Origin of the sequence: Oleisolibacter albus, assembly GCF_003336875.1 — a bacterium.
In the GTDB taxonomy this organism is placed as follows: Bacteria; Pseudomonadota; Alphaproteobacteria; order Azospirillales; family Azospirillaceae; genus Niveispirillum; species Niveispirillum album.
This window is the reverse complement of the sequence record NZ_QGNJ01000018.1, coordinates 1-57,147: the sequence shown is the minus strand read 5'-3', so window position 1 is coordinate 57,147 and position 57,147 is coordinate 1. Positions and strand designations below refer to the sequence as shown.

General features: G+C 69.8%; 48 protein-coding genes and 1 pseudogene (1 of these 49 only partly in view). 30 read left to right on the top strand and 19 right to left on the bottom strand.

Annotated features, from left to right (window positions below; genetic code table 11):
- From DK368_RS18995 to DK368_RS18945, 11 genes are all read left to right on the top strand, one after another.
- Positions 1-143, top strand: partial view of a phosphate propanoyltransferase gene (locus DK368_RS18995; RefSeq protein WP_114395559.1) — the 3' end only. Its footprint begins 520 nt before the window's first position; the window shows 143 of its 663 coding nt (coding positions 521-663); the start codon falls outside the window, past its left edge; it ends in the stop codon at positions 141-143.
- A gap of 34 nt (positions 144-177) precedes the next feature.
- A complete protein-coding gene (gene eutJ, locus DK368_RS18990) occupies positions 178-1,038 on the top strand; it encodes an ethanolamine utilization protein EutJ (RefSeq protein ID WP_114395558.1) in 861 nt (286 codons plus the stop codon).
- The gene (locus DK368_RS18985; RefSeq protein WP_114395557.1) at positions 1,035-1,847 is read left to right on the top strand and encodes a hypothetical protein; all 813 of its coding nucleotides are present in this window, start codon (positions 1,035-1,037) and stop codon (positions 1,845-1,847) included. Before eutJ ends, DK368_RS18985 begins: the two co-directional genes overlap by 4 nt.
- A gap of 13 nt (positions 1,848-1,860) precedes the next feature.
- Complete coding sequence (gene grpN / locus DK368_RS18980) at positions 1,861-2,142, top strand: microcompartment shell vertex protein GrpN (RefSeq protein ID WP_114395556.1); 282 nt, start codon at positions 1,861-1,863, stop codon at positions 2,140-2,142.
- Positions 2,142-2,624 carry a GlcG/HbpS family heme-binding protein gene (locus tag DK368_RS18975; protein WP_114395555.1) on the top strand — a complete coding sequence of 161 codons (483 nt, stop codon included), beginning with the start codon at positions 2,142-2,144 and terminating at the stop codon, positions 2,622-2,624. The genes grpN and DK368_RS18975 overlap by 1 nt, the downstream gene beginning before the upstream one ends.
- A gap of 28 nt (positions 2,625-2,652) precedes the next feature.
- On the top strand, positions 2,653-4,314 hold the full coding sequence (locus tag DK368_RS18970; RefSeq protein WP_275668537.1) for an aldehyde dehydrogenase family protein: 1,662 nt from the start codon (positions 2,653-2,655) through the stop codon (positions 4,312-4,314).
- 67 nt (positions 4,315-4,381) lie between these two features.
- On the top strand, positions 4,382-4,681 hold the full coding sequence (locus tag DK368_RS18965) for a BMC domain-containing protein (RefSeq protein ID WP_114395554.1): 300 nt from the start codon (positions 4,382-4,384) through the stop codon (positions 4,679-4,681).
- Positions 4,682-4,741: 60 nt separating this feature from the next.
- Positions 4,742-5,659, top strand: a complete 918-nt coding sequence (locus tag DK368_RS18960; RefSeq protein WP_114395553.1) for a glycyl-radical enzyme activating protein — start codon at positions 4,742-4,744, stop codon at positions 5,657-5,659.
- 142 nt (positions 5,660-5,801) lie between these two features.
- Complete coding sequence (locus tag DK368_RS22145; protein ID WP_338045708.1) at positions 5,802-6,173, top strand: methionine adenosyltransferase domain-containing protein; 372 nt, start codon at positions 5,802-5,804, stop codon at positions 6,171-6,173.
- Positions 6,143-7,387, top strand: a complete 1,245-nt coding sequence (locus DK368_RS18950) for a sensor histidine kinase (protein ID WP_114395552.1) — start codon at positions 6,143-6,145, stop codon at positions 7,385-7,387. Before DK368_RS22145 ends, DK368_RS18950 begins: the two co-directional genes overlap by 31 nt.
- Before the next feature lie 19 nt (positions 7,388-7,406).
- Positions 7,407-8,441, top strand: a complete 1,035-nt coding sequence (locus DK368_RS18945) for a response regulator transcription factor (protein ID WP_114395551.1) — start codon at positions 7,407-7,409, stop codon at positions 8,439-8,441.
- A gap of 36 nt (positions 8,442-8,477) precedes the next feature.
- Here the strand turns inward: DK368_RS18945 and ybaL are convergent, their stop codons facing one another.
- Entirely contained in the window at positions 8,478-10,292 is a 1,815-nt protein-coding gene (gene ybaL, locus DK368_RS18940) for a YbaL family putative K(+) efflux transporter (protein ID WP_114395550.1), read from the bottom strand.
- 103 nt (positions 10,293-10,395) lie between these two features.
- Here ybaL and DK368_RS18935 point away from each other — a divergent pair, with 103 nt between their 5' ends.
- Positions 10,396-10,722, top strand: coding sequence for a helix-turn-helix domain-containing protein (locus DK368_RS18935; RefSeq protein WP_114395549.1), 327 nt, complete (start codon positions 10,396-10,398; stop codon positions 10,720-10,722).
- A 36-nt stretch (positions 10,723-10,758) separates the two neighbouring features.
- On the opposite strand, the gene DK368_RS18930 is transcribed toward DK368_RS18935, so the two are convergent.
- Positions 10,759-11,868: an NADH:flavin oxidoreductase/NADH oxidase gene (locus DK368_RS18930; protein ID WP_114395548.1), complete on the bottom strand. Its 1,110-nt coding sequence runs from the start codon at positions 11,866-11,868 to the stop codon at positions 10,759-10,761.
- A gap of 10 nt (positions 11,869-11,878) precedes the next feature.
- Positions 11,879-12,781, bottom strand: a complete 903-nt coding sequence (locus tag DK368_RS18925) for a metallophosphoesterase family protein (RefSeq protein WP_114395547.1) — start codon at positions 12,779-12,781, stop codon at positions 11,879-11,881.
- Positions 12,782-12,913: 132 nt separating this feature from the next.
- Here DK368_RS18925 and DK368_RS18920 point away from each other — a divergent pair, with 132 nt between their 5' ends.
- The 3 genes from DK368_RS18920 to phnC are packed head-to-tail and all read left to right on the top strand — an operon-like array spanning position 12,914 to position 15,339.
- A complete protein-coding gene (locus DK368_RS18920; RefSeq protein ID WP_114395546.1) occupies positions 12,914-13,762 on the top strand; it encodes a phosphate/phosphite/phosphonate ABC transporter substrate-binding protein in 849 nt (282 codons plus the stop codon).
- Between the two features lie 3 nt (positions 13,763-13,765).
- On the top strand, positions 13,766-14,581 hold the full coding sequence (gene phnE / locus DK368_RS18915; protein WP_205028295.1) for a phosphonate ABC transporter, permease protein PhnE: 816 nt from the start codon (positions 13,766-13,768) through the stop codon (positions 14,579-14,581).
- Complete coding sequence (phnC, locus tag DK368_RS18910; RefSeq protein WP_114395544.1) at positions 14,578-15,339, top strand: phosphonate ABC transporter ATP-binding protein; 762 nt, start codon at positions 14,578-14,580, stop codon at positions 15,337-15,339. The genes phnE and phnC overlap by 4 nt, the downstream gene beginning before the upstream one ends.
- A gap of 202 nt (positions 15,340-15,541) precedes the next feature.
- Here the strand turns inward: phnC and DK368_RS18905 are convergent, their stop codons facing one another.
- A complete protein-coding gene (locus DK368_RS18905; protein ID WP_114395543.1) occupies positions 15,542-15,832 on the bottom strand; it encodes a hypothetical protein in 291 nt (96 codons plus the stop codon).
- A 190-nt stretch (positions 15,833-16,022) separates the two neighbouring features.
- Between DK368_RS18905 and DK368_RS18900 the strand changes: the two genes are divergently transcribed.
- The 5 genes from DK368_RS18900 (at position 16,023) to DK368_RS22130 (ending at position 21,470) form a co-directional block, all read left to right on the top strand.
- A complete protein-coding gene (locus tag DK368_RS18900) occupies positions 16,023-16,979 on the top strand; it encodes an HlyD family secretion protein (protein WP_162306101.1) in 957 nt (318 codons plus the stop codon).
- Positions 16,980-17,005: 26 nt separating this feature from the next.
- Positions 17,006-18,616, top strand: coding sequence for an ATP-binding cassette domain-containing protein (locus DK368_RS22140; protein ID WP_476703854.1), 1,611 nt, complete (start codon positions 17,006-17,008; stop codon positions 18,614-18,616).
- Complete coding sequence (locus tag DK368_RS22135; RefSeq protein ID WP_240002574.1) at positions 18,613-19,740, top strand: ABC transporter permease; 1,128 nt, start codon at positions 18,613-18,615, stop codon at positions 19,738-19,740. Before DK368_RS22140 ends, DK368_RS22135 begins: the two co-directional genes overlap by 4 nt.
- Before the next feature lie 3 nt (positions 19,741-19,743).
- Positions 19,744-20,886 carry an ABC transporter permease gene (locus DK368_RS18890; RefSeq protein WP_114395541.1) on the top strand — a complete coding sequence of 381 codons (1,143 nt, stop codon included), beginning with the start codon at positions 19,744-19,746 and terminating at the stop codon, positions 20,884-20,886.
- 143 nt (positions 20,887-21,029) lie between these two features.
- Complete coding sequence (locus tag DK368_RS22130; RefSeq protein ID WP_193552319.1) at positions 21,030-21,470, top strand: hypothetical protein; 441 nt, start codon at positions 21,030-21,032, stop codon at positions 21,468-21,470.
- 192 nt (positions 21,471-21,662) lie between these two features.
- On the opposite strand, the gene DK368_RS18880 is transcribed toward DK368_RS22130, so the two are convergent.
- The 5 genes from DK368_RS18880 to ptsP all read right to left on the bottom strand — a co-directional run bounded on the left by DK368_RS18880 (position 21,663) and on the right by ptsP (position 30,989).
- A complete protein-coding gene (locus tag DK368_RS18880; protein ID WP_114395540.1) occupies positions 21,663-24,506 on the bottom strand; it encodes a TonB-dependent receptor in 2,844 nt (947 codons plus the stop codon).
- Between the two features lie 51 nt (positions 24,507-24,557).
- Positions 24,558-25,406 carry a FecR family protein gene (locus DK368_RS18875; protein ID WP_114395539.1) on the bottom strand — a complete coding sequence of 283 codons (849 nt, stop codon included), beginning with the start codon at positions 25,404-25,406 and terminating at the stop codon, positions 24,558-24,560.
- Between the two features lie 275 nt (positions 25,407-25,681).
- Complete coding sequence (locus DK368_RS18870; RefSeq protein WP_114395538.1) at positions 25,682-27,466, bottom strand: fructose-specific PTS transporter subunit EIIC; 1,785 nt, start codon at positions 27,464-27,466, stop codon at positions 25,682-25,684.
- A gap of 32 nt (positions 27,467-27,498) precedes the next feature.
- Positions 27,499-28,476: a 1-phosphofructokinase gene (pfkB, locus tag DK368_RS18865; protein ID WP_114395537.1), complete on the bottom strand. Its 978-nt coding sequence runs from the start codon at positions 28,474-28,476 to the stop codon at positions 27,499-27,501.
- Positions 28,473-30,989: a phosphoenolpyruvate--protein phosphotransferase gene (ptsP, locus tag DK368_RS18860; protein ID WP_114395536.1), complete on the bottom strand. Its 2,517-nt coding sequence runs from the start codon at positions 30,987-30,989 to the stop codon at positions 28,473-28,475. The genes pfkB and ptsP overlap by 4 nt, the downstream gene beginning before the upstream one ends.
- Before the next feature lie 201 nt (positions 30,990-31,190).
- On the opposite strand from ptsP, the gene DK368_RS18855 reads away from it, so the two are divergent.
- Entirely contained in the window at positions 31,191-32,213 is a 1,023-nt protein-coding gene (locus DK368_RS18855; protein ID WP_114395535.1) for a LacI family DNA-binding transcriptional regulator, read from the top strand.
- 106 nt (positions 32,214-32,319) lie between these two features.
- On the opposite strand, the gene DK368_RS18850 is transcribed toward DK368_RS18855, so the two are convergent.
- The 4 genes from DK368_RS18850 to DK368_RS18830 form a co-directional block, all read right to left on the bottom strand.
- Positions 32,320-32,565 (bottom strand): hypothetical protein, encoded by a 246-nt coding sequence (locus DK368_RS18850; RefSeq protein ID WP_114395534.1) that lies wholly within the window; start codon positions 32,563-32,565, stop codon positions 32,320-32,322.
- A 92-nt stretch (positions 32,566-32,657) separates the two neighbouring features.
- Positions 32,658-35,360 carry a bifunctional acetaldehyde-CoA/alcohol dehydrogenase gene (gene adhE, locus DK368_RS18845; protein WP_275668539.1) on the bottom strand — a complete coding sequence of 901 codons (2,703 nt, stop codon included), beginning with the start codon at positions 35,358-35,360 and terminating at the stop codon, positions 32,658-32,660.
- A 47-nt stretch (positions 35,361-35,407) separates the two neighbouring features.
- On the bottom strand, positions 35,408-36,481 hold the full coding sequence (fbaA, locus tag DK368_RS18840) for a class II fructose-bisphosphate aldolase (RefSeq protein ID WP_114395532.1): 1,074 nt from the start codon (positions 36,479-36,481) through the stop codon (positions 35,408-35,410).
- Between the two features lie 679 nt (positions 36,482-37,160).
- Positions 37,161-37,742, bottom strand: coding sequence for a YqaA family protein (locus DK368_RS18830; protein ID WP_114395530.1), 582 nt, complete (start codon positions 37,740-37,742; stop codon positions 37,161-37,163).
- Between the two features lie 275 nt (positions 37,743-38,017).
- Here DK368_RS18830 and DK368_RS18825 point away from each other — a divergent pair, with 275 nt between their 5' ends.
- Positions 38,018-39,307, top strand: coding sequence for an MFS transporter (locus DK368_RS18825; protein WP_114395529.1), 1,290 nt, complete (start codon positions 38,018-38,020; stop codon positions 39,305-39,307).
- A gap of 60 nt (positions 39,308-39,367) precedes the next feature.
- Here the strand turns inward: DK368_RS18825 and DK368_RS18820 are convergent, their stop codons facing one another.
- Positions 39,368-40,954, bottom strand: a complete 1,587-nt coding sequence (locus DK368_RS18820) for a sensor histidine kinase (protein ID WP_114395528.1) — start codon at positions 40,952-40,954, stop codon at positions 39,368-39,370.
- A 237-nt stretch (positions 40,955-41,191) separates the two neighbouring features.
- Between DK368_RS18820 and DK368_RS18815 the strand changes: the two genes are divergently transcribed.
- Positions 41,192-42,031: an aldo/keto reductase gene (locus DK368_RS18815; protein WP_114395527.1), complete on the top strand. Its 840-nt coding sequence runs from the start codon at positions 41,192-41,194 to the stop codon at positions 42,029-42,031.
- A 129-nt stretch (positions 42,032-42,160) separates the two neighbouring features.
- The gene (locus DK368_RS21515; RefSeq protein ID WP_155524635.1) at positions 42,161-42,337 is read left to right on the top strand and encodes a hypothetical protein; all 177 of its coding nucleotides are present in this window, start codon (positions 42,161-42,163) and stop codon (positions 42,335-42,337) included.
- Between the two features lie 274 nt (positions 42,338-42,611).
- On the opposite strand, the gene cqsA is transcribed toward DK368_RS21515, so the two are convergent.
- Positions 42,612-43,877, bottom strand: coding sequence for an alpha-hydroxyketone-type quorum-sensing autoinducer synthase (cqsA, locus tag DK368_RS18810; protein WP_114395526.1), 1,266 nt, complete (start codon positions 43,875-43,877; stop codon positions 42,612-42,614).
- Between cqsA and DK368_RS18805 the strand changes: the two genes are divergently transcribed.
- The 3 genes from DK368_RS18805 to DK368_RS18795 all read left to right on the top strand — a co-directional run bounded on the left by DK368_RS18805 (position 43,849) and on the right by DK368_RS18795 (position 47,109).
- A complete protein-coding gene (locus DK368_RS18805) occupies positions 43,849-45,258 on the top strand; it encodes a sensor histidine kinase (protein WP_162306100.1) in 1,410 nt (469 codons plus the stop codon). The two genes, cqsA and DK368_RS18805, sit on opposite strands and share 29 nt — an antisense overlap.
- Positions 45,259-45,276: 18 nt before the next feature.
- Positions 45,277-46,245, top strand: coding sequence for a response regulator (locus tag DK368_RS18800; RefSeq protein WP_114395524.1), 969 nt, complete (start codon positions 45,277-45,279; stop codon positions 46,243-46,245).
- Between the two features lie 372 nt (positions 46,246-46,617).
- A complete protein-coding gene (locus DK368_RS18795; protein ID WP_114395523.1) occupies positions 46,618-47,109 on the top strand; it encodes a hypothetical protein in 492 nt (163 codons plus the stop codon).
- A gap of 48 nt (positions 47,110-47,157) precedes the next feature.
- On the opposite strand, the gene DK368_RS18790 is transcribed toward DK368_RS18795, so the two are convergent.
- From DK368_RS18790 to DK368_RS18780, 3 genes are all read right to left on the bottom strand, one after another.
- A complete protein-coding gene (locus tag DK368_RS18790) occupies positions 47,158-48,156 on the bottom strand; it encodes a bile acid:sodium symporter family protein (protein WP_114395574.1) in 999 nt (332 codons plus the stop codon).
- Positions 48,157-48,238: 82 nt separating this feature from the next.
- Positions 48,239-49,465, bottom strand: a complete 1,227-nt coding sequence (locus DK368_RS18785) for a GGDEF domain-containing protein (RefSeq protein WP_114395522.1) — start codon at positions 49,463-49,465, stop codon at positions 48,239-48,241.
- A 169-nt stretch (positions 49,466-49,634) separates the two neighbouring features.
- The gene (locus tag DK368_RS18780; protein ID WP_114395521.1) at positions 49,635-50,549 is read right to left on the bottom strand and encodes a polysaccharide lyase; all 915 of its coding nucleotides are present in this window, start codon (positions 50,547-50,549) and stop codon (positions 49,635-49,637) included.
- A 313-nt stretch (positions 50,550-50,862) separates the two neighbouring features.
- Here DK368_RS18780 and DK368_RS18775 point away from each other — a divergent pair, with 313 nt between their 5' ends.
- The 3 genes from DK368_RS18775 to DK368_RS22330 all read left to right on the top strand — a co-directional run bounded on the left by DK368_RS18775 (position 50,863) and on the right by DK368_RS22330 (position 56,671).
- Positions 50,863-51,081, top strand: coding sequence for a DUF2892 domain-containing protein (locus DK368_RS18775; RefSeq protein WP_114395520.1), 219 nt, complete (start codon positions 50,863-50,865; stop codon positions 51,079-51,081).
- A 467-nt stretch (positions 51,082-51,548) separates the two neighbouring features.
- Positions 51,549-52,919 carry an exonuclease SbcCD subunit D C-terminal domain-containing protein gene (locus tag DK368_RS18770; RefSeq protein WP_114395519.1) on the top strand — a complete coding sequence of 457 codons (1,371 nt, stop codon included), beginning with the start codon at positions 51,549-51,551 and terminating at the stop codon, positions 52,917-52,919.
- Positions 52,916-56,671, top strand: coding sequence for an AAA family ATPase (locus DK368_RS22330; protein ID WP_114395518.1), 3,756 nt, complete (start codon positions 52,916-52,918; stop codon positions 56,669-56,671). Before DK368_RS18770 ends, DK368_RS22330 begins: the two co-directional genes overlap by 4 nt.
- Before the next feature lie 188 nt (positions 56,672-56,859).
- On the opposite strand, the pseudogene DK368_RS18760 reads toward DK368_RS22330, so the two are convergent.
- Positions 56,860-57,147, bottom strand: a pseudogene (locus tag DK368_RS18760) (acetyl-CoA C-acetyltransferase); the annotation flags it as partial.

The following is a 57,147-nucleotide window of genomic DNA, read 5'->3' as shown; positions in this document are numbered from 1 at the left end:
TCACCGGCGCCCGTGGCGGCATCCTGCGCCATGTGGCGGTCCGCGCGGCCGAGGCGTCGGCCCTGGAAATGCACATCGACGTGGAGGAGGCCAACGCCCTCGGCCTCAAGAACGACGACCTCGTCCGCATCCGTCCGCTCTGAGGACCGCACCCGCGGTTTCACGGGAGACAGCGCCATGCCCGCCCTGCCTGACATCGATGTGGATACGACCCTGCGGGACTTCGCCCGCCTGATCCGGGAGGCTGCCTGCCTGCCGGTGGAGGAGCGCAGCGGCGGTCCGCTGAAGGTCGGCGTCGATCTGGGCACGGCCAACATCGTGCTGTCCGTGGTGGACGCGGCCAACCGCCCGGTGACGGGCGCGACCTTCCCCTCGACCGTGGTCCGCGATGGTATCGTCGTGGACTATGTGGGGGCGGTTTCGGCGGTCCGGGCCTTGAAGGCCGAGCTGGAGCAGCGCCTCGGCTGCGATCTGCTCCACGCCGCCACCGCCATCCCGCCGGGCATCCATCACGGCAATGTCAAAGCCATCGCCAATGTGGTCGAGGCCGCCGGCTTCGAGGTGGCGGAGATCATCGACGAACCGTCGGCCGCCGCCCGGCTGCTGGGGGTGCGCGATGGCGCTGTGGTCGATGTGGGCGGCGGGACCACCGGCATCAGCATCCTGCGCGACGGCAAGGTGGTCTTCACCGACGACGAGGCCACCGGCGGCACCCATATGACTCTGGTCCTGGCCGGCGCCTATGGCCTGTCCATCCCCGAGGCCGAGGCCCGCAAGACCGACCCGGCCCTGGACCGGGAGGTCTTCCCGGTGGTCCAGCCGGTGGTGGAGAAGATGGCCGCCATCGTGAACCGCTGCCTGCAGGGCCATGCGGTGGACACCATCTACATCGTTGGTGGCGCCTGCAGCTTCGACCAGTTCGAGCAGGTCCTGCGCAAGGCCACCGGCCGCACGGTGGTGAAGCCGGCCGAGCCGCTGCTGGTGACTCCGCTGGGCATCGCCCTCTACGAGGCCGGACCGGCCGGAGGTGCGGCATGACCCCGACCGACCTCGACCTCCTCATCGTGCAGGCTCTGGTGGACTGCCTGTCCGACCGTGTAGTCGCCGCCCTGCAGGCCCGCCGCCGCACGGCCCTGCTGCTGTTCACCGGCACCGATCTGGGGCTGGAGCCGGCTCTGGCCGGGCTGGAGGCGCTGCGCCGCGACGGCTGGGTCTTCACCGCCGTGCTGTCGCCGCGGGCCGAGGGGCTGGTCCCCGCCGCGCGGCTGCGGGCGCTGGGCGACGTCGCCGTCCCGGCCGACGCCGCCGCGCTGGACCGCCTGCTCGATGGCAGCGGCCTGGTGGTGGTGCCGACGCTGACCGTGACCACGGCGGCCAAGGTGGCCGGTGTGCTGCGCGACAGCCTGGCGTCGTACCTGCTGGCGCGGGCGCTGGAGACGGGCAAGGGCGTGATCGCCGCCGTCGATGGCTGCTGCCCCGACAATCCCCAGCGGGCCGCCCGCGGCTTCCAGGTGGCCGACAGCTACAGGGCGCGCCTGCGCGCCAATCTCGAGGTGTTGCGCGGCTACGGCGTGCGTCTGACCACGGCCGACAAACTGGCCGGCAAGCTCGCCGCGACGCTGACCGGCACGGCGGCGGGACAGCCGGCGGGGCGGCAGGTCCCGCCGTCCGATGCGGCCGCCTCCAAGCCGACCCTCTCCGCGCCGCCGCGTACCGCCAGAATCTTCAGCCGCAGCGATGCCGCCCTGTGCGCCGGTCCCGACATCCGGCTGCCCGCCGGTGTGCTGGTGACCCCGGCGGCGGCGGATCTGCTGCGCACCCGCAACATTCGTCTCATCCAGGGATAGACGGAGGAGTCTCATGTATCTGGGCAAAGTCATCGGCACGGTGGTCTCCACCAGCAAGGACTCCTCGCTCTCCGGCTGCAAGCTGCTGATCGTGGCGCGGCTGACGGAGATGCTGGAGCCCGAGGGATCGACGGAGATCGCGGTGGACACGGTGGGCGCCGGCAATGGCGAGACCGTCATCGTCGCCCAGGGCAGCGCCGCCCGCCGGGCCAGCGGCCACGACCATTCCGTGGTCGACTCCGCCATCGTCGGCATCGTCGACACGGTGGAGACCGTGGGCGGGGGGAGGTTGTGATGTCCACCCATCCCGCCACAGACAAGGAAACGCTTGCCGCGCTGGTCCGTGCCACGGTCGCGGCCCTGGCCGACCGCCCGGCCTTCGGGCTGGAGCAGGCCAAGAGGCTGGCCGCAGCGGCGGAGCGGGCGGCCCAGGATCTGGCTGTGCCGGTGGTCGTCGCCATCGCCGATGCCGCCGGCAGCCTGATGCTGCTGCAGCGCATGGACGGCACCCTGCCGGGCAGCACCGACATCGCCATCAACAAGGCATTCACGGCGGCGGCCTTCCGGCTGCCGACCGACGAACTGGGGCGTCTGGCCCAACCGGGCCAGCCCCTCTACGGCATCCAGACCACCAACCAGGGCCGCGTCGTGCTGTTCGGCGGCGGCCTTCCCTGCCGCAGCGGCGGGGTGGTGGTGGGCGCTATCGGCATCAGCGGCGGGACGGCGGAGCAGGATGTGCGTATCGCCGCCCAGGCGCTGCAGACTTTTTCGGAATGATCAGGGAACCGGCCTGAAGGAGTGAACGATGATGAATGACGGACAGATCGCCGCCGCGGTGGCCAAGGTGCTCGAAGCCTATGGCGCGGCTGCCGATGCGCCGCCGCCCCCATCCGCGGAGCCGGCCGCCGTGACGAGGCCACTGGCGACGGGCCAATCGGCAGCAGGATTGATCGAACAGGCCATCGCCAAGGCCCTGGCCGGCGGCCAGCCGGCTCCGCATGTGCCCGATCCGGCCGGTTGCGGCTGGAAAGCCGGCGCCGGCAAGACGGCTGCCGATGATCCCATCGCCCGCATCATCGCCAAGGTGGTGGGGGAGCAGAGCCTGACGCCGGCCGCGCCGGCAGCCACGGTGGCGGCCCCGACCGATTGCGGCGATGGCGTCTTCGCCACCATGGACGAGGCGGTGGAGGCTTCGGCCCTGGCCCAGCGGCAGTATCTGCTGTGTACCATGGCCGACCGCGAGCGCTTCGTGCAGGGCATCCGCGATGTGGTGCTCTGCCCGGCGACGCTGGAGACCCTGGCACGCATGGCGGTGGAGGAAACCGGCATCGGCAATGTCGAGCACAAGCTGATCAAGAACCGGCTGGCCGCGGAGAAGACGCCGGGCACCGAGGATCTGACCACCGACGCGCAGAGCGGCGACAATGGCCTGACCCTGGTGGAATACTCGCCCTACGGCGTCATCGGGGCCATCACCCCGACCACCAACCCGACCGAGACCATCATCTGCAACTCCATCGGCATGCTGGCCGCCGGCAACAGCGTGGTGTTCAGCCCGCATCCGCGCGCCCGCAAGGTGTCGCTGCTGCTGGTGCAGCTGATCAATCGCAAGCTGGCCGATCTCGGGGCACCGGCCAATCTGGTGGTGACGGTGTCCAAGCCGTCGATCGAGAACACCAACGCCCTGATGGCCCATCCCAAGGTGCGGATGCTGGTGGCCACCGGCGGCCCCGCCATCGTCAAGGCGGTGATGTCCACGGGCAAGAAGGCCATCGGTGCCGGTGCCGGCAATCCGCCCGTGGTGGTGGACGAGACCGCCGACATCGAGAAGGCGGCCAAGGACATCGTCAATGGCTGCAGCTTCGACAACAACGTGCCCTGTGTCGCCGAGAAGGAGATCATCGCGGTCGATCAGATCGCCGACTATCTGCTGTTCAACCTGAAGAAGAACGGCGCCTACGAACTGACCGACCCGGCCCAGATCGCGGCGTTGCAGAAGGTGGTGCTGACGGACAAGGGCGGCCCGCAGACCTCCTGCGTGGGCAAGAGCGCGGTGTGGCTGCTGGACAAGATCGGCATCGCGGCCGATGCCAGCATCAAGATCATCGTCATGGATGTGCCGAAGGAGCATCCGTTCGTGCAGGAGGAGCTGATGATGCCGATCCTGCCGCTGGTCCGGGTCAAGGACGTGGACGAGGCCATCGACGTGGCCGTCGAGGTGGAGCATGGCAATCGCCACACCGCCATCATGCATTCCACCAATGTGCGCAAGCTCACCAAGATGGCGAAGCTGATCCAGACCACGATCTTCGTGAAGAACGGCCCGTCCTATGCCGGCCTCGGCGCTGGCGGCGAGGGCTATTCCACCTTCACCATCGCCGGCCCCACGGGGGAGGGGCTGACCTCGGCCAAGTCCTTCGCCCGCCGCCGCAAGTGCGTGATGGTCGAGGCGCTGAACGTCCGCTGAGGATGAATGGCCGATCCCCCCGGGGCCGCCCCGGGGGGATGAGGTTCCGGACCCAGGAGATCCCATTATGACTGCACGGATCATCAGCGCGCCGACCCCCGAAGTGGTGGAGATGCTGGAACGGCGGATGCGCCCGGAATCCCGCGATTTTCTGCGGCGGCATCGCTACGACGCCGTCGGGCTGGTCCAGACCAGCGTGACGGATCTCTTCTTCTTCGCGGATATCGCCGGCAAATCCTCCAATGTCCACACGGTGGAGCTGTACGGCAGCTGTCCCCAGCATGTTTCAACCCTGGCTTTCTTCGGGGAGACCTCCGCGGTCCATGCCGCCATGGAGGCCATCCAGAGGGAAATGAGCGCCTTCTGAACGCAAAATGGCGCCCCAGACGCGGCGCGAACGCGCAGCCCAGAGCCCGAGGAGACACCCATGACCCCGACCCGATATGAACAGGAAGGCACGGTTTTCGACATCCAGCGCTATTCGGTCCATGACGGGCCGGGTATCCGCACCATCGTCTTCCTGAAAGGCTGCCCCCTGTCCTGCCGCTGGTGCAGCAACCCGGAATCCCAGCGTCCGCAGCCCATCCTGATGTACCAGAAGTCGGCCTGCACCCAGTGCAACCGCTGCATCGAGGTGTGCAAGCAGGGCGCGATCTCCTTCGCCAACCCCACCTTCATCGACCGCAGCCGCTGCATCTCCTGCGGGGCCTGCGCCGAGGTCTGCCTGCCCAACGCCCTGGTGATGAAGGGCCGGCGCATGACCGTGTGGCAGGTGGTGCAGGAACTGCAGAAGGACGCCACCACCTATCGCCGTTCCAACGGCGGCATCACCCTGTCCGGCGGCGAGCCCCTGGTGCAATCCGACTTCGCCCGCGAGCTGCTGAAGGCCTGCAAGGAGAAGGGCTGGCACACGGCCATGGAGACCACCGGCCATGCCAGCAAGGAGGTGGTGGAGGATGTGATGCCCTTCGTCGACCAGGCCCTGGTCGATCTGAAGTCCATCGATCCGGCCGTTCACAAGGAGAATACCGGTGTCGACAACCGGCAGATCCTGGAGAACGCCATCCGCATCTCCACCATCACCAAGGCCGTGGTGCGGGTGCCGCTGGTGCCCGGCGTCAATGCCAACCGCCCGGCGGTGGAGGCCATCGGCCGGTTCGCCAAGCTGATGCACAATGTCGATACCGTGCATCTGCTGCCCTATCACACCTATGGGGAGAACAAGTACGATCTGCTGGGCCGGCCCTATCCCATGGGCAATACCCCGACCCTGCCCAAGACCACGGTCGATGAACTGAAGGGCGTGGTCGAAGGGCTGGGCCTGCGCTGCATCATCGGCGGCTGAGCGGGGCGTCCGGCGGCCATCCCGGCGGCGGCCGGACACCCGTTGCGGGCGGGCGGCTCCGGCCGTGACGCCCGTCCGTGCCGGGGAGGGGTGGCATGTAGGCATCCGAGCGCACACATAATGGTATGCTATCAGAACTAATGTGTGTCCGGGGGCTTGCGACAAGATCCATGGTTGCACTTGCCCTCGTCATCGGCCAAACTCCCGCCAAACGGTATCCATTGATACCTTCGGGACGGAAACCGCCGACATCGATCGGTCAAGTGCGGCAGTGCGGCAAGTCTTTCCCTTGTCCGTATGCGGTGGGATCGGAGGCTCCGATCCCAACCGGACCATAATCCGCCGGATGGCGGCCTATGGGCATTTCGGCAGGGAGAACGAGGGATTTCAATGGGAGCGCACGAATCGCGTGGACGCGCGGCGCGCCCTTTGCACGGGATCACCCCGGGGGCCGCGGGCGGCCATGCCAGTTGGGGATTCGGCATGGGTCAGTCTTTGCGTCTCCAGGATCTGATCAGCGTCGAGATGCTGCAGAAGGTCCAGGACAATTTCAGCGGCGCCACCGGCATCGCCATGATCATTGTCGACGACCATGGCACGCCGCTGACAACACCCAGCAATTTTTCCGCCTTCTGCCACGCCATCCGGACCTCGGCAGACCGTCGCGATCTCTGCTTCCGCTGCGATGATGATGGCGGGCGCCGGGCCCTGCTGACGGGCGAGCCCAGCATCTACCAGTGTCATTCCGGCCTGGTGGACTTCGCCGCGCCGATCATCGTCCGCGACCAGTATCTGGGGGCGGTGATCTCCGGCCAGGTGCTGCTGCGCGAGGGGCGTGATCTGCCGCTGGCCTTCATCAGTCCGCCGGACGACAGCTGGAAGCAGGACCCGCATCTGCGCGCCCTGCGCGAGAAGGTCCAGGAGATACCCTATCAGAAGCTGCGTTCGGCGGCCTATGCCCTGTTCCACATGGCGGCCTATCTGGTGGAGGAGAGCTATTCCAACGCCGAGAGCCAGGAGCGCAGCGCCCAGGATCTGCGGGTGATGGAGGAATCCAAGCGCCGGCTTGAGCTGGAGAAGTCGCTGCGTGAGGCGCAGCTGCAGGCGCTGGCCTATCAGGTCAATCCCCACTTCCTGTTCAATGTGCTGAACACCATCGGCCGGCTGGCATTGAAGGAACGGGCCCACCAGACCGAGGAGATCCTCTACGCCTTCTCCGACATGATGCGCTACATCCTGAAGAAGAGCCGGTCGCAGATCGTGCCCTTCCAGAACGAGATGGAGCATGTGCGCAACTATCTGAACATCCAGAAGATCCGCATGGGCGACCGCTTCACTTTCGCCCTCGATGTGGACCGCCGCTACGATTATGTGCTCTGCCCCTTCATGGTGTTGCAGCCCATTGTGGAGAACAGCATCAACTATGCCATCGAGCCGCGGGAAGCCGGTGGCGAGATCCGGATCACCGCGCGGGACGACGGGCGCGACCTGATCCTGGAGGTACTGGACAACGGCGACGGTGTCGATGCGGAAACCGTGCGCACGGCATTGGCCGGCACCGCCGACCAGCATGGCCGCACCAGCATCGGCCTGCACAATGTCGACAGCCGTCTGCGCCACTTCTTCGGTGACGCATACGGACTCCAGATCGAAAGCCCCCATATCCCGGGTGGTGGTACGCGCGTGCGCATGCGCTTCCCGCTGCAGTATGACCCCTGCAACGGGTGAACCGGGGCCGGAGGAACTGATGTACGGCGTGGTGATCGTCGAGGACGAGGAACTGGAACGCCAGGCGCTCCGGACCATCCTGACCGAGCATGTGGATGGCATCCGCATCCTGGGGGAGGCGCGGACCGGGCTGGAGGCGGTTCAGCTGATCGATCAGCATGAGATCGACATCATGCTGGTGGACATCAACATCCCGCTGATGAGCGGGCTGGAGGTGGTGCGTCATCTCCGCCGCAAGCGCGCCGACACCAAGGTCATCATCACCACGGCCTACGATTTCTTCGAGATGACCCACACGGCCATTCAGCTGAAGGTGGACGAGTATCTGCTGAAGCCGATCCGCACGCCGGCCCTGGTGGCGACCATCCAGTCCTGCATCCTGCAGTTGGGCACGGCCCGGCACTGCCGGGTCCTGGCCGAGCGGCTGGCCGAGCTTTTGGGCCAGAACGCCTATCAGGACAGCATCGCCCTGGTGCGCCGGCATGTGGAATGGATCTATGCCCAGCAGGGGACGCAGCAGGGGGAGGACCCGCGCAGCCTGCTGCTGGGCTTCTCCTCCGCCGTGGTCGGTCTGGTACGGGAGAAGGGGCTGACCATCCCGGACGGGCTCAGCCGTCAGATCATGGGGCTGCAATCGCTGCCGGCCGACGACCAGAGTGCCAAGGTGGTGCTGGATGTCTTCCTCGGTCTGGTCGATCTGCTGTTCGATCGGGACGGTGAGCGCTTCGGCGGCAGTTCCACCACGGTGAAGAAGGTGCTCGACTATATCGAGCGCAACATGATGCGCCGCGTGACGCTGGAGGATGCGGCCGAATATGCGGATATCAGCCCCTCCTATCTCAGCCGCATGTTCAAGAAGGCGCTGAACATCAACTTCGTCACTTATCTCACCGGCCGCCGCATCGAGATCGCCAAGGAAATGCTGCGCGAGACCGACCGCTCCATCACCGCCATCGCGGCGGAGCTGTCCTACAACGACGTCAATTATTTCTGTAAATCGTTCAAGAAGGAGGTCGGCGTCTCGCCGGCGGAATACCGCCGCCAGTCGGCCTGAGCGAGTGTCCGCCGCGCTTGCGGGCGGCGGCTCTGCTCATCCCTTGCCGATTCCGGCGTCCACGGCCTCTCCGTCCCGGTGTGGCCGCAGTTCCGGCGCCCGGGTCGGGGCGCCGGCCCCGTCCAGGCCGGCGCCGACGCGCAATTCGCCGCGCAGCCGCTGGATGATGGCCCGTACCTCGGCCTCGGGCACGCCCAGCCGCACCAGCGCATAGCCGGACATGGCCAGCGACAACTCGCGCTCGCCGGTGGCGGCCATGCCGACACCGTGGCGCTCCAGCCAGGCCATTTCGCCTTCGCCCTGGGCGCGGACCACCGTATCGACCCGTGGATTGGCGGCCTTGGCCGCCGCCACCACCCGCCGGGCCTGGGCGGCACCGGGGGCGGTCATCACCAGCAGCCGGGCACGGGCGACGCCGGCGGCCTCCAGCACATCCGGGGCACCGGCATCGCCCCAGACCACCTCAAGCCCCTTGGTGCGCAGATCCTCGGCCCGGCGGCGGTCCAGCTCGATGACCACGAAGGGGCGGCCGCGCTCCGCCAGCAGGCGGCAGACCAGGGCCCCGACACGGCCATGGCCGACGACCACGGCATGGCCGCTGATGCTGGCGGGGACCGGTTCGGTCGCGGCCGCGGCTTCGGCCGCCGCCGCGTCGGAGCGGCGGCCCTCCAGCCGCACGGCCAGCCGGTCGGCCAGGGTGAAGACCAGCGGGTTGAGGGTGATGGACAGGATGGCGGCGGCCAGCACCAGATCGCGCCCCTGTTCCGGCAGCATGCCCAGCGAGATGCCGAGCCCGGCCAGGATGAAGGAGAATTCACCGATCTGGGCCAGACTGGCGGAGATGGTCAGCGCCGTGCGGGGGCCGTGGCCCAGCAGCCGCACCAGCCCGTAGGCCGCGGCGGACTTGGCCAGGATGACGATGCCCAGGGCCGCCAGCACCGAGAAGGGGCTGTGCAGCAGCACCATGGGATCGAACAGCATGCCGACCGAGACGAAGAACAGCACGGCGAAGGCGTCCTGCAGCGGCAGGCTGTCGGCGGCGGCCTGATAGGACATGTCGCTTTCGCTCAGCACCACGCCGGCGAAGAAGGCACCCAGGGCGAAGCTGACACCGAACAGTTCGGCGGATCCGAAGGCGATGCCCAGCGCGATAGCCAGCACCGCCAGGGTGAACAGCTCGCGCGAGCCGGTGCGGGCCACGTGGGCCAGCAGCCAGGGCACGGCCTTGCGTCCGGCCACCAGCATGACCGCGGCGAACAGGGCCACCTTGCCGATGGTCAAGCCCAGCTCCGCCCACGGGATGGCGGACCCGGTATCGCCACCGGCGCCGGCGTCGGCCAGGGCGGGCAGCAGCACCAGCGCCAGCACCATGGCCAGATCCTCCACCACCAGCCAGCCCACGGCGATGCGGCCGTCCGGGCTGTCCAGCATCCCGCGCTCCTCCAGAGCCCGCAGCAGCACCACGGTGCTGGCCACCGACAGGCAGAGTCCGAAGACGATCCCGGCGCTGAGGTCCCAGCCCCACAGGGCGGACACGCCGACACCCACCAATGTTGCCGCCAGGATCTGTACCACGGCCCCGGGCAGGGCGACGCGCCGCACCGACCATAGATCCCCGACCGAGAAATGCAGGCCCACCCCGAACATCAGCAGGATGACGCCGAACTCCGACAGCTGCGCCGCCAGATCGGAATCCGCCACCACGCCGGGCGTGTAGGGACCAACCGCCACGCCCGCCAGCAGATAGCCCACCAGCGGCGGCAGCCCGATGCGTTTGGCGGCAAGGCCGAACGCGAAGGCGAAGACCAGACCGATGGCGATGGTGGCGATCAGGGGCGGCGAATGGTGCATCGGGCGGAGGCCTCCTGGAATGATGGTGATGGGGGTGGATCCGCGGCGAGGGATCGCCACATGACATGGTGATTAAAGACGTTCATGTGAACGGTTTTCATCCATGGAAACGGACATTTCTTTCACCTTCCAGCAACCCGGCGGCCTTACCGCTGCGCAATGCCGCGCGGCCCGGGCGCTGGTCGACTGGTCCCAGGCGGATCTGGCGCGGCAGTCCGGTGTCGGCTGCAGCACCATCCGCAGTTTCGAGCAGGGGCGGCATGCGCTGATGCGGGCCAACCATCTGGCCCTGCAGGCCGCGCTGGAACGGGTGGGGGTCGTCTTTGTCGAGGTGCCGGGGATCGGCTCCGGCGTCGTCCTGCGGCCCGCGGCCGGCGATGCCGCTGCGCCTGGCGACGACCTGCCCCCATGGACCCGCCCGATGCGGTGACCCGCGCCGCCGACGCTCGACACCCCGCCGGCACGGTCAGTTCATGGCATCGGTGCCGAAGCGATAGGTGTGCCCCGGCCAGACCTGTGGTGCCGCCCGCTCATATTGCGGGGCGTAAGCCACCGTGGCCCCCAGCGTCCGTGCCGCATGCCAGGCCCAGCGCGGATCGTCCAGCGCCGTGCGGCCCAACGCCACCAGGTCGGCCTGGCCGTCGGCGACGATGCGCTCCGCCTGCTCCGGCGCCACGATCAGCCCCACGGCCATGACCGGGATCTCCACGCGCTGGCGCAGCGCCGCGGCGAAGGGAACCTGATAGCCCGGCCCCACCGGGATGGAGGCACGGGCGATGCCCCCACTGGTCACATCCAGGAAATCGACGCCGCGCTGGCGCAGCGCTTCGCCGAAGATTGCGGCCTCCTCCACGGTGATGCCGCCCTCCAGCCAGTCGGACCCGGTCAGACGCACGCCCAGCGGCCGGTCCTTGGGCCAGGCCGCACGCACCGCCTCCGTCACCCGCAGCGGGAACCGCATGCGGTTCTCCAGCGGCCCGCCATGATCGTCCGTGCGCCGGTTGGCGATGGGTGACAGGAACTGGTGCAGCAGATAGCCGTGGGCGGCGTGGATCTCCGCCACGTCCAGGCCGATGCGGGCGGCCCGCGCCGCCGTGTCGGCGAAGGCCTGGGCCAGATGCCGCATCTCCCCGTCGCTCAGCGCCTCCGGCACCGGCCAGCCCTCGGCGAAGGACAGGGCCGATGGTCCGACCCGGCGCCAGGGCTGCTCCGGCCCCAGGGGTCCCCCGCCCTGCCAGGGGGCGGCGACGCCCGCCTTGCGGCCGGCATGGGCGATCTGGATTCCCAGGCGGGCGCTGCCATAACGGTGACAGGCCGCGACCACGCGTGCCAGCGCCGCTTCGGTGCCGTCATCATAAAGCCCGAGATCGGCGGCGGAGATGCGGCCCTCCGGTTCCACCGCCGTGGCTTCCAGCATCACCAGCCCGGCGCCGGATGTAGCCAGCATGCCCAGATGCATCATGTGCCAGTCGGTGGCCCGTCCCTCCTCGGCGCTGTACTGGCACATGGGGGAAATGACGATGCGGTTGGGCAGTTCCTGCCCGGCAAGGCGGAGCGGGGAGAACAGGGCGGACATGCGGCCTCCTTCAGCGTGCTGCATCCATTGACAGTGCGGCTTGACAGACCTTTCCGCCGGCGGAAACGACGACGGTCACAGCCGGCGGATCAAGCCTTTGCCCCCGCCGTAACCGTTCCGCAGCCGGAAGGATATCGTCGCTGGGCCAGAGGCCGCTGCCCAGCGCCGCGGCATAGCCGCGGGGCAGTCCGGCGGACTGCATGGCCGCCTGCGCCGCCCGCCAGTCGTAATCCAACGCCCGGTGCTCCAGGCGCAGTCCCTCGGCCGTCGGGGTCAGCAGCCCGTACCAGACGCGCGGCGTGCCGTCGTCGGCCGGCAGGCCGATGACCCCGGCATTGTGCCATAAACGGCCGTCGGCCAGCCGGGTGAAGGGAAGGCCGCTGTGGCCGCACAGCACGCCATCGGCCCCGGTGAGGGCGATCTCCGCCGTCAGGTCGGCGTCGGCGGCGGAGGGGAAATGGAAGCGGTTGCTGGCCGTGGCTCCGCCGTGCAGCACGGCCAGACGCAGGCCGGCGAGTTCCACCGTCAGGCGGGCCGGCAGCGACCGCATCCAGGCCCGGGCCTCGTCGTCGATGCGGGCATCGGCGTAGCGGTACCATTGGGCCGAAGCCAGATCGCAGGCCGTTCCGCTGCCGAAGCCGCAGCCGCAATCGCCGGCCCCGCGGCCCAGCTGCTCCTCCACATTGCCGGCGACGACGGCGATGCCCCAGTCGCGGACCAGGGCCACGGTGGCGGCGGGATCGGCGCCATAGGCCACCACGTCGCCGGTGCAGAGGATGTGCCGCGGCGGAATACCCAGCCGCTCCGCCTCGGCACGCAGGGCACGGGTGGCCTGGAGGTTGGAATAGGGGCCGCCGAACACCAGCAGCGGCCCTTCGATCCGGATCGGGGCGGGGGGCGGACGGGATTTCATGGCCAGACCATGGGCCGGCGCGGCTCCTTTGTCATGCCCCCTTGTGCCGGCGCTAACGCCCTTGTGACTTTTGCCGGTGCGTTTCCCCCGCCCATAGTGCCGGCCAGTCTCCACCGCAAGGAATGCTCCGCCATGCGCCTGCGCCTTCTCACTCTGTTGACGGCCCTGCTGGGCCTGTTGTCCTGGAGCGTTCAGGCGGCCGAGCCGCTGCGCTTCGCCGTGGCCCCGTTCCAGGCCAGTCCGTCCGACACGCGCCGCCTGTTCGAACCGTTCTTCAGGCATCTGGCCGAGGCCGTGGGCCGGCCCTACGAGCTGACCGTGACCACCGACTGGGCCGGCATCAGCGTCGCCCTGTCCAGCGGCACCGTGGATGCGGCCTGGATGGGACCGTGGGGCTATGTGCTGGCCCATGCCGAGGGCGGGGCGGAGGCGATCGCCACGGTGAAGTATGACGGCAAGCCCACCTACCACGCCATCATGCTGGCCCGCCCGGACCTGCCCATTGTCAACTGGCCCGCGGATGCCAAGGGACGCAGCATCAGCTTCGCCGATCTGGGGTCCACCAGCGGCTGGCTGATCCCGACGCACTGGTTCATGACGCAGAAGATCGACCCCAAGAGCTTCTTCCAATACCGGGAAGGCGCCAGCCACGCCGCCAATGTCACCGCCGTGGCCAACGGCCAGGTCGATCTGGCCACCGACTATGACCGCAATCTCCGCGCCATGCTGGACAAGGGTCTGGTCAGGCCCGACCAGGTGAAGATCGTCTGGACCAGCGAGCCGCTGCCCAATGATGCGCTGGCCGTGCGCAAGGGCCTGGACCCGGCCCTGGTCAAGGGGCTGCAGCAGGCCGCCACCGGCATCTCGGAGGAACAGGCCAGGACCCTGATGCCGCCGCATTATACCGGCTGGGTCGCCGCCGACCATGCCAGCTACGCCATGATCGAGGCGGCGGGCCGTGCCGTCGGCCGGGTGAAGTAGGGAATGCCTCCATCCCGTCCCCATCGGGACCCGGCCAGCGGGCGCTACGTGCTTCCGTCGCGGCGCCTGGGACCGATGGGCTGGCTGCTGCTGCTGGGGCTGGCCGGTTTCCTCGGCACCTGTCTCTGGCTGGTGGATGCCAGCCCGGCCCGGCTGGCGGCTGGTCTGCCGCGGTTGGCGGCCTGGACCGCCCGTGGCTGGCCCCCGGATTTCAGCGAGTGGGATGCCCTGCTGCTGCGGGCGGGGGAGACCCTGGCCATTGGCACGCTGGGAACGGCCTTCGCCGGGGTGCTGGCCCTGCCGCTCTCGATCCTGGCGGCGCGGCCGCTGACGCCGTCGCCGCTGCTGCGCCAGCCCGTGCGCCTGCTTCTGGATGGCCTGCGCGGGGTGGATGGATTCGTCTTCGCCCTGCTGTTCGTGGCCGCCGTCGGGCTGGGGCCGTTCGCCGGCATGCTGGGCGTGCTGCTGCATTCGGCCGGCAGCATCGCCAAGCTGTGGTCGGAGGAGATCGAAAGCGCCGATCCCGGCCCGCTGGAGGCGGTCGCCATGACCGGGGCCGGGCGGGCGCGCATCGCCCTGTTCGCCGTGCTGCCGGACCGTCTGCCGGCCATGACCAGCACCTTGCTCTACATCTGGGAGTTCAATGTGCGGGCCAGCACGGTGCTGGGCGTGGTCGGGGCCGGCGGTCTGGGCCAGGAGTTGAAGGCGGCCACCGATCTGCTGCAGTTCGACCGGGTCTTCGCCATCCTGATCCTGGTCGTCCTGCTGGTCACCGGCATCGACCGGCTCAGCGCCCTGATCCGGCGGCGGCTGGCATGAGCGGCGGTCTTGATATCCGCGGCCTGGAAAAGGCCCTGGCCGGCCAGCCGGTCCTGCGCGGCGTCGATCTGGCTGTGCGTCCGGGGGAACTGGTGGCCCTGCTCGGTCCCAGCGGTGCCGGCAAGACCACGCTGTTCCGCTGTGTCGCCCGTCTGGTCCGCCCCGATGCCGGCCGGATCCGGCTGGGCGGCGCAGAGTCCGCTCCCGATCTCGCCCGTCTGGAGGGCGCGGCCCTGGTGGCGGCACGCCGGCGTGTCGGGCTGGTGTTCCAGCAGTTCAACCTGATGCGCCGGCTGTCGGCCCTGGACAATGTGCTGACCGGGCGTCTGCACGGATTGCCCTTGTGGCGCGCCGCCCTGCGCCGCTTTCCCGAGGCCGAGCGTCAGGCGGCCCTGGCCGCGCTCGACCGGGTGGGGCTGCTGTCGCAGGCCCTGGTCCGGGCCGACCGCCTGTCCGGCGGACAGCAGCAGCGGGTCGCCCTGGCCCGGGTGCTGGTGCAGAACGTGTCGCTGCTGCTGGCCGACGAGCCGGTGGCCAGTCTGGACCCGGAAACGGCGGCGGGGGTGCTGGGGCTGCTGCGGGAGATTGCGCGGGAACGCCGCATTGCCGTGCTGGTCAGCCTGCACCAGCTGGATTATGCCCGCGGCTTCGCCGACCGGGTGGTCGGGCTGGGCCGGGGCCGCGTGCTGTTCGACCTGCCGCCGGCGGGCCTGGAAGAGGGGCATCTGCGCACCCTGTTCGCCCCGCCTGCGGGCTGATTTACGCTCTATGCAAAAGGGGTATGCGTCGTTTACCGAACTTTCAGAAAACGTATTGTAGTATTTGCCCAGCGCGGATGAGGGAAACCCCGGCGGGACTGTGACCCGCCGCCTCGCCTGAGAGGGCCGCACCCATAAAGGGCTCCACCCCGCGGTGGAGCCCTTTCGATTCCGGCACCGGACCGGGGCCGGTCCCAGGGCCTCAGAATGCAGGCGATGCGCCGCCGACGGACCCGATGCTGGTCGGCGCCACGCCCTGGCAGATCACGGGCAGCAGATCCAGCAGCGTGTCGCCCTGCCGCCCGTCCTCGTCTCCGCCCTCGACCCGCCAGCCGGTCCCCTCGGCCACGATACGGTAGTGCTGGCTGCGTTCCCGTCCGTCCCAGTCACGGTCGATCACGGCCACGCTGACGACCGTGCCGCTGCCGGGCCGCTCCGCCAGCACCAGGGCCGGCCCCAGATCCCACACCGCCTGTTCGCCCGCCTCGATCATGCGCCGTCTCCCCGGATGTGCGGGCAAGCCTACCGCCCCCTGTCGTCGCGGTCGAAAGAAAAGGGGGGCGACCCTGCCAACATCGCAGATCCGCCATCGATGCAGCGACAGAACGATTTGCGCTGAATCAACGCACGCCGGGATTGCGGCTGGTCTAGTGCCTGGAACAGCAGAAGAAGCGGAGAGAACCATGGCATCCGCCGGTCGCCCGATCGCCATCGCCCTTGTCCTTGTCGCTGCCGGCGCCGTCGGCTGGACCGCCCTGACCGGGCTGTCACCGCAGTCGCCACCGGGAATCGAAACCGCCAATGGCCGGGTGGAGGGGATCGAGGTGCATGTGGCGGCCAAGTTCGCCGGCCGCATCACCGGCATCCGCGCCGATGAGGGGGATCTGGTCCATGCCGGCGACATCCTGGTGACGCTGGACCGCCGGACCCTGGAAGCCCAGCGCAACGCCGCCATCGCCCAGGTCGCCCTGCGGCGGGAGGAGCGGGCCGCGGCCGAGGCCGCCCTGGCCGGCCGTGAGCGCCAGCTGTCCCTGGCCCAGGTCACCCTGAAACGCACGCGGGAGCTGGCGCGCCGGGGCAACATCTCCGATGCCACGGTCGATGCCGATACCACCCGGGAGGCCGTGGCGGCCGCCGAACTGGCCGCGGCCCGTGCCCAGCTCAACCAGGCCGATGCCGCCGTGCAGGCGGCCCTGGCCCAGGTCGAGGAGATCGAGTCCACCCTGGCCGACACGGTGATCTATGCCCCCATTGACGGCCGCGTACAGTACCGCACGGCCGAACCGGGCGAGGTGGTGGCCGCCGGGGCCCGGCTGCTGACCCTGGTCGATCTGCGCAGCCTCTACATGCAGGTCTATGTGCCCATGGGCACGGCCGGACAGGTCAAGCTCGGCGACGAGGCCAAGGTCCGTGTCGATGCCCTGCCGGGCGCCATCATCCCCGCGCGCGTCAGCTTCGTGGCCCCGGAGGCCGAGTTCACGCCCAAGGAGGTGGAGACGCGGGAGGAGCGCCAGAATCTGGTGTTCCGCGTCAAGCTCGACCTGCCGGAAACGGCGGACGAGCGGGTGAAGCCCGGCATGCCCGGCACCGGCTATGTGCGCACCCTGCCGGGCGCCGTCTGGCCGGAGACGCTGCCATGACAGCCGGGTCCGGCGCCGCCGTGCCCATGGCCGGTGAGCCGTCCGCCGGTGGCCCCCTGGCCGGCGCGGTTCCCCCGGATGCGCTCCCGGATGCGGTCGCCAGCCTGACCGGTGTCAGCCACCGCTACGGCCCGGTGCGGGCGCTGGACGGGCTGAGCCTGGACATCCCGGCTGGCGGCATGGTCGGCGTCATCGGCCCGGACGGGGTCGGCAAATCCACCCTGCTGGCCCTGGTCTCCGGCGTGCGCAAGCTGCAGCAGGGGGAGGTGCGGGTGCTGGGCGGGGACCTGCGCAGCCGCCGGCACCGGGCCGATCTCAACCGGCGCATCGCCTATATGCCGCAGGGGCTGGGCGGCAATCTCTACCGCGAGCTGTCGGTGGAGGAGAATGTGGGTTTCTTCGCCGACCTGTTCGGCGTCACCGGGGCGGAACGCCGGGCACGGCTCGACCGGCTGCTGGAAGCCACCGACCTGGCCCGGTTCCGTGCCCGCCGGGCCGGGCAGTTGTCCGGTGGCATGAAGCAGAAGCTGGGGCTGTGCTGCGCGCTGGTCCACAATCCCGATCTGCTGGTGCTGGATGAGCCGACCACCGGGGTCGATCCGCTGTCGCGGCGCGATTTCTGGCGTCTGGTGCGGGAGATGAAGACCACCGTGCCCGGCATGACCGTGCTGGTGGCCACAGCCTATATGGAGGAGGCGGCGGATTTCGATCATCTGGTGATGATGGAGGCCGGGCGCATCCTGGCCGACGGCTCGCCGGCCGATCTCATGCGCCGGGCCGGGGCCGCCGATCTGGAGGCCGCCTATGTGGCGCTGCTGCCGCCGGAACGGCGCGTGGGCAGCGAGCCGTTTCACAAGACCGCCCGGCCGGCCAGCGACGCCATCGCCATCGAGGCCACGGACCTGACCCGGCGCTTCGGCGCCTTCACCGCCGTCGATGCCGTCAATTTCCGCATCGGCAAGGGGGAGATCTTCGGCTTCCTCGGCCCCAACGGCTGCGGCAAGACCACCACCATGAAGATGCTGACCGGCCTGCTGCCGGCGACGGAGGGCAAGGCCCTGCTGTTCGGCCGCACCGTGGCCGCCGGTGACATGGAGGTGCGCCGCCGCACCGGCTACATGGCCCAGAGCTTCAGCCTCTATGGCGAGCTGACGGTGGCGGAGAATCTGCGCCTGCATGGCCGGCTCTATGGTCTGTCCGCCGCCGAGACGGCCGGGCGCATGCGGGAACTGGTGCAGCGCTTCGCCCTGGGCGACATCCTGGACAACCGGGCCGACGGACTGCCGCTGGGCATCCGCCAGCGCCTGTCCCTGGCCGTGGCCGTGATCCACCGGCCGGAGGTGCTGATCCTGGACGAGCCTACCTCGGGCGTGGACCCGGTGGCGCGCGACGGCTTCTGGCGCCTGATCCTGGAACTGTCGCGTCAGGATGGCGTCACCGTCTTCGTCAGCACCCATTATATGAACGAGGCCGAGCGCTGCGACCGCATCGCCCTGATGCGCGACGGCCGCCTGCTGGGCCAGGACGCACCCGATGCGCTGGTGCGGGCGGCCGGTGCCGCCAGCCTTCAGGACGCCTTCATCCATTTCATCGAGGCCGACATGGCCGCCCGCGGGCGGCGGGAGGCGGCGGCATGAACGCCCTGCGACGTCTTTCCGCCCTGCTGAAACGGGAAGTGCTGGAGATCCTGCGCGATCCCTTCCGCCTGTCGGCCGCCTTCATCGTGCCGGGCGTGATGATGCTGATCTTCGGCTTCGGCCTGTCGGTGGATATCGAACAGGTGCCGTTCGCCGCGCTCGATCAGGACCGCACCCCGGCCAGCCGGGACTATATCGACCATTTCGCCCGCAACCGCTATTTCGCCGACCAGGGCGTGGCCCGGTCCCGTGCCGAGCTGACGGAGCGGCTGCGCACGGGCGAGCTGAAAATGGCGCTGGAGATCCCGCCGGGCTTCGGCCGCGACCTGACCGCCGGCCGCGTGCCGCAGGTGGCCATCCTGGCCGACGGGACCATGCCCTTCCGGGCCGAGACCGTGCGCAGCTATGCCGAGGCCATGCATCTGGCGCTGATCCAGCGGCTGGCGCAGGAAAAGGCCGGTGCGGACACGGCGCTGATGCCCGCATCGGTGGAAACGCGCTACTGGTACAATCAGGCCCTGAAAAGCCGGGTGACCTTCGTGCCCGGCCTCATCGCCGTCATCCTGACGATCGTTCCGGCCATGCTGACCGCCGTGGCCGTGGTGCGGGAGAAGGAGCTGGGCAGCATCACCAACCTGTATGCCACCCCGGTGACGCGGCTGGAGTTCCTGTTGGGCAAGCAGTTGCCCTATGCCGTCATCAGCTATCTCAACTTCATCCTGCTGGCGGTGGCGGCCGTGCTTCTGTTCGGCGTGCCGCTGAAGGGCAGTGTGGCCGCCCTGGCCCTGGGGGCGGCGCTGGCCGTGCTGTGCAGCACCGGCATCGGCATGCTGATTTCCGCCTTCACCCGCAGCCAGGCGGCGGCGCTGCTGATCACCATGATCCTGACGCTGGTGCCCAGCTTCCTCTATTCCGGGCTGCTGACCCCGGTGTCGGGCCTGGGGCCGGGCGGCACGGCCTTCGCCTATGGCACGCCGACCATGTATTTCCTCAACATCACGGTCGGGGCCTTCTCCAAGGGGCTGGCGCTGGCGGATCTGGCGCCAAATCTCGGGGCGCTGGCCCTGTTCTTCGTCGGCCTGACCGCGGTCAGCACCGTGCTGGTCAAGAAGCAGGGGGCCTGAATCATGGACCGCAGCGGGACAGGCGGGGCTTTGGGGCGGATCGCCCGGCTGGGATTCAAGGAAATCCTGTCGGTGGTGCGCGACCTGGGGCTGCTGCTCTTCATCGTCTACGCCTTCACCGGCGACGTGCAGGTGGCGGGGGAGGGTATCTCGCTGGAGGTGCGCAACGGCGCCATCGCCGTGGTGGACGAGGATGACACGCCGCTGTCGCGCAGCATCATCGACGGATTCCAGATGCCCTTCTTCCAGCCGCCGCAGCGCATCAGCTATGGCGAGGTGGCGTCGGGGCTGGACAGCGGCCGCTTCACCTTCGCCGTGATCCTGCCCAAGGATCTGGAGGCCGATCTGGTGGCCGGCCGTGTGCCCGGCATCCAGGTCAATGTGGATGCCACCGCCGTGACCCAGGCCTATGTGGGGGCCAGCTACATCCAGCAGATCATCCTGCGCAAGGTGGCGGAGCATGCCGGCGGCAGCCCGGACCTGACCAGCAGCCTGCCCATCGATGCCCGCATCCGCGTGCTGTTCAACCCGAACCGCACCGACACCTGGTATTCCGGCCTGACCGAGCTGTTGCAGATGGTGGCGGTGATGTCGCTGCTGCTGCCGGCCATCGCGCTCCTGCGCGAGAAGGAACACGGCACGGTGGAGCATCTTCTGGTCATGCCGGTCTCGCCGGCGGAGATCATGCTGTCGAAGATCCTGGCCAATGGCGTCATCGTGCTGGTGGGGTCGGTCATCGGCCTGCTGCTGGTGGTGCATGGCTGGTTCGGGGCCCCCATCGTCGGCTCGGTGGCGCTGTTCCTGCTGGTGACCGCCCTGTTCCTGGTCACCACCTCCGGCCTGTCCATGGTGCTGGCAACCATTGCCAGCAACGTGCCGCAGCTGGGGTTGCTGGTGGCGCTGGTTCTGTCGCCGATGATCTTCCTGTCCGGCGCCTATACCCCGGCCGAGAGCATGCCGCAGGCCGTGCGCTGGCTGATGGTGGTGTCGCCGCTGACCTATTACGTCGATGCGGCCACGGCCATTGTCTTCCGCGGCGCCGGGCTGTCGCTGCTCTGGCGCGATCTGCTGGCCCTGGCCGGGTCCGGTATCCTCTTCTTTGCCATCGCCCTGGTGCGCTTCCGCAAGGCCATGGCCGGCGGCTGACGGCGGGCGGTCGCGCAGGTCATCGCCCCGCAATGGTCCCGCCACCGTCACCGCCGCGTCCAGATCCTGTCATGATCGGCGTCCAGCCTGTTGTCATGGGGAACCCGCCATGGGCTGGCGGGTCCCGGACAGGAGATGGGATCATGCAACCACGGTCGACGCGTCTTGCTGCAGGGGCTCTGGCCCTGTCGCTGCTGACCTCGGGCTTGCTCATGGCGGCGCCGGCCCGGGCGGGGGATCGGGGCGACAGCGCCGCCATCGGTGCCGGCATCGGTGCCCTGGGCGGCGCCATCGTCAGCGATGGCGATCTGGCCGGCATCCTTGGCGGGGCCGCCCTGGGCGGCATCGTCGGGCTGGCCGTGGCGCCGGACCATGACGACCGGCGGACCATCTATGTCGACCGCCATCACGACCGTCCGGGACCGCCCCGCGCTTACTATCCGCCGCCCCGGACCTATTATCCGCCCCCGCCGCCGCGCGGCTGGCATGAGGGGCCGCGCTGGGATCATGGCCGTCATTGGGGGCCGCCGCCACCGCGCTGGACCCCGCCCCCGCCACGCCATCATCATTGGCATGACCGCTGATCTCGGCCCCCGTCGGAACCCCTGACAGGGGCGGGACCGCCCAGCCCCGTCTTCTCCGGATTTCCGCGGCATCGGCCGCCCCCGCCATGCGTCGCCTTCCGCCGCTCTGGCGCCGCGCAGGAACACCGCGACCTGACATCAACCGTCTGCCGTTGAAGCGCGCCACCGACGCCGGAGGGCGACGTTGACCGCTCACCAGGTCAGGCCGAGGCCGAGATAGGCGGTGCGGCCATAGCGCTCATGGCCGATCACCCAGTCCGGGCGCCCTCCCTGATAGTCCCACTGGCTTTCATCCAGCAGGTTCTGGAGTTCCAGCGACAGGCTGGCGGACTCCGTCAGGGCATAGCTGATCTTGGCATCCAGGCGGCGGTAGCGGTTGACGTAGAAGTCAGTGGCCCGGCTGTCGGACACGGCGTTGAGATAGGCGCCGCCATGGTGATAGGACAGCGCCGCTTCGATTCCGGCTCTCTGGTAGAACAGCTGGGCGCCGTACAGCCGGTCGGCCTGCCGCGGGAAGGGCACCCGGCCGCCGTCCGGCAGCGTCAGCACGGAATCGGTGAGGGTGAGGTTGGCCGCAAGGCCGAAGCCGGCCCAGAAGCCGGGCAGACCGGTGAATTGCTGCTGCACCGCCAGTTCCAGGCCCGTGATCCAGGCGTGGCCGCCATTGCGTGCCTGTTGGAATTCCAGCCGGTCGAAATGGACACCGCCATAGACCGTGTCGGTCCGCGTGTCGCGGTAGGTGAAGACCGGATCGCGGATGCGTTTGTGGAACAGTGCCGCCGACAGCAGCCCGCCCTTGGCGAAATAGTATTCGCCGGCCAGATCATAGTTGCTGGCCTTGTACGGGCGCAGCTCCGGATTGCCGGTGAACAGCTCCCCTTCGACGCTGCCGCCGGGCAGGGTCTCGAAGGTCAGGGCGGCGGCCGGGGCCAGGGTGCTGTAGGCCGGCCGGCCGAGCGTCCGGGTGACGGAGGCCCGCAGCACCACCTCCTCCGTCGGGTCGTAGCGCAGGTGAAGGTTGGGCAGCAGATCGGTATAGGCGGTGGTCCCCTTCACCGGCGTCACCACGCTGTGATTGGTTACCTGGGTCCCGGCGGCCGTGATGGCGGTGTGCTCCAGCCGCAGCCCGCCGGTCAGCGTGATCTGACCGACCACCAGATTGGCCATGGCGTATCCGGCCGCGATGTCCTCGTCGAAACGGTAGTCGGAGCGCAGGGAGGCCGCCAGGGTCGCCGCCTCGTTCGGAACGAAATGGCCCGTCCCCAGGAAGCCGGCCGTAAAGGCGCGGATCGCCTCCTGGTTGATGGTGGGGAAGACCGTATAGGTCTGTCCATCCACCGCCACATCGGCCCGCGGGCCGGCCAGGTCGAAATCGGCCAGGGTGAAGGCGAAGGCGCCTTTTCCGGGGCCATAGGTGGCGATGGTGTCGTCCTCCTGCTTGCGGTCGCTGCGGTACTTGGCGCCGACCTTCAGGTACGACCCCTCATCTCCCACGGGCAGGGCACGCTTGAGATCCAGGCGGGCGACGCCGGCCCGCTGTTTTCCATGATTGTCCTGGGTCGAATACTGGTTGAAGCCCAGCGCGCCGGGTGGGGCATCGGCGCGCGGCGTCAGGGCGAACAGCAGCGGCCCCATGTCGAAATCAGCCGTGACGGCACCGCCGCGGAAGCTCCAGACCTGGTTCGGTTCTTTCAGCCGGTTCTCCACCCAGGACAGATCGTAGCTGACCTCCCAGCCGCCGCGGCGGTGCTCGCCGCCGATGCCGACGGTGGCGACCTGCTTTTCCTTCTGCTCCAGACGCAGATCGACGCGGGCCTCCGCCCCGACAGACGTGCCGGTTTCGCCATCGCCGGGTGTGACCTGACCGTTCCCGATCAGGCTGGACGTGGCGAAATCCAGCCGGTAGCGCTGCCGGCGTTCATCCTCGCGGAAGCGGCTGAACAGCCCGCGAAGATAAAACCTGTCTCGGTCCGTCGGCTCGACCTCCAGGGCAGCGTTCAGGCCCAGGCGGCGGCGGTCCACGTCATAGATCGTGTCCTTCAGCGTCACCGGCAGGCCCCGGTCGAAACCGGGAACCGCCCGCCAGTCGTCGGGGTAGACGCCATAGGTGCGGTAGTCGCGGGCCGAATAGTTCCCGCCCAGCAGCAGACCCCAGGACCGGTCCGGACCGAACAGGCCTCCCAGGGTCAGGGACCCGGCCACCGGCGTCCCGTCGTTCAGCTGCTCGTGTCCGGCCTGGACGAAGGCTCGGCCGAAGAAAGCCCGGTTCTGGTCGAAGGGGCTTTGGGTCACCAGATTGATGGTGCCGCCCAGGGCCTGGGCATCCATGTCCGGCGTGACCGCCTTCACCACCTCGATGCGGGACACCAGCTGGGCGCTGATGACGTCCAGCGGCATGGCACGGCTGTCGCCATCCGGGGTGCCCAGCCCGACGCCGTTGACGGTGACATTGTTCAGGCTGGCATCGATGCCGCGGATGGTGACGTAGCGGCCCTCGCCCTGGTCGTAATGCAGGCTGACGCCAGGCAGCCTCTCGGCGCTCTCGGCCGCATTCTTGTCGGGCAGACGGCCGATCTCGTCGGCGGAGACCACGTCGCGGACACCGATGGCGTCCCGCTTCTCCTGCAGGGCCCGCATCTGGGCCAGGCGCTGGCCGGTGACGACGATCTCTTCCAGCACGGGCGGATGGGGCTCGCGTGGCCGGGACTCGAATGGGGGGGACTCGGGCGGGCGGCGGCCCAGGATCAGGGTTCGGCCATCGTCGGCCTTGACCTCCAGGGTGGTGCCGGCCAACAGCCGGTCGATAGCCTCGCGCGTGGCCAATCGGCCCTTGACCGCCGCACCCCACTGGTCGCCGGCGGCGGCGTCGGTGACCAGGATCTGTGTCCCGGACTGGCGGCTGAGTTCCAGGATGCCGGTGCGCACCGGCTGGGTGTCGATATCGAACTCATGCGGCTGCGCGGCGTCCTCCGCCCGCGCGCCGGCCATGCACAGGCCGATCGCCATCATCACGGTCGATGCACAGCGCAGACGCATGGTCCGGCTCAGGTCCGGGGGCTGACGCGGGGGCGCGGCAGAGCGGTGCGCCTAGGTGCGGCGGTCATAGCCGATGCGGATTTCCCGTTCGCTCAGGGTCAGGGGCGCGCCCAAAGCGATGGCGGCTGCGCGGGCGAAGGCTTCGGGGTCCTCGGCCCGGAAGGCGCCGAACACCTTTTCGCGGGCCAGGGCCGGGTCGGACACGACCAGTCGCCGCCGGTTGTAACGGTTGAAATCGCTGGCGGCGCTGCCGAGGCTCTCCCCCTCCAGGATGATCATGCCGGTGCGCCAGGCCAGCCGCCGCTCGGCCTCGTGGGCCGGCAGCGGGGCCACGGCCGGCGCCTGTCCCGCCTGACGGGAGAGATGCTGTCCAGACTGAACCAGGGTCGGTGGTGTCGTCCCGATCAGACCGGCTTCCCAGGTGCGCACAGCGCCGGCGGTGACAAGGATGTCCACCTGCGGGCTGAGATGGCGGACGGCGAAAGCGCTGTCCAGGCAGTGGATATGTGTCGATCCCGCCGTGACGATGAAAGGCCGGGTCTGGCGCGCCACGGTGAACAGGGCCTCGCCGCGGTTGAGATCGATCAGGCGTTCCGTCTCCCCGAACTGGACGCTGAGGGCGCTGTCCGTGTTCAGCGTGACCAACGATCCATCGGGCAGGGACAGGTGCCGCACCTCGCCCCTGGCCGTTTCATGCCGTTCGCGCCCCAGATAGCGCCCCGTCAACCCCAGTGCCGCCGCGGCCGCCAAAGCGCCGCCGCCGGCCAACAGGGCGCGGCGGCCGATGCGTGGCCCGTCCAGGGACTGATTCACCGACCGCTGCGCCAGGCCATGCCCGAAACGTCCGGTGGCGCTCTGCCCCAGATGGCCGATCTCTCGCGTGGCGCCGTCTCTACTCATCCGACAGGTGCTTCCGGTGGGTCGTGATCCGAAGTTGACCAGCGGTTGCCGTCAATTGCAAGCAATGTGCGCCGGGTGGAGGGGGCTGCGCGCAAATGCACCCTGGCGGTGTCGGCGGGTCCCGGGCGTGCGGGGCCGGTCCGGGGCGGACATGTCGGTGGGGAGGTTGGTCGAATATCGCATGGCGCGGGGGGAATGCCCTCCGCGCCATGTCTCCGTCAAATGAAGATTGGACGACAGTCGGGGTCAGGTGTCTGCCGCGGCCGTCGGTGCGGTCATGCCGCCGGGCGTGCCACCGGGCGCATCAGCAGCCGCAGCACCAGGGCCGTCACCACCGTTCCGGCCACCAGCGCCGCCACATAGCCGCCCAGATGGGTGACGGCATTGGGGATGGGCAGCACGAAGATGCCGCCATGGGGAACCTTGAGCTCGGCGGCGACGGCCATGGAGATGGCACCGGCCACGGCGGAGCCGGCGACCAGGGCCGGGATCACCCGCAGCGGGTCGCGGGCGGCGAAGGGGATGGCGCCTTCGGTGACGAAGGCCAGGCCCAGCACGGCGGCGGCATTGCCGGCCTCACGCTCCTCCGGGGTGAAGTGCTTGGCGAACAGCCGGGTGGCCAGCGCCAGCCCCAGCGGCGGGGTCATGCCGGCCACCATGGCCGCGGCCATGGGGGTATAGACCTGGCTGGCGATCAGGCCGGTGGAGAAGGCATAGGCCGCCTTGTTCACCGGGCCGCCCATGTCGAAGGCCATCATGGCGCCGATCAGCAGGCCCAGCAGGATGGCGCTGCTGCCCTGCATGCTCTTCAGCCAGGTGGTCAGGGCGGTCAGCAGCTCGGCCACGGGCACGCCGACCACATAGGTCATCAGCAGGCCCGTCAGCAGCGTGCCCAGCACCGGCAGGATCAGCACCGGCTTCAGGCCTTCCAGCGTGCGTGGCAACTGGATCGTGCGGTTCAGGAAGGCGACGCCATAGCCGGCGATGAAGCCGGCGGCGATGCCGCCCAGGAAGCCGGAACTGAGATTGGCCGCCACCATGCCGCCGATCATGCCGGGGGCGATGCCCGGCCGGTCGGCGATGGAGAAGGCGATATAGCCGGCCAGGGCCGGGATCATCAGGGCGAAGCCGCCCTTGGCCCCGATCTGGAACAGGGCATAGGCCAGGGTGCCCTTGTGGGCGTCGTCATAGGCGTAGATGCCGCCCAGGGCGAAGGCCACGGCGATCAGCAGGCCGCCCGCCACCACGAAGGGCAGCATGAAGGACACGCCGGTCATCAGATGCTTGTAGGGGCCGGTGCGCTCGCCGCGGGCCGGCTTGGCCGCGCTCCCAGCCGCAGCGGCAGCCGCAGCCGGGGCGGTGCCATGCGGCTGTGCCTCGGTCTCGGCCCGCCGGATCAGCGCCTTGCCGTCATTGATGGCGGGCTTGGTGCCGCTGAGGAACACGCGCTTGCCGCCGAAGCGGGCCAGATCGACCTGGGTGTCGGCGGCGATGATCACCAGATCGGCAGCCGCGATCTCTGCCGGGGTCAGCGTGTCGCGGGCACCGACGGACCCCTGGGTCTCCACCCGGATATCATGGCCCAGGGCCCGGGCCGCCTGTTGCAGACCCTCGGCCGCCATGAAGGTATGGGCGATGCCGGTGGGGCAGGAGGTGATGGCGACGATGCGCAGCGGCGCATCCCCGGCTGGCTCCTGTGCCGTTCCTTGGGCCGTGGCCGGGGGGGCAGCGGTCCCGGCGGCGGGACCCAGCGTCCTTGCCAGCACGGCGTCGGCGTCGGCCAGGACCTGTTCCAGCGAGGCCCGGAACTGGGCCCGTCCGCCGAAGCGTTCGGCCGGCAGCGGGCTGCTGGCTGTCCCCGTGGAGCTGCCGACCAGCAGGATGCGGGCCGACGGCGGGATGTCGGCCGCGTTGACCTCTCCCAGCACGCCCTGGTCGAGGCGGACCTCGACGGCGATGCCGATTCCGCGCTGTTTCGCGGCCTTGCGCAGGGCTTCCGCCGCCAGCACCCCCTGGGTGCTGTATTCGCCGGCGCCGATGACCGCCACCACATCTGTCATTGCTTCCTCCCGCAGGGTCAGGTCCCTGTTCTTCACGCCTCGACGTCGGCGGCACCGGCCGCCCAGAGTTTCGCATCGGTCACGGTGACCTGGCCGGCCAGCGCCAGCAGCCGCGGCTTGTCCGGCAGGTGCGGACCGATCCGCCCCAGCTTGCCGGCGGCGAAGGCCGTGGCCAGCCGCGCCGTGTCCGGCAGGGACAGGCCGGCGCCCAGCCCGGCCACCAGACCCGCCACCATGGCGTCACCGGCGCCGACGGTGCTGGGGGCCTGCGTCGGCGGCAGGCCGGCATGCACCGCTCCGGCCCCGGTCAGGAACAGGGCGCCGCCCGCGCCCAGCGAGACCACCACCAGCCCGATGCCCCGTGCGCGCAGGCGGGCGGCGGCATCCAGCAGGTCGGCGCGGCCGGTCAGCGGCCGGCCGATCCAGGCCTCCAGCTCGTGCCGGTTGGGTTTGACGCAGGTCGGCAGCGTGGGGGCGGCCAGGGCCGTGGCCAGGGGCTGCCCGCTGGCATCCAGCACCACCCGCGCACCGGCGGCGGCCAGTGCCGCCACCAGCTCGGCATAGATCCCGTCCGCCACCCCGGCCGGAAGGCTGCCGGCCAGCACCACCAGGCTGTCGGGTGCCGTGAGGGCGGCCATCTGCCGCCGCAGCGTGTCCAGGGTGGCGTCGTCCAGCGTCAGGCCGGGCAGGTTGATGTCGGTGGTGGTGCCATCGGCGTCCACCAGCTTGATGTTGGTGCGGGTGCTGCCGCCCTGGCGCAGGAAGCGGTCGCCGATGCCTTTGGCGGCGAACAGGGCCTCGAACGGACCCGCATTGTCTGCGCCCAGGACGCCGGTGGCGACGACGGGCACACCCCAGTCGGCCAGACAGCTGGCGACGTTGACGCCCTTGCCGCCGGCATTCTGCTGCACGCCCAGTGCCCGGTTCACGCTGCCGTGCGTCAGCCGCTCCAGGCTGATGGTCTGGTCGATGGCCGGGTTCAGGGTCAGGGTGACGACGGCGCGGGTCATGGGGTCGCTCCATCCAGGGCGCGCACGTCGGCGGCGGTTTCCAGCTCCAGGGCGCGCCGGGCCAGATCCTGCAACGTGGCCAGATCGGCGCCGCGCAGCCGCGCCTTCACCGCCGGCACGTCGCGCGGCGTCATCGACAGCTCTTGCACACCCAGGCCGGTCAGCAGGGCCGCGCCGAACGGATCGCCGGCGATGCCGCCGCAGACGCCGACCCAGCGCTGGTGGCGGGCGGCGCCGTCCACGGTCTGCCGGATCAGGCGCAGCACGGCCGGGTGCAGGCTGTCCGCCTCCGGCGCCAGCTCCGGATTCTGCCGGTCGATGGCCAGGGCGTACTGGGTCAGGTCGTTGGTGCCGATGGAGAAGAAATCCACATGCCGGGCCAGGATGTCGGCCTGGATGGCGGCCGCGGGCACCTCGATCATGATGCCCAGCGGCACGGCCGGCGCCCCCAGCTCGGTGCGGATGCGCTCGCAGGTCGCACGCAGGGCCAGCACCTCCGGGACCGAGGTGATCATGGGGAACATGATCGACAGCTCGCCACCGACATCGCGGGCGGTGCGGTAGAGGGCGCGCAGCTGCGGCTCCAGCAGGTCGTTGCGCCGCAGCAGCAGGCGGGCGCCGCGCACGCCCAGGAACGGGTTCTGCTCCTGCGGCAGGTTCAGATGCGCCACCTGCTTGTCGCCGCCGATGTCGAGCGCCCGCACGATCAGCGGGCGTCCGTCCAGGGCGTGCAGCATGGCGCCATAGGTGGCGTACTGCTCATCCTCGTCCGGCGTTTCGCCCCGCTCCAGGAACAGGAACTCGGTGCGCATCAGCCCGACGCCCTCGGCGCCCTGCGACAGGGCGAAGGCCGCCTGATCCGGCAGGTTGATGTTGGCGCCGATGGCGACCGTATGACCATCGGCCGTGCGCGCCGGCAGGCTGCGCTGCTCCGCCTCGCGGGCGCGGACCTGCTGCTGCTCCTCGACCCAGCGCCGGGCAGCGGTCACGGCCTCCGCGGTCGGGCCGGGATAGAGGCGGCCGCCCTGGCCGTCCAGGATGGCAGGCGTCCCGTTCTCCAGGTCCAGCAGGGCCGCCCCGCCGGCCACCAGGGCCGGCAGGCCCAGCGTGCGCGCCAGGATGGCGGTGTGCGAGGTCGGGCCGCCCTGCGCCGTGGCCAGCCCGACCACGCGCGACAGGTCCAGCGCCGCCGTATCCGACGGCGACAGGTCGGTCGCCACCAGGATGGTCGGCTCGTCCGGCAGGTCCTGCAATCCGCCGCTGCGCAGGCTCGGGTCGATCTGGGCCAGGACCCGGCGCCCCACATCGCGCAGATCGGCGGCGCGCGCCGCCAGCACCGGGTTGCCCAGGGCCGAGAGCTGGGCCGCCATGCGCTCGATGCTTTCGTTCCAGGACCAGGCGACGCCGTGGCCCTCGACCATCAGCTGACAGGCCAGGGTGATCAGGTCGGTATCGTTCAGCAGCTCGGCCTGGGCCTTGAAGATCCCGGCCTCCGACGGACCCAGCCGGCGCGCGGTGTCGTCGGCCAGGGCCTTCAGCTGCAGCCGCGTGGCCGTCAGCGCCTGATCCAGCTGGACGCCCCCCTCGGTCAGAGGCACGGGATGGTCCGGCACCCGCGTTTCCGCCGGTGTCAGCACGCGGACGGTGCCGATGGCGACGCCCGGTGCCGCGCCGATGCCGGCGATGGCCACCGGCGCGCCGGGGGGCGACCAGCCGCCCGCGGCCGGCTTGCTGCGCTGGGCGGCCAGGGCCGCGTCCCGCTGTTCCTGGGCCGACAGCCCGGTCATGACCGTCTTCAGCTTGGCCAGGGCTGCGGCGGCATCGCTGCCCTCGGCGGACAGGGTGACCACATCGCCGGCGCGCAGGCCCAGCTGCAGCAGCGACACCAGATTCTTGGCGTCCGCCGCCTGGTCGCCGTGGCGCAGGCGGATGCGGGCGGAGAAGCCGCGCGCGGCCTCGACCCAGGCCGAGGCCGGGCGGGCATGCAGCCCGGCCGGATAGTCCACGGTCCAGTCGAAGCGCTGGGCCAGATCACCGGCCGGCGTGCCCGGCGCCGGGGCGGCGCTGCCATCCTCGGTCAGGGCGGCGATCAGTCGGTCGGGGTCGTCGGTGGTGAACAGCTGCTCCAGTGTGGCGTCGTCCTGCAGCAGGCGGGTCAGACGGCGCAGCAGGGTGATGTGGGCGTCGGACTGGGCGGCGATGGCCACCACCAGCCGGGCCACCTGGCCGGGGTTCCATTCCAGCCCGTCTGGCACCTGCAGCACGGCGATGCCGTTGCGGCGGACCAGGCCGCGATCCTCGCCGAGGCCGTGGGGGATGACGACGCCATGGCCCAGGAAGGTGTTGGCCACGGCTTCGCGGCGGCGCATGCTGTCTTCATAGCCGGGCTCGACACAGCCGCCGGCAATCAGCATCTGGGCCGCCTGACGGATGGCGTCCTCTTTATCGGTCGGGGTGACCCGCAGGCGGATCAGCTCTCGGGTCAGCAGGTCGCTGGCTGCAGCGGCGCACATGGCAGACGTCTCCCGGACAGTCTCTTGTTGAAGGAACTGAAAACGTTTTCAGTCTTCCTGTCAAAGTTTTTTTCGGAACCTGCGGCAATCTATCAGCAAGGGAGGCTTGCAACCGGCATGAAAGCTGGAGGAAGGTGGTGAAAGGAGCCGTCAAGGCTGCTGGAAACGTTTTCCTGGACCCCTGCCCATGATTGCCCGCCCATGACCGTCAGCATCAAGGATGTCGCCCGTGCCGCCGGGGTATCGCCGGCCACCGTGTCGCGCGTTCTGGGCAACGGCCCGGTCAGTGCGGCGCTGCGCGAACAGGTGGAGGCGGCCATCCGGGCCACCGGCTACCGCCCGAATCTTTCCGCCCGCCGGCTGCGCTCACAGCACAGCCAGACCATTGGACTGGTGGTGGCCGATATCCGCAACCCCTTTTTCACCTCGGTGGCGCGGGCGGTGGAAACGGTGGCCTATGACGCCGGCATGCGGGTCATCCTCTGCAACACCGACGAGGACCCGGCACGGGAGGCCATGTATCTGCGCCTGATGCAGGAGGAGCGGGTCACCGGCCTGATCTTCGCCCCCACCCGTGTCGGCGCCGACACCCTGCGGCGGCAGCCGGTGGACGTGCCGGCGGTGCTGATCGACCGCACCGGCCCGGCCGGTCTGTTCGATGCCGTGGTGTTGGACAATCGTGGCGCGGCCCAGGCTCTGGTCGACCATCTGGTCGAACGCGGTTATCGCCGCATCGGCGGCCTGTTCGGTGCCACCAGCAGCACCGGCCTGGAACGGCAGGAGGGGTATCTGGCGGCCATGGCCCGCCACGGGCTGACGCCCGCCGTCCGGTTCGTGCCGCCCCAGGCGGAAGTGTCGGAGCCGGCGGTGCGGGACTGGCTGGGGCAGGCGGACCGGCCGGAGGCGCTGGTCACCAGCAACAGCCTGTTGCTGGCCGGGGCGGTGCGGGTCGCGCGCGGGCTGGGGCTGCGCATCCCCGCCGATCTGGCCCTGGCCGGCTTCGACAACGAACCCTGGACCGGTCTGGTCGATCCGGGCCTGACCGTCATCGAGCAGCCGACGGAAGAGATGGGGCGCCAGGCCATGCAGCTGCTGTTCGACCGGCTGCACCAGCCCGACGCCGCCGTCCGCACCGTGGTGCTCAGCGGCCGCTGCGTCCTGCGGGACTCGACGGCGGCGCGATCGGCGGTGACTGCATCGGCGGTGGCTGCATCGGCGTCATAGGCCACTGCGACGCCGGGGACAGTCCGGCAGACACCGGAATTTCCGCGTCATTCCGCCCGGCCGGTCAAGGTCCGGGGGCGGCGGGAGGGGTGGATGTTGATCCCCCTCAGTGATCGCCCAGAAGATGCTCGATCTCGGTGACCAGGCGGCCGGCCACGGTGATGGACTGGTGCAGGTCATCCTGCGCCATGCCCTGGTGCGGTTCGGTGTTGGCGGGGAAGGAGTCCGAGCGGCAGAGGCGCTGGCCGGTGGCGCAGACCATGACTTCGTAGCTGCGCGGGTCCTCATTGAAGAAGCAGGTGGATTCGAAGCCTTTGGCGTCGATCTCGCTCCACATCACGGTCTTGCTCATGGGGGCACTCCGTTGGGGCGCGCCGTTGGTCGGGGCGCATCGGCGAAGCAGTCTCCGGGTGCCGTGCGGCACCCGGAGACGGGAGGCGGGGATCAGGCGGCCGGGACAACCAGCGTCGGGCCGGTCGGCTCCACGCTGCCGGGCTGCTCCACATAGGCGCGGCCATAGTAGCTGTCGAGCAGCAGCTGCTTGATCTCGCTGACCAGCGGATAGCGCGGGTTGGCGCCGGTGCACTGGTCGTCGAAGGCGGCTTCGGCCAGGGTGTCGAGCTTGGCCAGGAAGGCCGCCTCCGGCACGCCGGCCGCCTGGATCGACGCCGGGATGTCCAGCGTGCGCTTCAGGTCGTCCACCCACTCGATCAGCTTCTCCACCCGCTCATGGTCGCGGCTGCCGCCCAGATTGAGGTGACGGGCGACCTGGGCATAGCGGGCAACGCTCTTCGGCCGGTCATACTGGCTGAAGGCGGTCTGCTTGGTCGGGATGTCCACCGCGTTGTAGCGGATGACATTGGAGATCAGCAGGGCGTTGGCCACACCGTGCGGCAGGTGGAACTCGGCCCCCAGCTTGTGCGCCATGGAATGGCACACGCCCAGGAAGGCGTTGGCGAAGGCGATGCCGGCCATGGCGGCGGCATTGTGGACCAGCTCGCGGGCCTTGGGGTCCTTGGCGCCGTTCTCATAGGCGGAGGGCAGGTTCTCCTTCAGCAGCTTCAGGGCCTGCAGGGCCTGGCCGTCGGTGTACTCGTTGGCCAGCACCGAGACATAGGCCTCCAGCGCATGGGTCACGGCGTCGATGCCGCCGGCGGCGGTCAGCGACTTCGGCATGTTCATCACCAGATTGGCGTCGATGATGGCCATGTCCGGGGTCAGGGCATAGTCGGCGATCGGGTACTTGATGCCCGTCGTCTCGTCGGTGACCACGGCGAACGGGGTCACTTCCGACCCGGTGCCCGAGGTGGTCGGCACGGCCACGAAGGACGCCTTCACCCCCAGCTTCGGGAACTTGTAGATGCGCTTGCGGATATCCATGAAGCGCAGGGCCAGATCCTCGAACGCCACATCCGGCGCCTCGTACATGACCCACATGATCTTGGCCGCGTCCATCGGCGAGCCGCCGCCCAGGGCCAGGATGACGTCGGGCTTGAAGGCGTTGGCCAGGGCCACACCCTTGCGCACCACCGCCAGGGTCGGGTCGGCATTGACCTCGAAGAAGGTCTCCACCTCCATGCCCAGCCCCTTCAGCACCGCCACCGTCTCATTGACGTGGCCGTTGTCGTAGAGGAAGCGGTCGGTGACGATCAGGCAGCGCTTCTTGCCGCGCAGATCCTCCAGGGCGAAGGGCAGGCAGCCCCGGCGGAAATAGATGGATTTCGGGAGCTTGTGCCAGAGCATGTTCTCGGCTCGCTTCGCCACGGTCTTGCGGTTGATCAGGTGCTGCGGGCCGACATTCTCGGAGATCGAGTTGCCGCCCCACGAGCCGCAGCCCAGGGTCAGCGACGGCGCCAGGCGGAAATTGTAGAGATCGCCGATGCCGCCCTGGGACGAGGGCGTGTTGATGAGGATGCGCGCCGTCTTCATCATGGCGCCGAAGTGGCGGACGCGATCGTCCCGCTGGTCCTGGTCGGTGTAGAGGGCCGAGGTGTGGCCGATGCCGCCCAGCGCCACCAGCGCCGCCGCCTTCTCGCAGGCTTCCTTGAAATCCTTGGCGCGGTAGAGCGCCAGGGTCGGCGACAGCTTCTCGTGGGCGAAGGCCTCGGTATCGTCGATATGCTCGACTTCGCCGATCAGCACCTTGGTGTAGCCCGGCACGGTGATGCCGGCCAGGGCGGCGATGCCACAGGCGGACTGGCCGACGATGTCGGCGTTCAGATGCCCGTTGATCATCAGCACCTTGCGCACGGCCGCGGCCTCGTCGGCCGACAGGATGTAGCCGCCATGCTTGGAGAAGCGGTCGCGCACGGCCTCATAGACCGAGTCCACGACCACCGCCGACTGCTCCGAGGCGCAGACCACGCCGTTGTCGAAGGTCTTCGACATCAGGATGGAGGCCACGGCCCGCTTGATGTCGGCGTATTCGTCGATGACGGCCGGGGTGTTGCCGGCGCCGACGCCGATGGCCGGCTTGCCCGAGGAATAGGCGGCCTTGACCATGCCCGGACCGCCGGTGGCCAGGATCAGGTTGATGTCCGGGTGCCGCATGACGGCGTTGGACAGTTCCACCGACGGCTGGTCGATCCAGCCGATGATGTCGGCCGGGGCGCCGGCATCGACGGCGGCCTGCAGCACCAGGCGTGCCGCCTCGCAGGTGGCCTTGCGGGCGCGCGGGTGCGGGGAGATCACCAGGCCGTTGCGGGTCTTCAGGGCGATCAGCGCCTTGAAGATGGCGGTGGAGGTCGGGTTGGTGGTCGGCACGATGGCGCAGATCAGCCCCACCGGCTCGGCGATGGTGACGATGCCGGCCTCGTCATCCACCTCCAGCACGCCACAGGTCTTCTCGTCCTTGTACTTGTTGTAGATGTACTCGGACGCGAAGTGGTTCTTGATCACCTTGTCTTCCATCACGCCCATGCCGGTTTCCGCCACGGCCAGCTTGGCCAGGGGAATGCGGGCGTTGGCCGCCGCCAGGGCGGCGTTGCGGAAGATCAGGTCCACCTGTTCCTGGGAGAAGCCAGCATAGATCCGCTGCGCCTCCTTGACCCGTGCGATCAGCTCGTTCAGCGCCGCGGGCGTGGACACGGTCATGTGTGTGGTCCTTTCAGTCGGGGATGGCCCTGGGGGCGCATCCGGTGCCGAGATCCGCGGGCGCCGGGCGCCCGCGGCAGAGGGGGATGTCCGGTCGTGGCTTACCGGGCAGCCAGGGATTTTCCGGCCGAGCCGAGGTCGGCGAAGGCTTCATCCATGCGGGTGATGATGCCCAGCTCGCCGTCGCGCAGCCATTTGCGGGGGTCGTAGATCTTCTTGAACGGCTTGCCGGTCTGCGGGCAGATCTGGTGCTTGAAGGCGTCCGGGTTCTTGAACACGGCGGCACCGATGGCCGAGGCGAAGGCGAACTGCGTGTCGGTGTCGATGTTCATCTTGAACACGCCATAGCTCACGGCCGCGGCGATCTTGTCCTTCTCCGAGCCGGAACCGCCATGGAACACCAGGGCCAGGGGCTTCTCGCCGCCGCCATGGGTCTTCGACACCAGCGCCTGCGAGGCCTTCAGGATCTCCGGCCGCAGCTTGACATTGCCCGGCGCGTAGACGCCATGGACATTGCCGAAGGAGGCCGCGACGGAGAAATGGCCGATCGGCGCCAGCATCTCATAGGCGCGCAGCACATCCTCGGGCTGGGTGTAGAGGGAGGCGTTCTCGGCGCTGTCCAGATCCTCGCTGCCGACCCCGTCCTCCTCGCCGCCGGTGACGCCCAGTTCGATCTCCAGGCTCATGCCCATGGGCGCCAGCCGCTTCAGGATGCGGGCGGATTCGTGCAGGTTCTCCTCCAGCGGCTCCTCCGACAGGTCCAGCATGTGCGAGCTGAACAGGGGGCGGCCGGTGGCGCGGAAATGCTCCTCGCTGTGCCCGATCATGCCCTCGACCCAGGGGATCAGGGTCTTGGCGGCGTGGTCGGTGTGCATGATGACGCAGACGCCATACTGCTTGGCCAGCAGATGCACATGCTGGGCGGCCGACACGGCGCCCAGGATGCGGGCGTTCAGCCCGTCCTTCAGCCCTTCGCCGGCGTAGAACTTGGCACCGCCATTGGACAGCTGGATGATGACGTCGGACTGGTTCTTGGCGGCCGCCTCCAGGACGGCGTTGATGGTGTTGGTGCCGACCACGTTGACGGCCGGCAGGGCGTAGCCGCCCTCCTGGCACGCGGCAACCAGGGTCCGGTATTCCTCGCCCGTAACCACGCCCGGCTTCAGTGTTGCCATAGTTCCTGCTCCTTGCGCCTGCTTGTCTGTCCTGAAGGCCCGGCCCGACTGCCGCACCCGGCCCGTTTACGCGGGCAGTCCCCGACCTGTACGGGGCCTGCCGTTCAAGCGCTGGTTCTGACGCCAGCCAATCCGTTGCCGTCGGGGCGTGCCCCGCCGGGACCCTCTGGTCCGCCGCCCTGGGTGCGGAAAACCGGCCCGACCGTGGCACCTCGCTCCGTCGGGGGCGATCCTCGCCCCGGCCCGGATCGGGTTCTCAACAGCCGGCCAGCGCCCTCCTTACCATCGGTCTCGCAGCGCTAACACTGATACAGGTCAGTTCTTATATCGGAATGCAGGGTGCTTTTGCGACCGAACAAATGGGGTGTCTGGGCTGGAGGTCCTGTATTTTCTGGCTTTTCCGCTGGTTTTCCGCCGGCCGGACCCGGTGGCGCAGCGCTATGGTCCCAGGCATTCCTGAAACGCAATTACACGATTTTCGTGGCCCGGTGTGCGGCGGAAACGGCGCAGATGCGGGCGTTTCCCGCCGTCGGCATGACGGCCGGCCCTATTGGCGCGATAGTTTGCCGCAGGTGGAACGCGGGAGTCCAGCGGCAGCCGGCGGGCGCCGTGCCTGGGCGGCCCGGACCCTGGGGGCCGGGGGGCGATGCGGGATGTGGGCCGGCGCGGCAGCGGGCGGTCAGTGGATGAACTTCACCGCGACGAAGCCGCCGACCAGCAGCAGCACGAACACGGTGGTGACCAGGGTCAGCCGTTCCTCGACGAAGGCCCGGATCGGCGCGCCGAACTTCCACAGCAGCGCCGCCACCAGGAAGAAGCGGACACTGCGTGAGATGATCGCGGCGCCGGCGAATTCCAGCAGGTCGAAATGCAGCGCCCCGCTGGCGATGGTCAGCAGCTTGAACGGGATCGGGGTCATGCCCTTGATCATGATGACCCAGGCCCCGTACTGGTCGAAATAGCTGCGCATGCTGTCATAGGTCGGCATCAGCCCATAGGCCTCGAACACGGCCCGGCCGATGCCGTCGAACAGGAAATAGCCGATGGCATAGCCGGCAAAGCCGCCGATGACCGAGGACAGCGTACAGACCAGGGCCAGCATGAAGGCGCGCTGCCGGCAGGCCATGATCAGCGGGATCAGCATCACATCCGGCGGAATCGGGAAGAAGCTGCTCTCGGCGAAGCTGATGGCCGCAAGAACCCAGACGGCGCGCGGATGCGCGGCCATACGCATGGTCCAGTCATAGAGCGGGCGGATCACGGAGGGCAGCCTTTCCCGGCAGAGGCGGATGAAAACCGCGGCTGCTGTACCAGCTTCGCCGCCCCCTCGGCAAGGACCGGCCAAGCCGATCCCGGATTGCAACAGCCGCGCCCCTCTCTCGGGCGTTGACGATGACACCGGTTACCTATAGCGTCTGTCCACCGGTGTCATTCCCTGCCGCATGGACGGGGTCGAGGCGCCGGCCAAGGCCGGGGCCGCGCTGGCGCGCCGGCACAGCACGTTGGACCAACCAACGCGAAAGACATGGGGAGGACATGACGGCGGCCGCAGAGCAATCACGCCCGGACACCGCCCGCATCGGGCGGTTTCGTTGGATCATCGTCGCGCTTCTGTTCGTGGCGATGGGCATCAACTATGTCGATCGGCAGATGATCGGGGTGTTGAAGCCCACCCTGTCGCGGGAGTTCGGCTGGACGGAAACCGACTATGCCAACATCATCTTCTGGTTCCAGGCCTCCTATGCGCTGGCCTATGTGGCCTTCGGCCGGGTCGTGGACCGGATCGGTGCCAAGTGGGGCTACGCCCTGGCCTTCACCATCTGGACCGTGGGCCATTTCCTGCATGCGGGGGCGCGGTCGCTGACCGGTTTCATCGCCGCCCGCATGATCCTCGGCATCGGGGAGGGCGGGGGATTCCCCGGCGGGCTGAAGGCCGTGGCCGAGTGGTTCCCCAAGAAGGAGCGTGCCTATGCCACGGGCCTGTTCAATGCCGGCACCAATATCGGCGCCATCGCCACCCCGCTGATCGTTCCCGCCATCACCCTGGCCTATGGCTGGGAGATGGCGTTCATCATCACCGGTCTTGCCAGCCTCGTCTGGCTGCCCGTGTGGCTGCTGGTCTACCGCACGCCACAGGAGCATCCCCGCGTCGGGGCCGGGGAGCTGCGCTACATCGAGAGCGATCCCCCCGATCCGGTCCAGCACATCAGCTGGTGGGTGCTGCTGCGCAGGCGAGAGACCTGGGCCTATGCCATCGGCAAGTTCATGATCGATCCGATCTGGTGGATGTTCCTGTTCTGGCTGCCGGATTTCCTGGGCAAGCGGCATGGTCTCGATCTCAAGACCTTCGGCATTCCGCTGGTCATCATCTATCTGCTGTCCGATGTGGGCAGCATCGCCGGGGGCTGGCTGTCCTCCCGCTTGATGAAGCGGGGCATGGGCCTGAACAGGGCGCGCAAATCGGCCATGTTCGTCTGCGCCCTCTGTGCCGTTCCGGTGGGGTTCGCGGCCTTCGCCGACCAGCTCTGGGTGGCGGTGGCCATCATCGGTCTGGCCACGGCGGCGCATCAGGGCTTTTCCGCCAATCTCTACACCCTGCCGTCCGACGTGTTCCCGCGTGCCGCGGTCGGGTCGGTCGCCGGCATCGGCGGCATGGTCGGGGCCATCGGCGGCATGGTCATGGCCAAATATGCCGGCTGGGTGCTGGACCGGATCGGGACCTACACGCCGATCTTCGTCGTCGCCGCATCGGCCTATCTCATCGCCCTGCTGGCGGTGCATCTGCTGACGCCCCGCTATGCCCCGGTTGATCTGGCGCGGAAATAGCCGTGGCCCGCTGTGCCCGATCCCGTCTTCCCCGCGGCGCCGGCGGGCCTGCGCCGGCGTTCAGGCGGGGAAGGTCAGGATGAAGCGGGTTCCCGGCACGGCATCCTCGGTCTCCAGCGTGCCCTGCACCTGGGCCGTCAGGCCGCGCACCAGGGTCATGCCCATCCCGGTGCGGACGCCGGAGCCCCGGGCGTCCGGCAGTCCGATGCCGTCATCGGCCACGGTCAGCCGGAGTCCGGCGGGAACCGCCTCCAGCCGGACCGACAGCTGGCCCGTCCGCCCATCCGGGAAGGCGTGTTTCAGGGCGTTCAGCAGCAGTTCCGTGGTCAGCAGACCGATGGCGGAGGCACGGCCCGCTTCCAGCCGCAGGCCCTCGGCAGCGACAACCGACGCCCGGCAGGTCCCGTCCGGCGCCACGGCCGCCAGCAGATCCTCGGTAAGCACGCGCAGATAGAGCCCCAGATCCACCGGTCCGAGATCGTTTCGCGTGGCCTCGAACAGGCGGCGATGGACCAGGGCCATGGACTGGATGCGATCCACGGTCGTCTCGACCACGGCTCTCGCCTGGCTGTCCGCGATGGTGCGGGCCTGCAGGGTCAGCAGCCCTTGCAGCAGCTGGAAGCTGTTCATGACCCGGTGCCCCATCTCATGGGCGACCAGGGCGTTGCGGCGCGCCTGTTCCAGGGCGGTGCGCAGATCCTGTTCGGCGCGCTTCTCCGCGTCGATATCGATGATGGCGCTGATGGCCCCGGTGATCTGGCCATTGCGGCTGTGCAGCGGCACGGCCATGACCCGGGTCCAGACCTCCTCATCGGCGCTGCGCTGGAAGCGGAAATCGATGCCGGGGACCACATGCTCCCCCCGCAAGGCGCGGGCGCCGGGGAAGTCCGTGGCCTCCAGCCTGGACCCATCGGCGTCCATGGCCTGCCAGCGCGGTGCCACGCGCGGATCGGTGGAGGGGATGTTGTCGCTGATGTAGCGGTGCATGGCGGTGTTGGTCCGGATCAGCCGGCCATCCTTCCCGATGACCGCCACGCCCACCGGCAGGCTGTCGATGACGGTGGTCAGAAGATGTTCGCGTTCCTCGCGTTCTTCCTCCGCCTTGTAACGGGCGACCAGCAGAGCCGCCGTGTGCGCCAGCAGGTCGAGCGCATCGCGCTCGTCCGGGTCCGCGGTCCGCGGCGCATCGAAGTAGGTCGTCAGCACGCCCAGGGTGCGGTCACCGCTGCCGCGCAGCGGCGTCGCCCAGCAGGCCCGGATGCCATGGGCGGCCAGAAGGTCCAGATAGGGCGCGCACAGCGGGTCGGCATGGACATCGGGAATGATGACCTGCATCCCGGTATGGGCGGCGGTCCCGCAGGAGGGGACGTGCAGGCCGATGGGGAACCCGTCAATGGCCTCGGTATAGGTGGGCGGCAGCCCGGCGGCAGCCCGCAGCCACAGCTTCTTTCCCGGCGCATCGGACAGCAGGATGGCCGCGCGTCCGCCCAGATGTGTGGCCGCGGCCTCGGCAAGAAGCGTCAGCACGTCGGCCAGGGGAACCCCGCTGACGGCCTGTTCCAGGGCCTGTTTCTGCGATGCAAGGAGGCGGGCCGAGCGTTGCGCCCGGCTGTCATCCTGGCCGTCCTTGCGGAGCGCACTGGTCACTGCGCATTTTCCCTTACCAAGCTCACCGGGCCGGCGGAGCGTCGCTGCCGTCCCATGACTATAGGGGCATGGGCACGCCTTGTCCTGTGGCGTCTGTTGGCCCCAGAGTTCCGGCCGTGTCCGGCTTCATGACCCGGATCGGCCGGTGTGGCCACGGGACGAAGTGCGGCGTGGCCTCGGCGGCCCTGGCCGGGCATATCTTGGCCTCACCCTTCCCGAATCCTGGAGAATTGTCCCATGCGCCATGCTCCCTTCGGTCCGACCGGCCGTGCCGTTCCCGTCATCGGCCAGGGCACCTGGCATCTGGATGAGGATGACCGGGCGGCGGCGGTCGCCGCCCTGCGCAAGGGCCTGGACTGCGGCATGACCCACATCGACACGGCCGAGATGTATGGCGAGGCCGAGCCGCTGGTGGCCGAGGCCATCGCCGGCCGCCGGGACGAGGTGTTCCTGGTGTCCAAGGTCCTGCCCACCAATGCCTCGCGCCGCGGCACCATGGCCGCCTGCGAGCGCTCCCTGGCCCGGCTGCGCACCGACCGGCTGGATTGTTACCTGCTGCACTGGCGCGGCGCCTATCCGCTGGCGGAGACCATCGCCGCCTTGGAGGATCTGCGGACACAGGGCAAGATCCTGTCCTGGGGCGTCAGCAACTTCGACGAGGGCGACCTGGCCGAGGCGCTGTCCCTCGCCGGGCCGGGCCGCATCGCCTGCAACCAGGTGCTGTATCATCTGCAGGAGCGGGCAATCGAGCATGCCGTCATCCCGTGGTGCCAGCGCCACGGCGTGGCCGTCGTCGCCTACAGCCCCTTCGGCAGCGGCGATTTCCCCGATGCCGGCAGTGCTGGCGGCCGGGTGCTGGCCGGGATCGCCGCCGCCCACGGCGTCAGCCCGCGCCAGGTGGCCCTGGCGGCCCTGACCCGGACACCCGCGGTCTTCGCCATTCCCAAGACCGGCCGGGCCGGGCATGCCGCCGACAATGCCGCGGCCGGATCGCTGGTGCTGTCCGCGGACGAGCTGGCCCGCATCGATGCCGCCTTCCCGCGCGGCCCCAGGCCCCGCTATCTCCCGATGATTTAGACGGGCGTCCGCAAACCGGTCATCACGGTGCCTCGATCGCGGCGACAGGCTGCCGGATTGCGGGGGCAGGGTTTGCTCCTGGGCCGGTTCCGGTTTCGTCGCCGGCCCGTTTCCAGGGTGGAGGATCCCATGCGCCGCTGGACCGGACTTCTGTCGACTATTGCCGTTGCCGCGGTGGCCCTGGCGGCCGCCGTGCCGGCATCCGCCCGTGACCGCGACGATGACCGGCACGATCAACGCCGCATCGCCCGTGAGTATCACGACCTGCAACGTCAGCGGGCGGAGCTCGGTCGCGCCTATGCCTAGCGCGACCGTGCCCTCTGGTCTGGCGATTATCACGGCGCCGCCCGCGCCGAGCGCCGCATCCGCGAGGAATGGCGGGATGTGCGGGAGGCCAGGCGCGACCTGCGCGAGGCCTGGCGCGAGGCTTGGCGCGAGGCCGGACGGGACGATCATTGGCATCATCGTCCCGGCGGCTGGTCCCGTTGACCCACCTGTCGCGCGGTGGGCCCCGGCTGCGGGTCTTGGTCCCCGCTGTGTCGGGAGGAGGAGCCGGCCGCTCCTCCTCCGTTGCCCGGCCTCAGGCGGCCAGGGACAGGGTCGTGCGGCCGCGGCGGCGGCGTGAGGAGGTCCAGTCTCCGGCCCCGACCTCGAACCAGACGGAGTCCAGCGCCGCCAGCACCGTGGCGATGTCGGCCTCGCTCAGGTTGCAATGGACGGTGAACCGCAGGATGGCGCGGTTCTTCGGCGTGGCCGGGGCACAGAAGACCGACCCGAAGATGCCATGCCGCTCCACCGCGTCGCGGAAGGCGATGATGGCGTCGTCGCTGCCGGCCTCCAGGCCGATGATCTGGCTGTCGCTGATGTCCACATTGTAGCCGATGGCGTCCAGCCCGTCGCGCAGCCGGGTGTGGTTGGCATGCAGCCGCTGCCGCCGCCAGGGCTCGTCGCGGATGATATCCAGCGCCGCCTCGAATCCCGCCACCTCGTGGGCCAGCACCGTGGTGCTGAAGATCATCGGCATGGCCTCGTACCGGTAGAAATCGGCGTTGCGGGCCGAGCAGACGATGGCGCCGCCACGGCTGGACACGGCCTTGGACAGGCCGAGCGTGCGGAAATGCACGCGCCCGGTCAGGCCCGCCGCGTCCACCAGCCCGGCTCCGTCGGTGCCATGGGCGCCGAAGGAGTGGGTTTCATCCACCACCAGCACGCAGCCGTGCCGCTCGGCCACCTCCACGAACGCGGCCAGCGGCGCCTTGTGGCCGGAGGTGCTGTACAGGGCGTCGATGGCGATGACGCCCGGCCCGTAGGTCTGGATCTGGCGTTCCAGATGGGCCGGGTCGTTGTGCCGGAAGGCGCGGGCGGTGGCGCCGGCACTCTTGATGCCCTCCCACAGCGAGGCATGGGCCAGCATGTCGATATGCACCACCGATCCGGGGCCGGCGATGGCCTGGATCAGCCCGACATTGGCGCAGTAGCCGGAGTTGCAGAGCACGGAATCCTCCGCGCCCATCAGGTTGGCCAGCCGGCGCTCGAAGGCCCGGTGCCGGTCCTCCCGCCGGTGGGCGAAGATGCGGGACAGGCTGTCGCCGTGCCCGCCTTCCTCCAGCGCCTCGATCTCGGCCCCGATGATGCGGGGATGCGCGGCCAGGCCCAGATAGTCGTTGGTCCGCATCTGGATGCTGTCCGGCCCTGGGACGCTGCCGTTCAGCAGATGATCCAGCCGATGCAGATTTTCACGGTTGGCATAGGCGCGCCTGATATGCTCGGCCAGGATGGGCGGATCGACCGGCACCTGGAGCAGCGGACGGCGGCTGGTGGACACTGAAGAATGCAAACAATCCATGATAGACTCCCGTTTTGCGGGGAGAGCGGGCGCTCTCACTAACTGCCGCGTTAGGAAGTCTATGCTTCACCGACTGAAAGACACGGACGAAAGCCGCGTTGAAACGAAGGGTTCATCGCGGCTGCTCCGGCGGCGGGCGGCATACCAGCGCAGCGCGCAATACGCCTATGTCCAGACCAAGTTGCAGCTTCTGGGGATCATTGGCCTGTTCGGTTTTCCTGCCTATTGGGTTGTGTGGACACAGTTTTACCCGCAGCCCTACGAGAATCTGACGCTGCGTCTGCTGGGCGCCGCCGCCGCCATTCCGTTCATCATCGAGCGGTGGCTGCCGCCGCGTCTCAAGGCGCTGATGCCGACCTATGGCTTCGTCTTCTGCACCCTGGCCCTGCCGGGGTTCTTCACGTTCATGTCGCTGATGAACGGCGCCAACATGGTCTGGCAGACGTCGTTGATCGCGTCGTTCCTCTACTTGGCGCTGATCCTCGACGCACTGTACTTCATCCTGTCCGTCGTTGCCGGCATGGGCTTCGGTCTTGGTGTCTATCTGCTGACCAGTTCGCTGCCGGTGCCGGACGCCTTCCTCGACGCCTGGCCGATCTACCTCTTCGCCCTCTCCGCCGGCGGGATCTTCAACTATGCCGAGGCGCTGAACCGGGCCGAGGACCGGATTCGTGCCGCCCGCGCCGTCGGCGGCACCATCGCCCACGAGATGCGCACGCCGCTGCTCGGCATTCGCCTGGATGCCGGTGGCGGGGGGGAGCGGCTGGACGGCCTGCTGCGGGACGATCCCGCCCTGACCGCGGCGATGCGGGCGGAGGGGGAGGCACTGGCCGCCGCCTTCCGCCGCATCGAATCCCACAGCCTCTACGCCGAGACGGCGCTGAACCTCATGCTGGCCAATCTGGCCGGCCCGCGGCCGGCTGAAATCTTCGAGGATCTGCGCATGGCCGATCTGGTGGCTGCTGCCCTCGACCGTTTCCCGTTCCGTGGCCTGGAACGGGCCAAGGTGAGCGTGGATGTCCGTCAGGACTTCGCGGTTCGGGCCGCGCCGATCCTGCTGACCCAGGTGATTCATAATCTGCTGCGCAATGCCTTGCGGGCCGTTGCCGAGGCCCGTCACGGCGAGATCAGCATCCGGCTGGAGCGGGGGCGGCTGGAAAGCCGTCTGATCGTCCATGACACCGGTTTGGGGATTCCGGCGCACCGGCTGCGCGACCTGTTCCAACCCTTCACCACCATGTGGGCGGGCAGCAAGGGTGTGGGGCTGGGCCTGTCCTTCTGCAAGAAGGCTGTCGAAGATATGGGGGGCAGAATTACCGTGACGTCGAGATCTGGAACATTCACACAATTTACGATACGCTTTCCGGCGCTGCCGGATTGATATCAAGCATTTTGCATCATGACCTTTCATCTCCCGCCCTACAGCTACCCGACCACGGTCGCCACCGTGGACGATGACCCGCATTTTCTCGAAAGTCTGGCCTTTTCGCTGGGACGGGGCGTGCGCTGTGAGGCCTTCGAGCATCCGGCGACGGCTCTGGAGGCGCTGCGGGACCGCGACGGCAGCCGGCGGGCCGGCAGGTTGATCGCGCCGCTGGATGCCACCGATCTGGCCGATCTGCCGGGGGACTGGACGGACCGGGGCGTCCGCTTGCGCTGTTCGCAGATCGTCCAGGTCGCCCGCAATCCGGCGCGGCAGCTCGACGTCTGTGCCGTGATCGCCGATTACGACATGCCGGGGATGGACGGTGTCAGCTTCTTCCGCGCGCTGCATCCATCGAAGGCCAAGCGTATCCTGCTGACCGGGAAGGCGGATGAGCGCATCGCGGTCGCCGCCTTCAATGACGGGCTGATCGACCTGTTCCTGCAGAAGCACGATCCCGATATCCGGCTGCGCCTGCACGACGTGATCACCAATGCGCCGGCCGATTATTTCCAGCGGGTGACCGAACCGCTGATCCCCTTCTTCACGTCCGAATCCTTCCTGTGTGATCCCTGCTTCGCCGACTATGCCCGGGGCCTGTTCCGGCAGCACCGGGTGATCGAGCATTATCTGCTGCACCGTCCCTCCGGCCTGCTCTGCTTCGACCGGGACGGCGATGGCTGGCTGCTGCTGGTGCAATCGCTGGAAGAGGTCGAAGGGCTGTTCGAGGCTGGCTCCTGGCCGGACCGTCCCGATGAGCCGCTCTCCCACGGCATCCAGCCCTTCGAGTTGTTCGAATCCCGCCTCGGCGAGTTCGTCCAGCGGGAGATCCTGCCCTGCGAGCGGCTGACCAGCGGCTGGAACTGCAGCTTCATTCCCGCGCCCGCCCTGTTGCTGGAGGGGCTGAAGCGTGTGCCGGCCGGGCGGTTCCATCGCCATCACTGACGCGCCGCCGGCCGGGCGGAACAGGCCCGGTGCGGCGTCGGCAGCCGTGACGGCAGTCTCATGGTGCCGAGCAGCGCCACGGCGGTGTTCAGGATCTTCCGCATAGTCCTGCACTCCCCCTGCGGTCGTGGGGACGCCCATCGCGTCCGGCCAGGGCAGGCGCAAGAGCCGGACTTTCAGTCTATATGACTGAAATATATGGGAAATACGACCATACCAGCCGCCTGTGTCAATCCTCCGGGCGCAGGCCCGGTCCGGCTGTGGACACGGCAGGACCTTCAACGCCTGTTAACGCTCTGCTCCCATGCTGACGGCCGGGTGAGCGCGGCCAAGTCCGGCATTCCGCCGGCTGCCGCCCCGACGGAGTCTCAGATGCAGGATGTCCTGTCATTGGATGATGGCAAGACCTGGTACCTCCTCGACAGCCAGGAGGAGGCCAGCGAAGAGGGGTTGGTCATGGCCAACTCGACCGGCCTGGATTACATGCAGGAGAGCGGGCGTCTGGTCCGCCAGTACCGGGAGCAGACCCACCGCGACTTTCGCACGATGCATGCGGAAGAGCTTTATGTCCGTCGCCGCCGCGCCCTGTTCTTCAGCCTGCGCGGTCCCCAGGGGGAGCGGCTGGTGTCCGGGCGGTTGCCGCGGGGGATGGAGCCGGGCGAGATCCTGTTCGTCGCCTATGCCAACCATGATCCCTATGTCGAGCATGCCGGGGCCCTGATCGAGTTGGGCAAGCTGTACGGTTTCGATCTGCGCCGCGGCATCGCCTATCCCGGCGGCTATCCCTATGACAGCCTGCGCGGCAAGGCCCTGGTGGCCCGGCCCGCCACCATCCCCCGCTGCCCGGAACCACCCGGCCGCTGACGGCTCGCGCCCGGCAGCGACACCCGGGCGCGACACCCGGGCGCGGCCTCAGTCGGCCGCGGCCGTGGCCGTGCGCTCTCCCGCTTGCCGGTATCGGGCCGCCAGCCAGGTGCAGACGATCAGCTGCAACTGGTGGAAGATCATCAGCGGCAGGATCAGGGCGCCGATCTGCGGGGCGGGGAACAGCACGCTGGCGATCGGCACGCCGGACACCAGGCTCTTCTTCGAGCCGCAGAACAGCAGGGCGATGCGGTCGGCCCGCTCGAACCCCAGCAGATGCCCGGCCAGGGTGGCCAGGGACAGGGCGGCGCCCAGCAGCAGCGCCGACAGCCCGGCGATCACCAGCAGGTCGGACGGGGCCACCTTGTGCCACAGCCCCTCGACCACGGCGGCGCTGAAGGCGCCATAGACGACCAGCAGGATCGAGCTGCGGTCGGTGTAGGTCATCCACTGCTTGTTGCGCTGCAGGAACGGGCCGATCCAGGGCCGCATCAGGTGCCCGGCGACGAAGGGCACCAGCAGCTGCAGCATGATGGATTCGATGGCATCCAGGGAGATGCCGCTGTTGCCGGTGGATTCCGGATGCATCAGCAGCCCGACCAGGACCGGGGTCAGCACGATGCCCAGCAGGTTCGAGGCCGATGCGCTGCAGATGGCGGCGGGGACATTGCCGCCGGCGACCGAGGTGAAGGCGATCGAACTCTGCACCGTCGACGGCAGCAGGCAGAGATAGAGGAGACCGGCGGCGATGGTGGGGGACACCAGCGCCGGCGGCAGCAGCGTCACGCCCAACCCCATCAGCGGGAAGACCAGGAAGGTGAAGGCCAGCACCATCAGGTGCAGGCGCCAATGGCCGATGCCGGCCCAGATGGCCTCACGTGACAGTTTGGCGCCATGCAGGAAGAACAGCAGGACGATGGCGATGTCGGTCAGCCGGTCCACCCAGGCGGCGGCCGGCCCCTGCACCGGCAGCAGGGCGGCAAGGCCGACGGTCGCCAGCAGCATCACCAGGAACGGATCGATGACGGAACGCAGGAAATCCTTCATGGCCGGCCACATACAGACACAAGGGGGGGCCAAGGGTAGCCACAGGCCGCGCCACGGTGCCAGCCCGAAGCGCCGGCGCGGATCAGGACTGCGCCGCCCGCAGACGGAAGGGGATGCAGCCGTCCATGCCGGGCAGAACGGCCCGGTTCCGCCCCTGGCGCTTGGCCTCGTACATGCGGCTGTCGGCCAGTTCCACCAGATCCGGCCAGTCCCGCACCCCGTCGCAGCCGCGTTCGGCGATGCCGATGGAAACGGTGATGGGGCGTCCGTCCGGGCGGTTGCCAAGGCCCAGCTCGCGCAGGCGCTGGATCACCGCCCGCGCCCCCTCCACATCGGTGTTGTTGAGGATGGCCAGGAATTCCTCGCCGCCCCAGCGGATCAGGATATCGCCGCCGCGCAGACCCAGGCGGAGATTGTCGGCGACCATCTTCAGCGTGCGGTCCCCCACATCATGCCCGAACCCGTCATTGATCGACTTGAAATGGTCGATATCGATGAAGGCCACGGCCAGCGGCATGTCCTGCTGGGTCGACAGGCGGAAGAACAGGTCCAGCGTCTCGCCGCCGGAGCGCCGGGAATAAAGCCCGGTCAGCGGGTCGATCATGGCCCGGTTGACCAGGGCCGCCATGTAATGCAGCTGGCTCATGCCCGAGAACATGGCCGACCCCATCACCAGCACCATCAGCCACAGCATCGGCCCGTGCTCCATCAGCGAGGGCAGATCGCCGCTCAGCACGATGCCGATCATGGTGAACAGGAAGGCCGGAATGGAGAAGAACAGCACTTCCAGCGCGGTCAGGGGAAAGATGGCCAGTCCGGCCAGCACCACATTGGGCAGCAGTCCATAGAGCTTGGCCACCAGCGCCGCGCTGCCGGTCAGCGGCAGCCCGTCCAGGATCGACAGCGAGCCGAGGAAGAACAGCGGCGGCACCAGCAGCAGCACCAGCAGCATCAGATCGGCATGCAGGCGTGAGGCCGGCCAGGGCCATGGCCAGGCCAGCAGCAGGAACACCAGTCCCGAGCCCAGCCGCATCAGGCTCATCTGCGCCCATTGCGGCCAGGGGAACACCAGCCAGTCGATGGCCGACCACAGCGGCACCAGCACGGCGAACAGGGCCGCCACCAGCTGCACCCGGGAAATGATGACGGCGGCCGAATGCCGGCGGATATGGGCGGGATGGCCGAACGGCACCAGCAGTTCGGCCAGCTGCTCCCCGCGGATCCTCACCGGTGCGAACAGGTGGTCGGTGATCCGCACCAGGGCGTTCTGGCCCTTTTCGGCGTCCGGAGAGCAGGACAGTGGCGTCATCGGCAAGATCCGGTCAGCGATGAGGCGGGGAGCCGCCCTGATCCCTTGACCGCCCCGCTCCGGCGTTTGGAACAACCGGTCTTGACGACCTTGGTCATGGCGTAGCCCCCCAGTATGGTCAAGAAACGCACCGGCGGGCAGGTGTCGGCGATGACCTATATCAAGTATGTTAATCTTTTTGTAAGAAACCCGGTGTGCCGGGGCAGCGCTGTCCCGGGACGGCGATGCGGAAGCCGCGATACCAGGCCCGCTCGGTCCGCGGCGGGAAGTTGGCCGGACGTTTGATGTCGCCCCCCCACATGTCGGTCAGGATGGGGCCGCGGATCTGCCACTCGGCCCGGTCGCGGAAGCGCAGGCCCCCGGTCTGGCGGGCGGCGACGGGCCGGCCATCCACCAGCATCAGCGCCCGCATCCAGCCATCCTCCCGGTCGGGATGGTTCAGGACGACATCCAGCACGAACCGGACCCAGCGGCCGGTGGGCACCTGGACCGGGGCACCGGACAGACCGTCCAGCGGCAGGCCCTTGCCATAGGCCTGGTCGCCGCGGTCCCCGGCCCGGTTGAGGTGATAGGAATAGAGCGAGGGGGCGGCGCGGTCGCCGCCCTGGCGGTGGGTCAGCCGCACCGAGAACCCGGTCTGCCGGGCGGCGCCGCAGCCGCCGCTGAGACAGCCCTTCTCCCCGCCCCACAGTCCCAGGGGAAATTTGGCCGAGCCCTGGGGATTGAAGGCGTAGTCCGGCTCCAGCAGCATCTCCACGCTGATGCGGGCGGCCTCGGCCTTGAGGCTGCCGGCCGGGGCCAGGATCTGGGCGATGGGGTTGGGCTGGCCCCCCTGGGCCGTGATCTCCACGGCGCGGCTGCCGTCCGGCGCGGTGCCGGGCCGGACCCGGGGGCTGGCGAACCAGCGGGCGACCTTGTCCTCGTCCGGGCTCCAGACCGGCGTCAGGCATGTGTCCGGCCAGGGTGCCCCGGCCGTCATGGCGGACGGGTCGGTCGTGGCGGCTGTGGCGGCAAGGCTGGCGGGCGCGGGCAGCAGGGCGGCCAGCACCAGGGACAGCCGCAGGGCATGCAGGATCGTCGGCACCGGGTCCTCCTGAACAGCGGCCCCGGCACAGCCGGGACCGGTGGCCTGGAACGGCGGTCCCGACAGGCCGGAACCGCTGGAGAGTGTGGTGACGCCACCGCTGGCGGCCAAGCTGGCCGGCGGCGGTAGGGGCCCGCCCGGCCGTGGCAGGGCCGGCCCATGCGGACCACCCCGATCGGGGTGGTCTGCCCGGACTGCCGGGAACCGTCGGCCCGGTCCTGGCGTTGGTTCCTGGTGCGGCCCCCGCCGCCCTCCGGGCCTATGCCGACCCGGCCATCCCGCTTCCATCGCGCCATCCACAAGGAGCCTTGCCATGAGCGATGCCGCCCTGCTGCCGATCTTTGCCGGCGAACAGAACCTGTCCACCGTCCAGCGCGGCCTGTATCTGGCCGGCGGGTTGGGGCTGGCCGCTGCCGGCGCCCTGCCGCGGCCGAATCCGCTGCTGAATCTGCTGGCCCTGGCCGGCGGTGCCTATCTGGCCCTGGCCGGCTATCACGGCCATTGCGCCGTCAGGGCGGCGCTGGGGGATTGATCGGCCGCAGTCTCGTGGACTGATGACAAAATTCCTGTTTTGTGCTCTGCTGGCAGGGCCTCTCTGACCGGGGGCGGGTCTTGGACAGGGTGAATGCGAAAGGTCTGCACTGCGGCGGAAACGGAGAATAGCTATGGAATCGTGTGTCCTGTCCGGCCTGGATCGGCGACGGTGACGCAACCTGATCCCCAACACGGCTTTGTGTCGCCTTTGTCGCGGTAAGGAATAAAAACCTTTTTGCATCAAGGGCCTGAGTCGCGACATGCCCCCGCGCGGATGTCGCCTTAACGTCACCTTTGGTCACCTTAACGTCGCCTTTGGTCGCCTTGGCGTCGCCTGCGGTTGCGTTTGCCGCGCGCTGACCGGTCCCCGTTATCCAGCCTCCGGCCGCGGCCTTGCCCCTGGCGCGGAAGCCTCTATGCTCGGCGGCTCCCGGGGCACGGGCATGAGAAGGGCAGGGGAAGCGCATGCGGGTTCTGCACACGGCCGATTGGCATCTCGGCCATTCCCTGGCCGGTTTCTCCCGGGCCTATGAGCATGGCCGCTTCCTGGACTGGCTGGGCGACCGGGTCGAGGAGACGCGGCCCGACGCGCTGGTCATCGCCGGCGACATCTTCGACCACCAGAATCCGGCGGCGGAGGCGCAGGCGGCCTTCTACCGCTTCCTGGCCGGCATCGGCCGCCGCCGGCCCGGCCTCACCGTGGTCGTCGTCGCCGGCAACCATGACGGTGCCCAGCGCCTGCAGGCCCCGGCCGAGATCCTGCGGGCGCTCGATGTGCATGTGGTCGGGCATGTGCGCCGCGACGCGGACGGACGCCTGTCGGCAGCCCACATGCTGGTGCCGGTGCGCCGCGGGGCCGAGATGCTGGGCCTGTGCGCCGCCGTGCCCTTCCTGCGTCCGGCCGACCTGCTGAGTGCCGGCACGGCGGGGGAGGACCCCTGGCTGGCTTCCATGCGCGCCGTCTATGACCAGGCCCATGATCTGGCGCGGGCGCGGCTGGCGGCCGACTGTCCCGGCGTGCCGGTGCTGGCCACCGGCCATCTCTACGCCGCCGGCTGCCTGCCCTCGGCCAACAGCGAGCGGCGGGTCTTCGTCGGCGGGCAGGAGCATGTGCCGGCGGAGGTGCTGCTGGGCCGGTTCGACTATGTGGCGCTGGGCCATCTGCACCGGGCCCAGGCCGTGGGCGGACAGGAGGGGGTGCGCTATGCCGGCTCGCCGCTGCCGCTGGCCACGGACGAGGCCGGCTACCGCCATCAGGTGGTGCTGGCCGATCTCGCCGCCGGGCAGCCGCCGCGGCTGACCGTGCTGCCGGTGCCGCGCTCGGTTGCGGTGGTGCGGCTGCCCGGCAGCGGCGCCGCGGAGCCGCTGGACGCCGTGCTGGACCGGCTGCGCCGGCTCGATCCCTTCGACGGGCCGGCGGAACAGCAGCCCTTCCTGGCGGTCAAGGTCCGCATCGACCGGCCGGAACCGCTGCTGCGCCAGCGGATCGACCAGGCGCTGGAGGGGCGCAACCACCGTCTGGTGGTGCTGCAGACCGAACAGGCCGCCGCCGACGGGGATCTGGGCGCCGCCGGGGCGGTGCCCACGGCGCTGACCCAGCTGCGGGCGGAGCAGGTGTTCCGCCGGCTCTATGCCGACCGCTATGCCGGCCGCGACCCCGATCCGGCCCTGCTGGCCGCCTTCCACCAGCTGGAAGAGGCGGCCCGGCACGGGGAGGAGGACGGGGAGGCCGGCGCCGCCCCCTCGTCCGGTACCGGGGCCGACGGGGCGGCGGATGGAGCAACGCAGGGGGCCGCCGCCCGGCCGGCCGATCTGCTGAGCGGGGTGGGGGTATGAGGATTCTGGCTGTCCGCGGGGAGAATCTGGCCAGTCTGGCCGGTCCCTTCGCCCTGGATCTGGCCGCCGGGCCGCTGGCCACGGCCGGTCTCTTCGCCATCACCGGCCCCACCGGCGCCGGCAAAAGCACGCTGCTGGATGCGCTCTGCCTGCCGCTGTTCAACGCCATGCCGCGGCTGCCGGCGGGGACGGCGGTCTTCGGCCGCGACGGCGACCCCGACCAGATCAGCATCGCCGATCCCCGCGGCATCCTGCGCCGCGGCGCCGCCGCCGGCTTCGCCGAGGTGGATTTCCTCGGCATCGACGGGGGGCGCTACCGGGCGCGCTGGTCGGTGCGCCGGGCGCGCGACCGGGCCGACGGCCGCTTGCAGCCGGTACGCATGGCGCTGATGCAGGCGGCGGACGGTCTGGTCCTGGCCGAAGGCACGACGGCGGTGCTGGCGGCGGTGGAGGAGAAGCTGGGCCTGAACTTCGCCCAGTTCCGCCGCACGGTGCTGCTGGCCCAGGGCGATTTCGCCGGCTTCCTCAAGGCCAAGGGCAATGAGCGGGCCGAGATCCTGGCCCGGCTGACCGGCACCGGCATCTATGCCCGCATCTCCCGTCTGGCCTACCAGCGGGCGTCGGCCGAGCGCGAGCGCCTGCGCCAGATCGAGGAGGGGCTGGGCCAGATCACCCTGCCGACCCCCGAGCAGGAGGCGGAGATCGCGTCGGCCCTGGCGGCGGCCCGGGCCGGGACGGCGGCGCTGGAGCAGGCGGTGCAGGCGTTGGGCCGCGACCTCGCCTGGCACGATCAGGCGGCGGCCCTGGCGGCGCGGGTGGCGGCGCAGACGCAGATCCTGGCCGATTCCCGGGCGGCGCTGACGGCCCTGGCCCCCGAGGCGGCGCAGCTGGCGGCCTTTGACCAGGTGCAGCCCCTGTCGGTGCCGCTGGCGGCGCTGGACCGGGCGGAGGCGGCCGGCGCCGCGGCGGCGCGCCAGGTGCAGCACGACCGGGACGCCGTGGCCGCCGCCCGGCAGGCGGCTGGCGAAGCGGCGGCGCAGGCCGGAGCGGCAGCGGCCGTCCTGGCCGCGGCCGAGACGGATCAGGCCGCGCGTCTGCCGGCCCTGACCGCGGCGCGGGCGCTGGATGTGCGCCTGTCCGCCCTGGCCGACCAGCAGCAGCGCGCCGGGCAGGGGCTCGACCGCCTGTCCCGCGCGCTGGCCGAGGCGCGGGACGATCTGGAACAGCGCCGCACGGTCCTGAGCCGGGACGAGGCCGCCCTGGCCGCGGTGGCGGGCTGGCTCGATGCGGCGGCGCCCCGCCGTGCCCTGGCCGATGGCTGGCCCCGCTGGTCGGAACTGCTGGGCCGGGCCGCGCGCACGCGCCAGGCCCTGCGGCGCACGGAGCTGGAGCGGGAACAGGCCCAGGCCGCCCGCGACGAGGCCGCCCGGCCGGTGCTGGACTGGCGCAGCACCGCGCTGGAGGCAGACCTGGCGCGGCAGCAGGCGGACCGGACCCTGGCATCGCTGCCGCCGGCCCCCGATGCCGCCACGGCCACCGCGGCCCGGCTCGCCGCCGCCGGCCGGCTGGAGGATCTGCGGCAGGCGCAGGAGACGGCCAAGGCGCTGGCCGGCGCCGCCGACACCCTGGCCGCCGTGGACGCCGCCGAGGCCGCCCTCGACCGGCAGGCGGCGGACCGGGCCGCACGCCTGCCGGCCCTGGCGCTGGACCTGGCCGGTGCGCAGGGGGAACTGCGCGGCCTGCGGCGCCTGCTGGATGTGTTCGCCGCGGCGGACGGGCGCGATGCCGCGGATCTGCGCGCCACCCTGGCCGAGGGCGCGCCCTGTCCCGTCTGCGGCAGTCTGGATCATCCCTACCGCCAGCCGCAGCCGCCGCGCGACCCGCGCCGCGACGCCCTGGGCCGGGAGCAGGAGCATCTGGACGGCCGCATCGCGGCACTGCTGACGGAGCGCGCCGGGATCGAGGCCGCCGACCGTGCCGCGGGCGAGGACCGTCGACGTCTGGCGGCGGACCGGGCGCGGGCACAGCAGCTGCGGGCCGAGGCCGGCCCGCGCTGGGCGGCGCTGCGGCCCCGGCTTCCCCGCGACTGCGCCGCCGATGCGGGCGACATCACGGCGGCGCTGCTCGACCGGCTGGCGCAGGCCGTTACGGTGGCTACCCACGATCTGGCCCGCGGCCAGGAGCGGGAGGCGGCGGCGCTGGCCGCGGACCGGCAGCGGGCGGCTCTGGTGGCGGCCCTGGCGGAGGCCGGGACCGCCCATGGCAAGGCCCTGGCCGGACTGGCGGCGGCGGAGGCGAAGCACATGGCCGCCGCGGCGCGGGTCGACGGGTTGCAGGCGGAGATGGAGCGGCTGCGGGCCGAAGCGGCGGAACAGGGCCGCGATCTGGCCGGGGGGCTGGCCCCGGTCAGCGGCTGGGAGGCCCGGCTGGCTGCCGACCCCACGGCCCTGGCGGCCGAGCTCGACGGCTGGGTGGAGCAATATGCCGCCCGGCGGCAGGCCCAGTCCGATCTGGCCGGACGCCTGTCACTGGCCCGGGCCGGGATGGAGGAGCAGACGCGGCGGATCGCGGCCCTGGCGGCGGACCATGCCGATGCCGGCGAGCGCGCGGCGCAGCTGGCGGCCGAGATCGAGGCCCTGCGCCGGCAGCGGCACGACCTGATCGGCGCCGACGATCCCGACGCCCTGGAGGCCACCGCCCGCGACCGGGTGGAGACGGCCCGCCGCCGGCGGGAAGCGGCTGACGCGGCCTTGGCCCGCACGCGGGAGGCGCTGGCCCAGGCCGAGGGCAATGCCGCCGCCGCGGCCCAGGCCGATACTGCCGCCGCCGCTGCGCTGGCAGCGGCAGAGGAGAGCTTCAGGCCGCTGCTGGCACTGGCCGGGCGGTCGCGGGCGGAGGTGGCGGCGCTGCTGGCGCTGGGGCCGGACTGGGCCGCCGGGCAGCGCGCGCGGCTGGACCAGGCGCGCCGCCGGGTGGAGGAGGCGGGCTCGGTGCTGGAGGACCGGCAGCGCCAGATGGAGGCCCACGCGGCTGCCGGCCGGCCGGCCCAGGACCGTGCGGCGGTGCTGGCGGCGCTGGAACAGGATCGCCAGACCCTGGCCGCGGCCCAGGATCGGACCCAGACGCTGCGGCTGCAACAGCAGCGGCATGAGGACGCCAGGGCCCAGGCCGCCCGTGTCGGACAGCGTCTGCTGGCGCAGCAGGAGCGGGTGCAGCTCTGGGGCGGGCTGGCGGAGGTCATCGGCAGTGCCAACGGCGCCCGCTTCCAGAACTATGCCCAGGCCCTCAGCCTGGACGTGCTGCTGCAGGAGGCCAACCACCATCTGGCCATGCTGGCCCCGCGCTACCGGCTGGAGCGCACCCGCGTCGGCAACGATCCCGGTGCGCTGGAGATCCAGGTGGTGGACCGCGACATGGCGCTGGAGGTGCGCAGCGTCCACAGCCTGTCGGGCGGCGAGAGTTTCCTGGTGTCGCTGGCCCTGGCGCTGGGCCTCTCGGGTCTGGTCGGCGGCGGGGCCTCCATCGGCACCCTGTTCATCGACGAGGGGTTCGGGGCGCTCGATCCGGCCAGCCTGGATCTGGCCATCGGCTGCCTGGAGACGTTGCAGGCTTCGGGCCGCCAGATCGGCGTCATCAGCCATGTGGATGCCCTGACCGAACGGCTGGGTGTCCAGGTGCAGGTGCAGCGGACGGGGGGCGGACGCTCCTGTCTGCGGCTGCGCTCGCCCGCCGATCTCCTGGCGGCGCCGTGATCCTGCCCGTGTGAGGGTGACGGGGTAGGGGCGGAAGGGCCAGCCGTGCGGCGGACTGGCCCTTCCGCCACCGTCCGACCTGGACCGGGGCGTGGGTTTCCCGGTCCGCGGCCTAGGCTGGAGCCGGTGTCAGACGGGTCGGGAACCGGGCGGGATGCCCCCGCCCGGATGTCTCGAAGCAGGCGGGATCAGCCGCGTTCGACGCAGAGGGCGACGCCCATGCCGCCGCCGATGCAGAGGGTTGTGAGGCCCTTTCTGGCGCCGCGCTTCTGCATTTCGAACAGCAGGGTGGTCAGCACGCGGGCGCCGGAGGCGCCGATGGGGTGGCCGAGCGCGATGGCGCCGCCATTGACATTGACCCTGGCCGGGTCCCAGCCCAGATCCTTGTTGACGGCCAGGGCCTGGGCGGCGAAGGCCTCGTTGGCCTCGATCAGGTCGAGATCGCCGACACCCCAGCCGGCCTTCTTCAGCGCCAG

Bases quoted from the DNA above. Each gene is read 5' to 3' on its own strand.
- DK368_RS18890 (WP_114395541.1), top strand. From the start codon at position 19,744: ATGGACCGCAGCGGGACAGGCGGGGCTTTGGGGCGGATCGCCCGGCTG.
- DK368_RS18770 (WP_114395519.1), top strand. From the start codon at position 51,549: ATGCGGGTTCTGCACACGGCCGATTGGCATCTCGGCCATTCCCTGGCC.
- DK368_RS18785 (WP_114395522.1), bottom strand. From the start codon at position 49,465: ATGACGCCACTGTCCTGCTCTCCGGACGCCGAAAAGGGCCAGAACGCC.
- cqsA (WP_114395526.1), bottom strand. From the start codon at position 43,877: ATGGATTGTTTGCATTCTTCAGTGTCCACCAGCCGCCGTCCGCTGCTC.
- DK368_RS18925 (WP_114395547.1), bottom strand. From the start codon at position 12,781: ATGAAATCCCGTCCGCCCCCCGCCCCGATCCGGATCGAAGGGCCGCTG.
- DK368_RS22140 (WP_476703854.1), top strand. From the start codon at position 17,006: ATGGCCGGTGAGCCGTCCGCCGGTGGCCCCCTGGCCGGCGCGGTTCCC.
- DK368_RS22130 (WP_193552319.1), top strand. From the start codon at position 21,030: ATGCAACCACGGTCGACGCGTCTTGCTGCAGGGGCTCTGGCCCTGTCG.
- DK368_RS18950 (WP_114395552.1), top strand. From the start codon at position 6,143: ATGGGTCAGTCTTTGCGTCTCCAGGATCTGATCAGCGTCGAGATGCTG.
- DK368_RS18970 (WP_275668537.1), top strand. From the start codon at position 2,653: ATGATGAATGACGGACAGATCGCCGCCGCGGTGGCCAAGGTGCTCGAA.
- DK368_RS22135 (WP_240002574.1), top strand. From the start codon at position 18,613: ATGAACGCCCTGCGACGTCTTTCCGCCCTGCTGAAACGGGAAGTGCTG.
- DK368_RS18880 (WP_114395540.1), bottom strand. From the start codon at position 24,506: ATGCGTCTGCGCTGTGCATCGACCGTGATGATGGCGATCGGCCTGTGC.
- DK368_RS18935 (WP_114395549.1), top strand. From the start codon at position 10,396: ATGGAAACGGACATTTCTTTCACCTTCCAGCAACCCGGCGGCCTTACC.
- DK368_RS18850 (WP_114395534.1), bottom strand. From the start codon at position 32,565: ATGAGCAAGACCGTGATGTGGAGCGAGATCGACGCCAAAGGCTTCGAA.
- DK368_RS18975 (WP_114395555.1), top strand. From the start codon at position 2,142: ATGTCCACCCATCCCGCCACAGACAAGGAAACGCTTGCCGCGCTGGTC.
- eutJ (WP_114395558.1), top strand. From the start codon at position 178: ATGCCCGCCCTGCCTGACATCGATGTGGATACGACCCTGCGGGACTTC.
- pfkB (WP_114395537.1), bottom strand. From the start codon at position 28,476: ATGACCCGCGCCGTCGTCACCCTGACCCTGAACCCGGCCATCGACCAG.
- DK368_RS18945 (WP_114395551.1), top strand. From the start codon at position 7,407: ATGTACGGCGTGGTGATCGTCGAGGACGAGGAACTGGAACGCCAGGCG.
- DK368_RS22330 (WP_114395518.1), top strand. From the start codon at position 52,916: ATGAGGATTCTGGCTGTCCGCGGGGAGAATCTGGCCAGTCTGGCCGGT.
- DK368_RS18960 (WP_114395553.1), top strand. From the start codon at position 4,742: ATGACCCCGACCCGATATGAACAGGAAGGCACGGTTTTCGACATCCAG.
- ptsP (WP_114395536.1), bottom strand. From the start codon at position 30,989: ATGTGCGCCGCTGCAGCCAGCGACCTGCTGACCCGAGAGCTGATCCGC.
- DK368_RS18920 (WP_114395546.1), top strand. From the start codon at position 12,914: ATGCGCCTGCGCCTTCTCACTCTGTTGACGGCCCTGCTGGGCCTGTTG.
- DK368_RS18790 (WP_114395574.1), bottom strand. From the start codon at position 48,156: ATGAAGGATTTCCTGCGTTCCGTCATCGATCCGTTCCTGGTGATGCTG.
- grpN (WP_114395556.1), top strand. From the start codon at position 1,861: ATGTATCTGGGCAAAGTCATCGGCACGGTGGTCTCCACCAGCAAGGAC.
- DK368_RS18905 (WP_114395543.1), bottom strand. From the start codon at position 15,832: ATGATCGAGGCGGGCGAACAGGCGGTGTGGGATCTGGGGCCGGCCCTG.
- DK368_RS18965 (WP_114395554.1), top strand. From the start codon at position 4,382: ATGACTGCACGGATCATCAGCGCGCCGACCCCCGAAGTGGTGGAGATG.
- phnE (WP_205028295.1), top strand. From the start codon at position 13,766: ATGCCTCCATCCCGTCCCCATCGGGACCCGGCCAGCGGGCGCTACGTG.
- phnC (WP_114395544.1), top strand. From the start codon at position 14,578: ATGAGCGGCGGTCTTGATATCCGCGGCCTGGAAAAGGCCCTGGCCGGC.
- DK368_RS18875 (WP_114395539.1), bottom strand. From the start codon at position 25,406: ATGAGTAGAGACGGCGCCACGCGAGAGATCGGCCATCTGGGGCAGAGC.
- DK368_RS18815 (WP_114395527.1), top strand. From the start codon at position 41,192: ATGCGCCATGCTCCCTTCGGTCCGACCGGCCGTGCCGTTCCCGTCATC.
- DK368_RS18870 (WP_114395538.1), bottom strand. From the start codon at position 27,466: ATGACAGATGTGGTGGCGGTCATCGGCGCCGGCGAATACAGCACCCAG.
- DK368_RS18800 (WP_114395524.1), top strand. From the start codon at position 45,277: ATGACCTTTCATCTCCCGCCCTACAGCTACCCGACCACGGTCGCCACC.
- ybaL (WP_114395550.1), bottom strand. From the start codon at position 10,292: ATGCACCATTCGCCGCCCCTGATCGCCACCATCGCCATCGGTCTGGTC.
- DK368_RS18795 (WP_114395523.1), top strand. From the start codon at position 46,618: ATGCAGGATGTCCTGTCATTGGATGATGGCAAGACCTGGTACCTCCTC.
- DK368_RS18930 (WP_114395548.1), bottom strand. From the start codon at position 11,868: ATGTCCGCCCTGTTCTCCCCGCTCCGCCTTGCCGGGCAGGAACTGCCC.
- DK368_RS18900 (WP_162306101.1), top strand. From the start codon at position 16,023: ATGGCATCCGCCGGTCGCCCGATCGCCATCGCCCTTGTCCTTGTCGCT.
- fbaA (WP_114395532.1), bottom strand. From the start codon at position 36,481: ATGGCAACACTGAAGCCGGGCGTGGTTACGGGCGAGGAATACCGGACC.
- DK368_RS18855 (WP_114395535.1), top strand. From the start codon at position 31,191: ATGACCGTCAGCATCAAGGATGTCGCCCGTGCCGCCGGGGTATCGCCG.
- DK368_RS18775 (WP_114395520.1), top strand. From the start codon at position 50,863: ATGAGCGATGCCGCCCTGCTGCCGATCTTTGCCGGCGAACAGAACCTG.
- DK368_RS18985 (WP_114395557.1), top strand. From the start codon at position 1,035: ATGACCCCGACCGACCTCGACCTCCTCATCGTGCAGGCTCTGGTGGAC.
- DK368_RS21515 (WP_155524635.1), top strand. From the start codon at position 42,161: ATGCGCCGCTGGACCGGACTTCTGTCGACTATTGCCGTTGCCGCGGTG.
- DK368_RS18825 (WP_114395529.1), top strand. From the start codon at position 38,018: ATGACGGCGGCCGCAGAGCAATCACGCCCGGACACCGCCCGCATCGGG.